Annotated in this window: 49 protein-coding genes, 7 tRNA genes and 2 rRNA genes (2 of these 58 only partly in view); 39 read left to right on the plus strand and 19 right to left on the minus strand. The window is 29.5% G+C overall.

The features are described from left to right. From CAQ16704_RS02135 to gap, 7 genes are all read right to left on the minus strand, one after another. Positions 1 to 221, minus strand: the 5' end (the start) of a protein-coding gene (locus tag CAQ16704_RS02135) for an EI24 domain-containing protein (protein ID WP_039666684.1). Its footprint begins 490 nt before the window's first position; only the first 221 of its 711 coding nucleotides appear in the window; it begins with the start codon at positions 219 to 221; its stop codon lies off the left edge, out of view. Continuing rightward, on the minus strand, positions 218 to 910 hold the full coding sequence (gene dut / locus CAQ16704_RS02140; protein ID WP_039666685.1) for a dUTPase: 693 nt from the start codon (positions 908 to 910) through the stop codon (positions 218 to 220). Before dut ends, CAQ16704_RS02135 begins: the two co-directional genes overlap by 4 nt. A 13-nt stretch (positions 911 to 923) precedes the next feature. Then, complete coding sequence (locus CAQ16704_RS02145) at positions 924 to 1,466, minus strand: invasion antigen I (RefSeq protein WP_039666686.1); 543 nt, start codon at positions 1,464 to 1,466, stop codon at positions 924 to 926. Positions 1,467 to 1,592: 126 nt separating this feature from the next. Next, the gene (locus CAQ16704_RS02150; RefSeq protein WP_039666687.1) at positions 1,593 to 3,224 is read right to left on the minus strand and encodes a hydrogenase small subunit; all 1,632 of its coding nucleotides are present in this window, start codon (positions 3,222 to 3,224) and stop codon (positions 1,593 to 1,595) included. 3 nt (positions 3,225 to 3,227) lie between these two features. After that, a complete protein-coding gene (locus CAQ16704_RS02155; protein WP_039666688.1) occupies positions 3,228 to 3,908 on the minus strand; it encodes a triose-phosphate isomerase in 681 nt (226 codons plus the stop codon). Then, positions 3,905 to 5,107, minus strand: a complete 1,203-nt coding sequence (locus tag CAQ16704_RS02160; protein WP_039617701.1) for a phosphoglycerate kinase — start codon at positions 5,105 to 5,107, stop codon at positions 3,905 to 3,907. Before CAQ16704_RS02160 ends, CAQ16704_RS02155 begins: the two co-directional genes overlap by 4 nt. A 1-nt stretch (position 5,108) precedes the next feature. Further along, complete coding sequence (gene gap, locus CAQ16704_RS02165) at positions 5,109 to 6,104, minus strand: type I glyceraldehyde-3-phosphate dehydrogenase (protein WP_039666689.1); 996 nt, start codon at positions 6,102 to 6,104, stop codon at positions 5,109 to 5,111. Between the two features lie 59 nt (positions 6,105 to 6,163). Between gap and nadD the strand changes: the two genes are divergently transcribed. From nadD to CAQ16704_RS02180, 3 genes are read left to right on the plus strand one after another with little or no spacing between them, the layout of a single operon-like run. Then, complete coding sequence (gene nadD / locus CAQ16704_RS02170; RefSeq protein ID WP_039666690.1) at positions 6,164 to 6,709, plus strand: nicotinate (nicotinamide) nucleotide adenylyltransferase; 546 nt, start codon at positions 6,164 to 6,166, stop codon at positions 6,707 to 6,709. Between the two features lie 13 nt (positions 6,710 to 6,722). Next, positions 6,723 to 7,052, plus strand: coding sequence for a ribosome silencing factor (gene rsfS, locus CAQ16704_RS02175; RefSeq protein WP_039666691.1), 330 nt, complete (start codon positions 6,723 to 6,725; stop codon positions 7,050 to 7,052). Between the two features lie 8 nt (positions 7,053 to 7,060). Then, on the plus strand, positions 7,061 to 9,436 hold the full coding sequence (locus CAQ16704_RS02180; protein ID WP_039666692.1) for a tetratricopeptide repeat protein: 2,376 nt from the start codon (positions 7,061 to 7,063) through the stop codon (positions 9,434 to 9,436). A gap of 1 nt (position 9,437) precedes the next feature. Here the strand turns inward: CAQ16704_RS02180 and CAQ16704_RS02185 are convergent, their stop codons facing one another. The 6 genes from CAQ16704_RS02185 to CAQ16704_RS02210 form a co-directional block, all read right to left on the minus strand. Beyond that, positions 9,438 to 9,812, minus strand: a complete 375-nt coding sequence (locus tag CAQ16704_RS02185) for a DUF1090 family protein (RefSeq protein ID WP_039666693.1) — start codon at positions 9,810 to 9,812, stop codon at positions 9,438 to 9,440. A 51-nt stretch (positions 9,813 to 9,863) separates the two neighbouring features. Next, entirely contained in the window at positions 9,864 to 11,429 is a 1,566-nt protein-coding gene (locus tag CAQ16704_RS02190) for a DUF4153 domain-containing protein (protein ID WP_039666694.1), read from the minus strand. Further along, entirely contained in the window at positions 11,422 to 11,796 is a 375-nt protein-coding gene (locus tag CAQ16704_RS02195; RefSeq protein ID WP_039666695.1) for an HIT family protein, read from the minus strand. Before CAQ16704_RS02195 ends, CAQ16704_RS02190 begins: the two co-directional genes overlap by 8 nt. Before the next feature lie 48 nt (positions 11,797 to 11,844). Further along, positions 11,845 to 13,236, minus strand: a complete 1,392-nt coding sequence (gene fumC, locus CAQ16704_RS02200; protein WP_039666696.1) for a class II fumarate hydratase — start codon at positions 13,234 to 13,236, stop codon at positions 11,845 to 11,847. A 117-nt stretch (positions 13,237 to 13,353) separates the two neighbouring features. Then, a complete protein-coding gene (glmS, locus tag CAQ16704_RS02205; RefSeq protein ID WP_039666697.1) occupies positions 13,354 to 15,153 on the minus strand; it encodes a glutamine--fructose-6-phosphate transaminase (isomerizing) in 1,800 nt (599 codons plus the stop codon). Positions 15,154 to 15,155: 2 nt separating this feature from the next. After that, positions 15,156 to 17,510, minus strand: a complete 2,355-nt coding sequence (locus CAQ16704_RS02210; RefSeq protein WP_039666698.1) for a hypothetical protein — start codon at positions 17,508 to 17,510, stop codon at positions 15,156 to 15,158. Positions 17,511 to 17,627: 117 nt separating this feature from the next. Between CAQ16704_RS02210 and mqnE the strand changes: the two genes are divergently transcribed. The 8 genes from mqnE to CAQ16704_RS02250 all read left to right on the plus strand — a co-directional run bounded on the left by mqnE (position 17,628) and on the right by CAQ16704_RS02250 (position 26,803). Then, complete coding sequence (gene mqnE / locus CAQ16704_RS02215) at positions 17,628 to 18,692, plus strand: aminofutalosine synthase MqnE (RefSeq protein ID WP_039666699.1); 1,065 nt, start codon at positions 17,628 to 17,630, stop codon at positions 18,690 to 18,692. 8 nt (positions 18,693 to 18,700) lie between these two features. After that, a complete protein-coding gene (locus tag CAQ16704_RS02220) occupies positions 18,701 to 20,017 on the plus strand; it encodes an NCS2 family permease (RefSeq protein WP_039666700.1) in 1,317 nt (438 codons plus the stop codon). Positions 20,018 to 20,025: 8 nt separating this feature from the next. After that, positions 20,026 to 20,466 carry a phosphoribosyltransferase gene (locus CAQ16704_RS02225; protein WP_039666701.1) on the plus strand — a complete coding sequence of 147 codons (441 nt, stop codon included), beginning with the start codon at positions 20,026 to 20,028 and terminating at the stop codon, positions 20,464 to 20,466. A 60-nt stretch (positions 20,467 to 20,526) separates the two neighbouring features. Continuing rightward, on the plus strand, positions 20,527 to 22,926 hold the full coding sequence (locus tag CAQ16704_RS02230; protein WP_039666702.1) for a molybdopterin-binding TMAO/DMSO reductase: 2,400 nt from the start codon (positions 20,527 to 20,529) through the stop codon (positions 22,924 to 22,926). Between the two features lie 2 nt (positions 22,927 to 22,928). Next, entirely contained in the window at positions 22,929 to 23,462 is a 534-nt protein-coding gene (locus CAQ16704_RS02235) for a monoheme c-type cytochrome (RefSeq protein ID WP_039666703.1), read from the plus strand. Positions 23,463 to 23,468: 6 nt separating this feature from the next. Beyond that, the gene (locus tag CAQ16704_RS02240) at positions 23,469 to 24,626 is read left to right on the plus strand and encodes a membrane protein (RefSeq protein ID WP_039666704.1); all 1,158 of its coding nucleotides are present in this window, start codon (positions 23,469 to 23,471) and stop codon (positions 24,624 to 24,626) included. Then, positions 24,623 to 25,363: a pilus assembly FimT family protein gene (locus CAQ16704_RS02245; protein ID WP_039666705.1), complete on the plus strand. Its 741-nt coding sequence runs from the start codon at positions 24,623 to 24,625 to the stop codon at positions 25,361 to 25,363. Before CAQ16704_RS02240 ends, CAQ16704_RS02245 begins: the two co-directional genes overlap by 4 nt. Positions 25,364 to 25,591: 228 nt before the next feature. Continuing rightward, the gene (locus tag CAQ16704_RS02250; RefSeq protein ID WP_039666706.1) at positions 25,592 to 26,803 is read left to right on the plus strand and encodes a major outer membrane protein; all 1,212 of its coding nucleotides are present in this window, start codon (positions 25,592 to 25,594) and stop codon (positions 26,801 to 26,803) included. 29 nt (positions 26,804 to 26,832) lie between these two features. Here CAQ16704_RS02250 and CAQ16704_RS02255 read toward each other — a convergent pair whose 3' ends face one another. After that, positions 26,833 to 27,567, minus strand: coding sequence for a YaaA family protein (locus CAQ16704_RS02255; protein WP_039666707.1), 735 nt, complete (start codon positions 27,565 to 27,567; stop codon positions 26,833 to 26,835). A gap of 91 nt (positions 27,568 to 27,658) precedes the next feature. Here CAQ16704_RS02255 and CAQ16704_RS02260 point away from each other — a divergent pair. From CAQ16704_RS02260 to fusA, 18 genes are all read left to right on the plus strand, one after another. Then, positions 27,659 to 27,734: transfer RNA gene (locus tag CAQ16704_RS02260), tRNA-Thr, on the plus strand. Between the two features lie 42 nt (positions 27,735 to 27,776). Next, positions 27,777 to 27,862: transfer RNA gene (locus CAQ16704_RS02265), tRNA-Tyr, on the plus strand. A gap of 7 nt (positions 27,863 to 27,869) precedes the next feature. After that, positions 27,870 to 27,946 (plus strand) — tRNA-Gly (locus CAQ16704_RS02270). A gap of 103 nt (positions 27,947 to 28,049) precedes the next feature. Beyond that, a tRNA-Thr gene (locus tag CAQ16704_RS02275) sits at positions 28,050 to 28,124 on the plus strand. Between the two features lie 70 nt (positions 28,125 to 28,194). Beyond that, positions 28,195 to 29,394, plus strand: a complete 1,200-nt coding sequence (tuf, locus tag CAQ16704_RS02280) for an elongation factor Tu (protein ID WP_039666708.1) — start codon at positions 28,195 to 28,197, stop codon at positions 29,392 to 29,394. A gap of 40 nt (positions 29,395 to 29,434) precedes the next feature. After that, positions 29,435 to 29,593, plus strand: coding sequence for a 50S ribosomal protein L33 (gene rpmG / locus CAQ16704_RS02285; protein ID WP_012661178.1), 159 nt, complete (start codon positions 29,435 to 29,437; stop codon positions 29,591 to 29,593). 22 nt (positions 29,594 to 29,615) lie between these two features. Then, positions 29,616 to 29,691, plus strand: a tRNA-Trp gene (locus CAQ16704_RS02290). 16 nt (positions 29,692 to 29,707) lie between these two features. Beyond that, complete coding sequence (secE, locus tag CAQ16704_RS02295) at positions 29,708 to 29,890, plus strand: preprotein translocase subunit SecE (RefSeq protein WP_039666709.1); 183 nt, start codon at positions 29,708 to 29,710, stop codon at positions 29,888 to 29,890. Between the two features lie 3 nt (positions 29,891 to 29,893). Further along, positions 29,894 to 30,424: a transcription termination/antitermination protein NusG gene (gene nusG, locus CAQ16704_RS02300; RefSeq protein ID WP_039663059.1), complete on the plus strand. Its 531-nt coding sequence runs from the start codon at positions 29,894 to 29,896 to the stop codon at positions 30,422 to 30,424. A gap of 27 nt (positions 30,425 to 30,451) precedes the next feature. Beyond that, the gene (rplK, locus tag CAQ16704_RS02305; protein ID WP_039666710.1) at positions 30,452 to 30,877 is read left to right on the plus strand and encodes a 50S ribosomal protein L11; all 426 of its coding nucleotides are present in this window, start codon (positions 30,452 to 30,454) and stop codon (positions 30,875 to 30,877) included. 63 nt (positions 30,878 to 30,940) lie between these two features. Continuing rightward, entirely contained in the window at positions 30,941 to 31,642 is a 702-nt protein-coding gene (gene rplA / locus CAQ16704_RS02310; RefSeq protein ID WP_039666711.1) for a 50S ribosomal protein L1, read from the plus strand. Positions 31,643 to 31,796: 154 nt separating this feature from the next. After that, the gene (gene rplJ / locus CAQ16704_RS02315; protein WP_039666712.1) at positions 31,797 to 32,276 is read left to right on the plus strand and encodes a 50S ribosomal protein L10; all 480 of its coding nucleotides are present in this window, start codon (positions 31,797 to 31,799) and stop codon (positions 32,274 to 32,276) included. A 23-nt stretch (positions 32,277 to 32,299) separates the two neighbouring features. After that, positions 32,300 to 32,677: a 50S ribosomal protein L7/L12 gene (gene rplL / locus CAQ16704_RS02320; protein WP_039666713.1), complete on the plus strand. Its 378-nt coding sequence runs from the start codon at positions 32,300 to 32,302 to the stop codon at positions 32,675 to 32,677. A 90-nt stretch (positions 32,678 to 32,767) separates the two neighbouring features. Beyond that, on the plus strand, positions 32,768 to 36,904 hold the full coding sequence (rpoB, locus tag CAQ16704_RS02325) for a DNA-directed RNA polymerase subunit beta (protein ID WP_039666714.1): 4,137 nt from the start codon (positions 32,768 to 32,770) through the stop codon (positions 36,902 to 36,904). After that, positions 36,897 to 41,450, plus strand: a complete 4,554-nt coding sequence (gene rpoC / locus CAQ16704_RS02330; RefSeq protein WP_039666715.1) for a DNA-directed RNA polymerase subunit beta' — start codon at positions 36,897 to 36,899, stop codon at positions 41,448 to 41,450. The genes rpoB and rpoC overlap by 8 nt, the downstream gene beginning before the upstream one ends. A gap of 315 nt (positions 41,451 to 41,765) precedes the next feature. Next, positions 41,766 to 42,149, plus strand: a complete 384-nt coding sequence (gene rpsL / locus CAQ16704_RS02335; RefSeq protein ID WP_012661187.1) for a 30S ribosomal protein S12 — start codon at positions 41,766 to 41,768, stop codon at positions 42,147 to 42,149. A gap of 67 nt (positions 42,150 to 42,216) precedes the next feature. Continuing rightward, positions 42,217 to 42,687: a 30S ribosomal protein S7 gene (gene rpsG, locus CAQ16704_RS02340; RefSeq protein WP_012661188.1), complete on the plus strand. Its 471-nt coding sequence runs from the start codon at positions 42,217 to 42,219 to the stop codon at positions 42,685 to 42,687. Positions 42,688 to 42,699: 12 nt separating this feature from the next. Then, a complete protein-coding gene (gene fusA / locus CAQ16704_RS02345; RefSeq protein ID WP_039666716.1) occupies positions 42,700 to 44,775 on the plus strand; it encodes an elongation factor G in 2,076 nt (691 codons plus the stop codon). A gap of 33 nt (positions 44,776 to 44,808) precedes the next feature. Here the strand turns inward: fusA and CAQ16704_RS02350 are convergent, their stop codons facing one another. From CAQ16704_RS02350 to putP, 4 genes are all read right to left on the minus strand, one after another. Then, the gene (locus tag CAQ16704_RS02350) at positions 44,809 to 45,297 is read right to left on the minus strand and encodes a heme oxygenase, HugZ family (RefSeq protein WP_052244973.1); all 489 of its coding nucleotides are present in this window, start codon (positions 45,295 to 45,297) and stop codon (positions 44,809 to 44,811) included. A gap of 50 nt (positions 45,298 to 45,347) precedes the next feature. Further along, entirely contained in the window at positions 45,348 to 46,721 is a 1,374-nt protein-coding gene (locus CAQ16704_RS02355) for a hemolysin family protein (protein WP_039666717.1), read from the minus strand. Positions 46,722 to 46,793: 72 nt separating this feature from the next. Continuing rightward, positions 46,794 to 47,768, minus strand: a complete 975-nt coding sequence (locus tag CAQ16704_RS02360; protein WP_039666718.1) for a putative transporter — start codon at positions 47,766 to 47,768, stop codon at positions 46,794 to 46,796. 1 nt (position 47,769) lies between these two features. Continuing rightward, entirely contained in the window at positions 47,770 to 49,248 is a 1,479-nt protein-coding gene (putP, locus tag CAQ16704_RS02365) for a sodium/proline symporter PutP (RefSeq protein ID WP_039666719.1), read from the minus strand. A gap of 259 nt (positions 49,249 to 49,507) precedes the next feature. Between putP and CAQ16704_RS02370 the strand changes: the two genes are divergently transcribed. The 3 genes from CAQ16704_RS02370 to modB are packed head-to-tail and all read left to right on the plus strand — an operon-like array spanning position 49,508 to position 53,169. Continuing rightward, positions 49,508 to 51,274 carry a DUF262 domain-containing protein gene (locus CAQ16704_RS02370; protein ID WP_039666720.1) on the plus strand — a complete coding sequence of 589 codons (1,767 nt, stop codon included), beginning with the start codon at positions 49,508 to 49,510 and terminating at the stop codon, positions 51,272 to 51,274. After that, positions 51,271 to 52,476 carry a saccharopine dehydrogenase family protein gene (locus CAQ16704_RS02375; protein WP_039666721.1) on the plus strand — a complete coding sequence of 402 codons (1,206 nt, stop codon included), beginning with the start codon at positions 51,271 to 51,273 and terminating at the stop codon, positions 52,474 to 52,476. The genes CAQ16704_RS02370 and CAQ16704_RS02375 overlap by 4 nt, the downstream gene beginning before the upstream one ends. 21 nt (positions 52,477 to 52,497) lie before the next feature. Beyond that, positions 52,498 to 53,169 (plus strand): molybdate ABC transporter permease subunit, encoded by a 672-nt coding sequence (gene modB, locus CAQ16704_RS02380; RefSeq protein ID WP_039666722.1) that lies wholly within the window; start codon positions 52,498 to 52,500, stop codon positions 53,167 to 53,169. An 84-nt stretch (positions 53,170 to 53,253) separates the two neighbouring features. On the opposite strand, the gene CAQ16704_RS02385 is transcribed toward modB, so the two are convergent. Continuing rightward, positions 53,254 to 53,439: a hypothetical protein gene (locus CAQ16704_RS02385; protein WP_039667697.1), complete on the minus strand. Its 186-nt coding sequence runs from the start codon at positions 53,437 to 53,439 to the stop codon at positions 53,254 to 53,256. A 193-nt stretch (positions 53,440 to 53,632) separates the two neighbouring features. On the opposite strand from CAQ16704_RS02385, the gene CAQ16704_RS02390 reads away from it, so the two are divergent. From CAQ16704_RS02390 to CAQ16704_RS02420, 7 genes are all read left to right on the plus strand, one after another. After that, a complete protein-coding gene (locus tag CAQ16704_RS02390) occupies positions 53,633 to 54,130 on the plus strand; it encodes a hypothetical protein (RefSeq protein WP_052244974.1) in 498 nt (165 codons plus the stop codon). Further along, entirely contained in the window at positions 54,127 to 54,438 is a 312-nt protein-coding gene (locus CAQ16704_RS02395) for a hypothetical protein (protein WP_039666723.1), read from the plus strand. Before CAQ16704_RS02390 ends, CAQ16704_RS02395 begins: the two co-directional genes overlap by 4 nt. Then, positions 54,413 to 54,649 carry a hypothetical protein gene (locus CAQ16704_RS02400; RefSeq protein WP_039666724.1) on the plus strand — a complete coding sequence of 79 codons (237 nt, stop codon included), beginning with the start codon at positions 54,413 to 54,415 and terminating at the stop codon, positions 54,647 to 54,649. Before CAQ16704_RS02395 ends, CAQ16704_RS02400 begins: the two co-directional genes overlap by 26 nt. 741 nt (positions 54,650 to 55,390) lie before the next feature. Next, a 16S ribosomal RNA gene (locus tag CAQ16704_RS02405) occupies positions 55,391 to 56,903 on the plus strand. Between the two features lie 95 nt (positions 56,904 to 56,998). After that, positions 56,999 to 57,074 (plus strand) — tRNA-Ala (locus CAQ16704_RS02410). A gap of 7 nt (positions 57,075 to 57,081) precedes the next feature. Next, positions 57,082 to 57,158, plus strand: a tRNA-Ile gene (locus tag CAQ16704_RS02415). Between the two features lie 485 nt (positions 57,159 to 57,643). Further along, positions 57,644 to 57,671, plus strand: a 23S ribosomal RNA gene (locus CAQ16704_RS02420) (it continues 2,880 nt past the right edge of the window). Together the 16S and 23S rRNA genes with 2 tRNA genes alongside form the textbook arrangement of a ribosomal RNA operon.

Consider the following 57,671-nt stretch of genomic DNA (forward strand, 5'->3'; position numbering starts at 1 on the left):
ATAGCACTTAAAAATGCTAATGAAAATTGCACTATAGAAAAACTAAAAAACCAAGCTAAAAAACTTCCACTAATTAAATCATCAAAATAAGAAAAAAATATATCATAAGTAAAAAAAACAAGTAAACCTAAGATTATTATACTAATAAATAAAGGTAAAAATGAGAATTTTAAAAAAGGCTTACTAAGAAAATCTTGCAAGCTTAGGTATAGTATATTCATTTAATTTGTTTATACGCATCTTGAAGTTTTTGGTAAATTTCTTTATATTCTAGTGTTTCTTTTAAAATTTGATTTAAAACTTCATTGTCTTCTGTGCCATTCCAAATTTTTTTATAAGTGCCTTCTTTGTAGCCATTTTCTTGTCTGAATTGATTTAATATATTTTTTCCAATATAGGTTTTATAAAGCTCAAAGAAATTTAAACCACATTTTCTAGCTAAAACAAAATACGCACTCAAGAGTTCGCCTAAATCATAATCAAACCCACTGCATTTATGGATAATAAGTTCAATATCATTTAAAATTCCATAGATATCTGCTTCATTTGGATTGGAAGTTTCTTTGCAAAAGTCATCAAAAAAAGTCACGGAAGAAACTTCTTCTGCAATAAAATTTTTATCATTTATTTGTCTTTCTTTGTATTCTTCTAAAATTAAACTTAGAATAAAATGCCAAATATCTACTATTTCAATGCGAACATTATCCCAGTTTGTAGGAGTGTAAATGCTTTTCCAATGCTTCCAAGCAAAAGAGTCGATAAGCTCAGCACACTCCATATAAATGCATCTTCTAAAACTGATTAATTTACCTTCTTTGGTATAACCATTTTCCCATCCTATGCCATTGGTATCATCGTTTAGTTTTTGCTGGAGTTCTAGCATACCTTTTAAAATATCTTTTACTTCCATTTTACTTCCTTTTTTATGCATAAAATCCAAATTCTTTATTTTCTTCTTTTTTATTTTCTTGATTATTATATTGTTCCCAAATTTCTTCTAGCAATTTAGCACTATCTTGGAAAATTTGCTTTTTAATATCTTCAAGATCTGCTTTTGCCATTTCTTTATTTAAACTCTTATCCATGATATTAAATAACTCATGTAAAGTAGCTTTTTTGTGTTCTTCATCTTTTGGTTCAGGTAAGGCATTACCTATTTTCATAGCCGTTGTTATAAGTTCTTTTGGTTTTAAAGCTCCTACTCTTGAGTTTTTCATAAATTCATCAATTTGTGGTTGTATTTTTGCAACTGCATCTTTTATTTCGTTAATTTCTTCTTGTGAAAGTTTAGTACCACTATATGAAAATGAAAAACCAAATTGATTTCTTAAACTCAATGAAGTTGAATTTCCATCTTTATCAAGTTTTGCTTCTTTATTATCATACATAGAAAAAGAAAGATGATTGCCATTTTTTGTTTTAATATCCATAGAAAAATTTTGAGAATTGTAGCTAGAAATTTGCATAGCTTTTCCTTTCAAGTAAAGATAAGGTTATATCGTCAAAATAATCCAATCTTGAATAAATTTGCAAAGTTTTTCAACTTTGCAAATTTCAAATATTAGGGAGATAAATATTCTAGCATTAAGTTTTTAAATACTCGTTAAATCCCAAAATAATTTTAATATTTTTTCATTGTTAGAACAAATTAAAATTTGTTCTTTACTATACTTATTTTTACATGCTTTTAAAGCTTGTTTTAAGTGTTCTTTTAAAGAATAAACCAAACCAAAAGCAATAGCTTCTTTATCTAATCCACCTAATAAATAAATTAAAGGCATACGCATTGATTTAGAAACATCAAGTTTTGCTTGTTCATTAATTGTGATTTTAAAATCAAATTTGCTAGGATGTTTAAATTTATAAGCTAAAGCAAGATCTAAAAACTCATCTAAATGGCTTAATTTTTTTCCGCTGGTAAATGGATATATAAAATAAAATAAATCTAAGATATTATTGCTAATTTTACTCTCATCGTCGTAATTTTCTTGTATGAAATCATAGTATGTTTTAAATTGTTCTTGGTAATTTTGTACTAAAGTCATTGCCATTTTAGTTTTTGCAAAAGTGTTTAAAAAAATTTTTGGATTAGCTTCAAAACTAAAATCCAAAAAATTAAATTTTGTTTCGTTTTGACACAGAATTTGAGTAGTATCATTCAAATTTAATATAATATTTTTTGAATTTAAATTATCAAGTGATGCATTATGGATATTTTTTTCACTCATAATAGTAGAAAAACTATTATAGGAAAATTCATTATTCATAGGTTTTTCATAAAAACCAAAATCATCCCAAAAATTTGCTTCACTACAGGCAATACAACCATGTCCTGCAGCTACTGGCCAAGAGGTTTTGGAATTAAATTTAACCTTAGGGCAGTTGTTGTATGCATAAGGTCCTTTACATCCTACTTTAAAAAGGCAATAACCTTGTTTGATATTTTCATCATCAAAACTTTGAGCAAAATTTCCTGCTTCAAATTTGGCTTTTCTCTCGCATAAATCATGTAGACATTTTCCATAAAGAGCCAAAGGTCTATTTTGCTCATCTAAACTAGGATTTTGTTCAAATAATATATAAAAACAAAGTGCTGCAATGATATTTATATCGCTTGGAGGACAGCCTGGTATGTTGATTACCTTTTCTTCTAAAACCTCAGAAATTTTTACGCTTTTAGTAGGATTGGGATATGCTGCTTGAATTCCTCCATAACTTGAGCAAGTTCCCATAGCAAAAATTGTTTTAGCATTTTTTGCACATTTTTTTAAAATCTCATATCCATTTTCACCATGTGCTCCTATGGTTAGAAAAAATGGATCTATGGCGCAAACTCCACCTTCAACAGCCAAAATAAAGTCTTTTTTTTCTAAAATTTTTTCTAAATGTGCTTCTGCTTGGTGTCCGCTTGCACTCATAAAGGTTTCATGATATTCCAAAGAAATAAAATCAAAGATCAAATCTAAAAAATCAGGTAATGAAGTTCTAAGCAAACTTTCACTACACCCTGTACATTCACTTAAATGAAGCCATATTAAGCTAGGTGGAGTATGAAGTTGAAAATATCTTTGTGCTAAAGGAATAAAATCACTAGATAAGCCTAAGGTTTTGATAATAGAGCTTACAGCATCTAAAGAGATATTTTTTTCTTCTTTATGTGAGTTTTCTAATAGAGCGATTTTGCGTTCTAGTATGCTTTTTAGTTCTTCATTGCTTAAAGACATTTTTTAACCTTTAGCTATTTGTATCATATTTAAAAAATCATTTGCATTTAATGCAGCTGAACCTATTAATACTCCATCACAATTTTTTAAAGCACAAATTTCTTTAATATTGCTTTGATTGACGCTTCCACCATATAAAAGCTTAGCCTCGGTAAATTCTCTTAAAAAATTAAGTATAGTGTTGATATCATTAAGATCTGCACTCACTCCAGTACCTATAGAGTAAATAGGTTCATAAGCTATAATGAGTTTTTTATAAGATAAGTCAATATTTTCAATTTGTTTTTTTAGAAAATCTAAGCTTTTTCTAGAATTTTTAGTATCTAAACTTTCACCTATGCAATAAATAATATTAAAATCAAAACTTTTAGCAAAATCAAATTTAGCTTTTAAAAAGCTTTCGTCTTCTCCTATAATTCTTCTTTCAGAATGGCCTATTAAAACACTTTTGATATTAAATTCTTCTAAATGAATTTTACCTATTTCTCCAGTATAAGCTCCATTTTCACAAGGGTAGAAATTTTGAGCTCCTTGATGGAAAGGTAATTTTTCTTTTAAAAAGGCTGTGCTTGGAGGGAAGATGAAAACTTCATCTTTATAATTTAGTTTTTGATTTAATTCTTGAGCATAAAGTTCAAAGCTTGATCTTGTGTGATTACACTTTAAATTTGCTGCAAAAATCATTCATTATCCTTTATTGTTAAAGGTTTTACACCAGGAAGTTCTTTACCTTCTATAAGCTCTAAAGAAGCTCCGCCGCCTGTTGAAATAAAAGTCATTTCATCAGCATCGCCTGCTCTTGCTACAACATCAGCTGTATCACCACCACCTATTACAGTTGTCGCATGAGATTCGCTAATATAATGACTCATTTTAATGCTACCTTTTGAGAATTTATCAATTTCAAAAACTCCCATAGGACCATTCCACCATATAGTTTGAGCATCAGAAAGTGCTTCTTTAAACAATCTTACACTAGCAGGACCTATATCAAGTCCCATCCAACCTGCTGGAATTTCTTGTACGGGGGTGTATTTCATCACCGCTTCTTGTGAACAAGTTTGTGCCGCTGTAACATCTACAGGAAGATAAATTTTTACACCTAGATTTTTACCTTTGAGTAAGATTTTATTTGCCTCTTCAATTAAATCTTCTTCTAAAAGCGAATTTCCTATATCATAACCTTGTGCTTTTAAGAAAGTAAAGGCCATACCACCGCCTATGATTAATTTATCTACTTTTGGAAGTAGATTAGTCAAAGCTTGCAATTTTCCACTTACTTTTGATCCACCTACTACAGCTACAAAAGGACGCGCTGGATGTTTGATGAGATTGCTTGCAAATTCTATTTCTTTTTGGAGTAAAAATCCTGCACCTTTATTGGCATTATCAAAGTATTTTGTTATAGCTTCAACACTAGCATGAGCTCTATGACAAACTCCAAAAGCATCGTTAATATAAACATCAGCCATAGAAGCAAGTTCTTTAGCTAAATTTTCATCGTTTTTAGTTTCACCTTTTTCAAAGCGTAAATTTTCTAAAAGCAAAATTTCACTTGGCTTTAATTCACTTGCTTTTTTCTTTGCATCTTCGCCTATAACATCTTTAGCCATAATAACTTCTTTTGCCATTAAGCGAGCTAGTCTTTTTGCAACCGGCTCTAAAGAATATTTTGAAGCAATTTCTTTTGGTCGGCCTAAGTGTGAAGCTAAAATAACTGCACAACCATTATCTAAACAATATCTTATAGTAGGGATAGCTGAACGAATACGACGATCATCAGTGATATTTAAAAACTCATCTTGAGGAACATTAAAATCACATCTAATAAATACTTTTTTCTTAGCAAGATCAATATCTTTAATTGATAAAATACTACTCATATTATGCCTTTGCGACAAATACTGCCATATCTACTAAACGAGAAGAATATCCCCATTCATTATCATACCAAGCAACTACTTTAACAAAATCATCACAAATTACTTGAGTTAAATCACTTGCTACAATCGCACCATAAGAACAAGTGATAAAATCACTTGAGACTCTTTCTTCATCATCTACTAACAATAAGCCTTTTAAGTTACTATTAGCTGCTTTTCTAAAAGCTTCGTTGATTTCTTCTTTACTTACTTTTTTCTTTAAAGTTGCAGTCAAATCCACCGTTGATACATCAGCTACAGGCACGCGCATACTTTGGCCGTGCAATTTTCCATCAAGTTCAGGCATAACAAGTTTCATAGCTTTTGCTGCACCAGTAGAAGTAGGGATAATATTTTGTGCAGCAGCACGTGATCTTCTTTTATCTCTTGCTTTTGCATCAATAATGCTTTGTCCATTAGTATATGCATGAATAGTTGTCATTAAGCCTTTTTCTATACCAAAATTATCTTGCAAAACTCTACAAATTGGACCTAAGCAGTTAGTAGTACAACTTGCATTGGAGATGATATTTTCACCTTTATACTCATGTGCATTTACTCCTAAAACATAGGTTGGAGTTTTATCTTTTGCAGGTGCACTCATGATAACTTTTTGTACCCCATGATCTAAAAATCCTTGACATTTTTCCATAGTTAAATGTGCCCCTGTACATTCTAAAACAATTTGTGCACCATATTTTGCAAAGTCCAAATCTGCCACATTTCTACTTTTTAAAACTTTTATTTTTTTATTGTCAATTATTAAATCATCATTTTCACTTTCAACATTGCCATCATATACACCATGAACGGTGTCGTATTTAAAAAGATATTTAGTTAGTTCAATATCAGTGGTATCATTAATCGCTACAAGTTCTATATCATTACGTTTCATGATAATTCTAGCAACACATCTTCCAATGCGTCCAAAACCATTTATTGCAACTTTTACAGCCATTTTCATTTCCTTTTTATGATTAAGTAGGTAAAATTCTACTAAAAAAAGGTTAAATTTTAATGAAAATTGCACTTTTTGGTGGCAGTTTTGATCCACCTCACTTAGGACATAATGCTATAGTCTTAAATGCTTTAGGAAATTTAGTTCTTGACAAGCTTATTATTATGCCTACATTTATTAGTCCATTTAAACAAGAATTTACAGCAGATGAACAAAAACGCTTAAAATGGTGTGAGATGATTTGGGGAGGTTTAAAAAAAGTTGAAATTTGTGACTTTGAAATAAAAAAGCAAAGACCTGTTCCTAGTATAGAAAGTGTTGATTTTTTGTATCAAAAATATCAAATTTCAAAATTTTATCTTATTTTAGGAGCTGATCATTTACAAAGTCTTGAAAAATGGCATGAATTTGAAAGATTGCAAAGTTTGGTAGAATTTGTTATAGCTAAAAGAGATAGTATTTTTATACCAAAATATTTCAAAACATTAGATACTAAAGTAAATATTTCTTCTTCTTTTATAAGGCAAACCTTGCAAACAACACAAGTTTGCGAGCAAATCAAAGAAGAAGTTAAGCTTTATTATTCTAAATTTAAAAATATTTAACAAAAGGAAAAAAATGCAAGAAAGAATTAACAATATAGTTCAAATTTTAGATGACAAAAAAGCAGATTTAATAGAAACTTTTGATATGCAAGATAAGGATTATTTTGTTAAATTTGTAGTAATTGCTACTACTATGGGGGAAAGACATGCACTTTCTTTGATTGATGATTTAAAAACTAATCTTAAAAGTAAAGGTGAAGAATTTTTAAATATAGAAAGCAGTGAAGAATGGACTGTGCTTGATTTAGGAGATATTTTAATCCATTTAATGAGTGAAACTTATAGAGCAAAATACAATATTGAAGATTTTTTAAAAAGCTTAAACAAAGAAAATCTTAATTAGGATAAACATTGGATAGTTTAATTGTTGAATTATCAGATTTAGCTAAAGAATATTTTGAAAATTCAGAATTTGAAAAATGTGATGAAATTTTAAGTGAGCTTATAGCTTTTTGTAAAGGTGAAATCACACTTGCCCAAGATGGTCAAATGATTTTTATAGATGATGAGGACAAAGAGCGTTTGCTTTTAGAAGCTTATCATAATAGAGCACTTTGCAGATTTAATTGCTTAAAATTTCAAGAAGCACTCAAAGATGCAACTATAGCTGTGGAATTTGATCCTAGTAATGTATTTTTATTTAATCTTTTGGGTTTGTGTAATTTTAAATTAGATTTATTACAAGATGCACTTTTGGCTTTTAATAGGGTTATAGCACTAGATAATGCATATTATTTAGCTTATTTTAATAGAGCTAGAGTTTATATACTTTTAGATGAACACACAAAAGCTTTAAAAGATTTACAAACTTGTATTGATTTAGCTCCAAAATATCATATTGCTTATTATACTAGAGCTATTGCCTTACTTAGTGTTGATCCAAAACAAGCTTTGCTTGATTTTAAAAAGTCTCAAAATTTGGGTTTTGAATCCACACAATTGCTTTATTATCAAGGCGTAGCTTATGAGAATTTAGAAAATTATCAAAAAGCTGTAGAATTTTTTACTAAAACGATTGAGTATGATGAAAATTATGCTGATGCATATTATAAAAGAGCTAATAATAAACGCAAAATAGATGATTTAGAGGGGGCTTTGCAAGATTGCTTAAAATCAATTGAATTAGATAATGAAAATGCAATGGCATATTTGATTTTGGGACATATTTATAAAGATTTAGAAAAGATAGAATTATCAATAGATGCTTTTAAAAAATCAATTGAATTAGATGAAAATTTACAATATCCATGTTTTGCATTAGCTAGGATTTTATATGATTTAAAAGATTATGAACAGGCTTTGAAGTATTATGATAAAACAATTGAGCTTTATGAAGAATACGCCCAAGCATACATTAACAGAGGTAATACTAAAATCAATCTAAAAATGATTGAAGAGGCTATAGAAGATTTTGACTTAGCAGCTAAATATTATCAAGAAAGAGCAAGAAAACATGATCTTACTCCATCAGAATTAGCAGAGCTTAAACACGCAGTTCCTTATGGTTTTTATCATTTAGGCAATAGTTTATATGAGATAGATAAATACGATGAAGCATTAATAAGTTATGAAAAAGCTTTGAAATATCAAAAAGAATATCCTGATGTATTTTTTAACAGGGCTTATTTAAAATCTGATCTTGAAAAATATGAGGAAGCTTTAGAAGATAGCGAGCTAGCTATAAAATATTATAAAAAACAAAATAATACTGAAGATTATGCTAATTCTCTTTCTCAAAGAGCTTGGATTAAAAGCAAACTTGAAAGATTTCAAGAAGCTATAGATGAATACAATGAGCTTATAAAATCATATAAAGACTATATTGATTTAAAAGATGTACTATTTGAAAGAGCATATTGTGCAAAAGAACTTGAATCTTATGAAGAATTAATAGCTTATTGTAATGCAGCACACAAGGTAGATAAAAATAATTTTAAACTTTATTTTTGGCAAGGAATTGCTAAATATAATTTAAGCTTAGAAGAAGAAGCTATAAAAGATTTAAATAAGGCTTTAAAAATTGATAAAAATCACAATGGAGCAAAGTATTATAAAGGTCTTTGTTATGAAGATCTTTATATATTTGAAGAAGCTATAAAATGCTATGATAGCGTGATTTTAAGCAATGAAGAAGATGATGAATCGTATTTTCATAGAGCAAAATGCAAAAGAAATCTTGAAAAATACAACGAAGCTTTAAAGGATATTAACGAGTGCTTAAAAATAATTGATGATGTTGCAGAATATTGGATAGAAAAAGCACAAATTTTAAGCTTTTTAGGAAAATATGAAGAAAGTTTTAAAGCAGCAAAAAAAGCTAGCGAGCTCGAACCAAAATCATATGAATGTTATCATTTTATGGGTGCGGTTAAAGTATATTCGCAAGATTTTAAAGAAGCTATAAAATATCTTAATATGGCTTTAAATTTAGATGAAAATCAAAACTGGACACATTATTATAAGGCAGAATGTTTAAGAAATTTGGGTGAATTTGATGATGCTATAAAATGTTATGAGGATTGTTTAAAAATAACTAGAGAAAACACCGATGCTTTAGTGGGAAAAATTCAATGCTTAGAGCAATTACAAGAATATAAAAAGGCATTAGAAACTGCTAACGAACTTTTAAAGTTAGATTCAGAACACGAAGAAGCATTAAAATATCAAAATCTTTTAATGCAAAAACTAAAACAGCAAAATAAAAAATGGTGGAAAATTTGGAATTAAATTAGAGATTGTCTAAGTATTCTTCAATCTCTTTTTTGATTTTTTCTTTTTTATTTTTTAAAGTTTCTTTTTTACTTTTGTATTCTGCTTTACTCATATAATCTTTTTGTTTTTTTAACTCTTTTAGCTCTTGTTCGATTTTTTCAATTTCTTGTTCTTTAAGTTTTTTTGCTTCTAATTTTTTATCATAATAATAAGGATCTTTAGCACAATTTGCTTGAACTTCTTTTAATACAAGTTCTAAATTTAGAACTTTTTGGTGATGGTTATAATTTTTTGCATAAGTTATTTCTTTTTGAATTTGTTCTATCTTTTTTTCACATTGTGTAGAAAAAGCTAAAGAACAAAAAGCAAGTAAAATAAATATTTTTTTCATATTACACCTTTTTAAAATTTTTTAAATTTTAAATAAAAATATTAAATATTTTTATTTAGTGTTTTTTATAAAAATATGAGTTTTAAATTTTGTTACATTTCCTCTTGCATCTATGTTAAACATTAAAGGTATAAAAGTTATAGTAGAGCCATTGTAAAGCTCATAATCTAGTTGAGAGTTTTTTTGATAGGTTTTTAAAATTTTATCAAAATCATTAATTTTTAAAATTTCTTGTTCTTGTAAGTAAAAGTATAAAATATTATCTTGTATTTTCATTGAGTATTTAAAATTGCTTTTATTAGTGAAATTAAACAATATCTCATCATAGTCTTTTTTTAATTTTAAGTATTCTGGATTAAAATTTTTATACATAGAAAGATCAGGATTAAAAGGTTTTGTTTGATTTTTTAAATGATTGAGATTATTTTTCTTTAAAAATTCATCAAAACTATAAGATTTATCATAATTTTTATCTAGATTGTATATGGTATTTTTAATATCTTTTATTTGATCATAGTATTGTTTGCTTTTAGAATAATCAAATTCTGATTTTTTTTCTTGTATAATTTTTTCTAGTTTTTCTAATCGATGTTTTTGAGAAGAAATACTTATATAATTTGCAAAAATTCCCAAAAATAACGACATAAATGCAAGTAGATAAAAAGAAAATTTTAATGCTTTATTTTGCTTAAATACGCTTAAAAAACTTGAAATTATTAGCCATAAATTAAGAGTTAATACAGCTAAGCGTTCAGGGGTAAATCCATATTGTATAATTCTAGTTATAATGGCATAAAATACAAAACTTGTTAAAAATGATAAAAATATAAAAAAAGCATAAAGAATAATTTTTTTGATTTTATAAAAAGATAAATTTATCCAAAAATTAAATAATAAAAAAACTCCAAACCAAAGACACAAATGAACTATGCTAAGACTTTCTAAAAGATTAAATAACACTCCTAAGCTATAAGCAAAAAGCATGATTATATATAAAATACTAAAAGTATTTAATATAAATATAAAAATTTTATTAAAATTATATGAAATAAAATTTCCAAGTAAAAATAAAGAAAAAATTCCGGCACTAAAGAACCATAATGATAAAACATGAGAATTTAGCTTGCTTGAAGAAATATCAAATAAAAAATTAAATGAACTATAAAATATAGCTAAAAATATACCAAAAATCAGCCAAAAACTTATGCTAAAAGAAAGGGCTGCTAAAAAATGATGAAAAGTATCAAAATCGTGTAGTTTTCTTGCACACACTAAAGATATAAGAGCAATTGTTAAAGATATATAAAAAGTATTATTGGTGTAAAATATTAGATAATTTTCATCTTGCTTAAAGATAAAATGTAAAAATATATAAAAAATTAACCCAAAGAAAATAGTCCAAAAATTTTTTGGATTTTTATAGGCTTGCTTTAAGCTTGTTTTTGCCGTAAAAAATGTCTCACAAAAAATAACAAAAAGTCCTAAAAATAAAAAGTCAGATACAATATAACTATCGTAAAAAAATGCTATCAAAAACCAAAAAAATAAATAAAAAATTGCCCCAAGTGGGTGATTTGCTAAGGCTAAATAACTAGAATGAATAAAATTTTTAAACATAAATTTTTTTTAGTCTTTCAATTAAAATCAAAGTAAAGCCTTCAAAATTTGGCAAATTTAAATCTTTGATTTCTCTTTGTTGTTTCCCCCACATGCATTCGGGAAAAAATGCATCCTCTTTAAATCTTGCCATTATGTGAAAATGTACTCTAGGAACATAATTTGCAAAAGATGCGATATTAATTTTTTCCGGCTTATAATATTCTTTTAAACTAAGCTCACTAGCTATAACAGATTGAAAAAGTATGTTTTGTAAAAAATCAGGGCAATCACTTAATTCTTTGTAGTTTTCTTTGGTAAAAATTTTAATCCAAGGAATTTGAGAATTTTCTTTTTCTATATATAAATAATCGTTTTGATAAATCATAAGTAATTGTCTTTCAAAAAAAGACTAGGATATTTCCTAGTCTATTGTTTATTTTTTTGGACCTATCATTTTTGTAGGATCAACAAATTTTGCAAAATCTTCTTCGCTTACTAAGCCAAGTTCCATTGCACTTTCTTTTAAAGAAATTCCTTTTTTGTGAGCATTTTTTGCTACTTTAGCTGCATTTTCATAACCAATGTGTGGATTTAATGCTGTTACTAGCATTAAAGAATTATGTAAATTATGGTCAATTTTTTCTTTATTTGGCTCTATACCAACAGCACAATGGATATTAAATGAATGCATAGCATCAGCTAATAAATCAAGGCTTTGTAAAAAATTATAAATAATAACAGGCTTAAATACATTAAGTTCAAAATTTCCTTGACTTGCTGCAAAACCAATAGCTGCGTCATTTCCCATAACTTGTACCGCAACCATAGTTAAAGCTTCACATTGTGTAGGGTTAACCTTACCTGGCATGATAGAACTTCCTGGCTCATTTTCAGGTATGTTTAATTCCCCAAGGCCGCATCTTGGACCTGAGGCAAGCCATCTAATATCATTTGCAATTTTCATTAAATTTGCTGCCAAACCTTTCATAGCTCCATGGGTAAAATTAATTGCATCATGACTTGTTAGTGCATGAAATTTATTTGGACTTGAGACAAATTTAGTGCCTATTAGTTTGCTTAATTCTTCGCTTACTTTTTCACTAAGTTCTGGATGAGCGTTTAATCCTGTACCAACAGCTGTTCCACCTATAGCAAGTTCTCTTAAAGTAGGTAATGAAGCTATGATTTGTTCTTTTGAGTGAAGCAGCATAGACAAATATCCACTAAATTCTTGTGCTAATGTAAGTGGAGTTGCATCTTGAAGATGAGTTCTTCCTATTTTTATAATACCTTCAAATTCTTTTACTTTTTTCTCAAAAGTTACTATAAGCTCATCTAAAGCAGGGATAAGTTTTTTTTCTACTTGTTCTACTGAAACTATACTCATAGCAGTTGGAAAAGTATCATTAGAGCTTTGGCTCATATTAACATGATCATTAGGATGAACTAATTTTTCTTTTCTAAAATCTCCACCCATAATTTCTGTAGCACGATTTGCTATAACTTCATTCATATTCATATTGCTTTGTGTACCAGATCCTGTTTGCCATATTGCTAGAGGGAAATTATCATCAAATTTTCCAGCTACGATTTCATCGCAAGCTTGCACTATGGCATTTTTTTTAGCATCATCTAGTTTTCCTAGTTTATTATTTACTAAAGCCAATGATTTTTTAAGATTTGCAAAGGCATAAATTAAAACTTTTGGCATTTTTTCACAACTGATTTTAAAATTTTCAAAACTTCTTTGTGTTTGTGCACCCCAATATTTATCATTAGGAACTTTAACCTCACCCATGGTGTCATGTTCAATTCTATATTCCATAGTTTTTCCTTTTTGTTGAAATGATATATAACATTTAAACGAAATAAACCATAAAGTTTGCTTATAATTTAAAAAATATTTATAAAAATAAAATGCAGTTTTAAAAACTGCATAAAATTATTCCACCGTAACGCTTTTTGCTAGATTTCTTGGCATATCTACATCATTGCCAAGTCGTATAGAAACTTCTAAAGCTAAAAGCTGTAATATTACCATCATCTCAAAAAATTCACACATGTAGTGTTCTTGTTTTGAAGTTCTTATAAAATCATCACTTAAGTCAAAATCAAGTGGAGAAATAGCAAGCAAGGTGGAATCTCTTGCAGCAAGTTCTTCTACATTTGACTTAGTTTTTTCATAAAGGCAATTTTGTGGCATTAGTGCAACGGTAAAAAGCTCACTATCTGCTAAGGCTATAGGTCCGTGTTTCATTTCTCCTGCAGGATAACCTTCAGCATGTAAATATGAAATTTCTTTTAATTTTAAAGCACCTTCTAGTGCTAGTGGATAAAACACATCTCTTCCTATAAAGAAAAATCCATGCCCGTGTAAATATCTTTTTGATATTCTATGAACTTTTTCATGTAAGCTTTGTTCAACTTTTACTATATTTGGTAAGCTTCTTAAGGCTTTAATCTCTTTACTCATATCTAAATTTGCTTTTTGAGCAAGATAAATTGCAAGCATCCATAAAGTTGCCACTTGGGTAGCAAAAGCTTTGGTTGAAGCTACGCCTTTTTCAATTCCTGCTCTAGTAAGTAATGATATATCAGCCAAACGCACGATATTAGAATTATCTACATTGCATATTGCCAAAGTTTTAACACCCTGTGTTTTTGCTATTTTTAAAGCTTCTAGTGTATCAGCAGTTTCCCCACTTTGAGAAATTACCACAAAAAGGGTATTTTTACCTATAATAGCTTCTCTATATCTAAATTCACTAGCTACTTCAACTTTGGTTTTAATTTTTGCAAGTCTTTCTAGCAAATAAGCTCCACTTAAAGCTGCGTGATAGCTGGTACCACAAGCACAAAGCGTTATTTCATCTATATCTTTTAAAAGTGTTTCATCTATATCTTCAAAAACGATTTGTTCGCCTTGCAAACGTCCCATTAAAACTTCGCCTAAAACTCTGCTTTGTTCATAAATTTCTTTTTCCATAAAAAATCTATAACCATCTTTTTGAGCAAAACTTTTATCCTTACTTAAAGCGACAAAATTAGGTTGATTACAAGCTTGTTCGTGGCAAATTTTACATTCACTTAAATTAACATATCCATAATCTCCATCTTCAAGATAAGCCACTTTATCAACCAAGGAAACAAGCGGTGCATCACTTGAAGCAAAATAATATTCGTTTTCATCTCCATTTTTACCGATGATTAATGGCACAGCATTTTTAGCAAAGTAAATAGTATTTGGATTTTTTTTACTTACAAGCAATATTGCAAAAGCTCCTTTTAATTCTGTTATAGTTTTTTCAAAAGCTTTAAAAGGTTCTAAGTTATTTGCATAGTATTCAAATAAATGTACAATTACTTCAGTATCAGTTTGACTTAAAAAATTTATACCTTCTTTGATAAGCTTTGTTTTTAATTCTTGATAATTTTCTATAATTCCATTATGTATAACACAAGAATATTGCCCTAGGTGAGGATGAGCGTTAATTTCGGTTGGCTTTCCATGTGTAGCCCAGCGTGTATGGCCTATAGCAAGTCCAAAACCATCACTAGTAAAATTAATGGTTTTGTTTGCCAAATTTTCTAATTTACCAACCGCTTTGAAAAAATCAAGCTCTCCATCTTTCATCACAGCTAATCCAGCACTATCATAACCTCTATATTCAAGTTCTTTTAAACCATCTAGTATGATTTTTCTTTTTTCTTTAGTCCCTATATATCCTACTATTCCACACATATTTACTCACTTATTATTGATTTAAGAATTTGTTCTTTATGGTTTTGCAAACTTTCGTTTTTGTGCAAAATTAAAACATTTCTTGTTCTTTCTTTTATAGTTTGAATTTTTGCTGCACTTAAAATAATATCATATCTTGCAAGTACATCCATTACATAAGCCATTAAACCTTTTTGATCTTTTGTGTTTAAAGTTATTTTGGCATAGTTTTTGGAATAATTCATATCTAATTTTAATTCATCTTTTTTAATGTTTGGTTTTTTTGCTTTTTTGGGTACTTTTAAGTGTAATTTAGAATTAAGTAAATTTTCTAAGCTTTGTTTTTGAGTATCACTAACAATGTCTGAATACTCAAATTTAAGATAAACTTTTTCATCAAATAGCTCAAAAAAACCCATAAATACCAAATTTAACGAGCTTAAAGTGTTGAGTATATTCTCAAGATTATTTTTTTTATTCATTATAAGTTCTAATGTAAAATTATCTTGATTATCCAGCCAAAAGATAAAGTTTTCTTTCTGTGCTGTTTGTGTTATTTTAATGATTTTTTCAAAGCTATTTTTTATAAAAAATAAATTAGATTTAATATGAGTGATATTATTTTGAGTTTGCTCATCAAGCTCTAAAAAAGCTTTAGTTCTCTTTAAAATTTGTTCTTTTTTAACTCTTCTTTGTCCTTCATCGATTAAATTTTCATCTTCAAAACCTTCTAATGCGTTTTGAAATAACCTTTCAAGACTTTTATAGTAAAAATGATTCGTGATATTTAAAGCCCTAGCATTACACAAAGACAAAGTATGTAATATTTTTAATGTTTCAATATCATTTAATTTTGAGATAAAATTTAAAACTATGGTAGAATTATAAATATCTTCTTTTTCTATAATATCCTTAAATGCATTAAAATTTTTTAGCAGTCTTAATCCAAGATCTAACAAATCACTACTTATTTGAAATTTTCCAACATAAGCTCTATAAATGTTCGCTAAAGAAATTTCGTTTTCTTCATGTATTGCACTTAAAAGTATAGTAATTTTTAAAATTAAAAGCATATTTTCATCAAAAGTATATTCTTTTTCTTCAAAGTGCTTTAAACAAAGCAAAGCTCTATCCAATGCACTATAAATTCCCTCTTCTTCAAGTAAAAATTTGCTTTGTGTAAGGGGCTTACAAAAATCTTTTAAAATATTTGCATCAGCAAGAAGTTTTAAAAGAGTAAAAGAATGTTTTCTTTTTAAGATTTTTTTGAATAATTCTAGATTTTCATCTTTATTTTCTGCTCTTTTTAGTGCAAAAACGAGTTTAATATCAAAATTATAATCTCTATCATCTAATTGTAAAAGTTGATTTAATATTAAGTCTAGATTTTCACTTTCACTAGAATAAGTAAAAAAGCTATCTTGTACTTCATAAAGTTTGCTATCTTTATAGTGTTTTTCTTGAATACATCTAGCTATAAAATGCGTATAAAATCCACAAGTTTGCATACACTGCATAGCTTTTTGAATGAGTATAGATTTAAGATCTAAATTCTTTTTCTCTTTTTTTTGCATTAAATTTGCAAGTTCTTGGGAATTTTGTATTAAAAATAAATTAGTATTTTTACCTTCTAAAAGATTCATTGCGCATTTAAGCGAAAATAAAAAATCACTAGCAAGTTTAAATTCACTAAGCTCTTTTTCATTGATAAAAGAAAGCATATAATTTTTAGGAGAATCTTTAAATAAAATATTTAAATTTTCTATATCAAGTTGTTCATCTAAGCCACCAAAATTTTTATTAATATCAAATTCTTGTTTGATGAAAGGCTGATAAAAAGGATTAAATCTTTGTAAAATCTTCAAAGCAAATTCTTCTTTTAATTCCTCTTGGGTTTGATTGATTTTTTCTTTAATTTGTTTAAATAAAATTTTTGAACCACAAATATAGCGATATTGTAAAATATTTTGTTTAAGTTCGTTTTTAGCTATATTGTAAAGCCCATTTATTTCACAAATTTGATAATTTATGCTTAAATTAATGTCATTTAAAGATGCAATAAAAGTTTTCATCAATGGTTTGATATTATAAGCTTTAATGTCTTTATAAACAAATAATAATTCCACATTTTCCTTTATACTCAGATTCATTTTAGCATATTGTTTTATAGCAACAATGCAAAATGGAAATTTATCATTATGTGGATAAAAATCATCAAAAAAATCACTTAAAACAAGCTCATAAATATCTTCTATGAATCGATCAATTTCTTTAGAATGATAAAAACTAAATGAACCTTGTTTTAAAAAAAGTCTAGAACAATAAGCTTCATAATCTTTTAAAGAATTTTTTAATTTTTGAATTTTTTGCATATTCATATTTAAAATTAATTCCTTAGTATTGAATTTCTTATATCATACCAAAAATATTTTGTATTAAATTTTAAGTAAGTTGAAATTATAATTATACTTTTAAATTTAAAAAATGGTAAGAATATGCAAACAATTATAAAAAAATTAGAAAATCAAGAAAGATTAAATGAAGAAGAAGCAAACGAGCTTTGGAATTTGGAACTTTTTACTTTAGGAAAATATGCACAAAAAATTCGCACTAATTTGCATGGTAAAAAAGTTTATTTTAATGTCAATCGCCATATCAATCCTACAAATATATGTGTGGATACTTGTAAATTTTGTGCCTTTTCAGCTCATAGAAAAAATCCCAACCCTTATACTATGACTCATGAAGAGATTATGAAAATAGTTGATGAAACAGTTCAAAGAGACACTAAAGAAATTCATATAGTTTCAGCACACAATAAAAACACATCGTGGCAATGGTATTTAGAAATTTTTAAAATGATTAAACAAAAATATCCATTTTTACACATTAAAGCTTTAACTGCTGCTGAGGTTGATTTTTTAAGTAGAGCATTTAATATGAGTTATGAAGAAATTATAGAAAAAATGCTTGAATATGGTGTAGATTCTATGCCAGGTGGTGGAGCTGAAATTTTTGATGAAGAGGTTCGAAAAAGAATTTGTCATGGCAAAGTTAGCAGTGAAAACTGGTTAAAAATTCACAAACTTTGGCATGAAAAAGGAAGACAAAGTAATGCCACTATGTTATTTGGGCATATAGAAAGTAGGGAAAATAGAATCAATCATATGATAAGATTAAGAAATCTTCAAGATCAAACCGGTGGTTTTAATGCTTTTATACCTTTAGTTTGGCAACAAGATAATAGTTTTATTACAGGTAAAAAACCACTAGGTTCGGTTGAAATTTTAAAAACCTTAGCCATAGCAAGAATAGTGCTTGATAATATCAAAAATATTAAAGCTTATTGGGCAACTATGGGGATAAATCTAGCTATGGTTGCTCAAGATTTTGGAGCAAATGACTTAGATGGAACTATAGAAAAAGAAAGCATACAAAGTGCAGGTGGTGCAAAAAGTTCAAATGGTTTAAATTTGAAAACTTTTGTGGAAATGATACAAAGTTCAGGTTATATTGCAATAGAACGCGATAGTTTATATAATGAATTAAAAACTTATTAAGGATAAAAATGGATTTTTTTAAACTTAAAGAACATAATACAGATATAAAAACAGAAATTTATGCAGGTATTGCTACTTTTTTAGCAATGATTTATATTATACCAGTTAATGCAAATATTATGAGTAAATCAGGTATGCCATTAGAAGCTTTAATCATAGCCACTGCATTAGTAACTATCATAGCCACTGCTTTTAGTGCCTTTTTTTCTAATACTCCGGTGGCTATGAGTGTGGGTATGGGTTTAAATGCATATTTTACTTTTAGTGTGTGTGGTACTTATCAAATTCCTTGGCAAAGTGCTTTAGGTGCTGTATTTTTATCAGGTTTTATTTTTACTTTATTATCTTTTACTAATTTTAGAATTTGGGTTATTAAAAGCATACCAAATGATTTAAGAAAAGCCATATCAGCAGGTATTGGAACCTTTATAGCATTTATGGGGCTTGTGCAAATGGGGATTATTACAAAAAATGAAGCAACTTTAGTCGGCTTAGGAGATTTTTCAAGCACTAAAGTACTTTTTGGTTTGTTTGGCTTATTTTTAGTTTTTGTGTTTTGGGCTTGGAAGATTAAAGGTGCATTTATTTTAGCTGTATTTGTGAGTGCTTTATGTGCTTGGATTTTTGGCATTGATGGGGCTAAATTTCCAGAACAACTTTTATCTTTACCAGTTATTAGTGGAGATAATGGCTTAAGTGCTATATTTGGCAAACTTGATATTAAAGGTGCATTAGAACTTAGTATGATCCCTATAGTATTAACTTTTTTTGTAACTCAACTTTTTGATAGTGTGGGAACTATCACAGGCGTGGGTTCAAGAGGAAAAATTTTTGATGATCCAAAGCAAGGTGAAAAAAAACTAGGTAAAACCTTAGGAGCTGATGCGGTAAGTTCAGCTATGGGTGCAGTAGTAGGAACTTCCACGGTTACTGCATTTGTGGAAAGTTCAGCGGGTGTTGAAGCAGGTGGTAGAACAGGACTTACGGCTTTAGTAGCTGCTATATGTTTTGTTTTTACTTTATTTTTATTGCCAGTATTTAAAGCAATTCCTTCAAATTCTATCTATCCTATTTTAGTTCTTGTTGGAGTTTTAATGTTTATGGAAGTTGCTAATATTAATTTTAAAGACAAAGCTATAGCAGTAAGTGCGTTTTTTATCATCATTATGATGCCATTAACTTATTCTATCACAACAGGCTTTGCTTTTGGTTTTATAGCATATTTATTTATGTGTATTATGCAAAAAGAATTTGATAAAATTAATCTTGGTATCATCGTTTTAAGTGCAATTTCATTGCTAGTATTTTTATTACAATTTTTATAGGAAAAATTATGTATTATTACACTTATGAAGAATTTCAAAAAGAAATTATACCTTTTACGCGTAAAATTAAAGAAGAATTTAACCCTGATGTTTTGCTTGCCATAGCAAGAGGTGGTATGACTTTAGGGCATTTTTTGGCAGAAGGTATGGGAAATAGAAATTTATTTTCTTTAAATTCTATTCACTATGAAGATACTCAAAAGCTAGATACGATTAAAATTTTTAATATTCCTAATCTTAATTCATATAAAAAAATTCTTTTGGTAGATGATATTATAGATAGTGGTGAAACTATGATAGAAATTAAAAGAGTTTTAATGGAAAAATATCCTCATTTAGAACTTAAGGTTGCTAGCGTGTTTTACAAGCCTTCAGCATTATTAATTCCTGAGTTTTGTATTAAAGAAGCAAAAGAGTGGATAGAATTTTTTTGGAGCATTAAAATTTAGCTCTTTGTAAGAAATGTTGTGTAATATATTGCATATTATCTTAACAAGGAGGATATTTTAATGAGTTTAACAAGAAGAAAGTTTTTAAAAGGACTTGCTGCGACTTCTGCACTTGTCTCGGTTAATCCTTTAATGGCTGCAAATGGGGGAACTAAGTTTTATGATACTAAAAAAATTCCTCACGCAACACACTTTGGTGCTTTTTGGGCTGAAGTCAATTCAGAGGGCAAAATAGTTAAAACTATTCCACAACAATCTGATAAACATCCTTCTATTATCACTGATGCTATTGTTGATAGAACATATTCAGATACTAGGGTGAAATATCCTTGCGTTAGAAAAAGCTTTTTAGAAGGTAAAAAAAGACCTAAATTAAGAGGAAAAGAGCCTTTTGTAAGAGTAAGTTGGGAAAAAGCTTTAGAATTGGTTTTAGAGAAACTAAAAGAAACTCCTATTGAAAATTTATTCAATGCAAGTTATGGTGCTTGGGGACATGTAGGCTTATTGCACAATTGTAACTCTGTAGCTGGAAGATTTTTTAATACTGCTTTAGGCGGTCACATAGGAACAGATGGTGAGTATAGTAATGGTGCTGCTGGTAGGGTTAATGCGACTATAATGGGAGATTTGGAAGTTTATTCTTTGCAAACTTCTCACGAGGTTATCTTAGAAAATACTCAAGTTTATGTTTTATGGGGAGCTGACCTTTATAAATGTAATCAAATTGATTTTAAGGTTGCAAATCGTGGAAATGATGAGTATTATAAAAAATACAGCAAATCAAAAATCAAATTTATCACAATCGATCCTCAATACACTCAAACAGCTGAAATTTTAAATGCTGATTGGATTAAAATTCGTCCAAATACCGATGTGGCTTTAATGCTTGGTATGATGAATTATCTTTATAAAAGTGGCAAGTATGATAAAAAATTTATAGAAAAATATACTGATGGTTTTGATAAATTCTTACCTTATTTGCTTGGAAAAACTGATGGTATTGATAAAACTCCAGCTTGGGCTGCAAATATTACTGGCGTTGAAGAAAAAGTTATCACAAGCTTAGCAGATACTTTTGTTAAAAATAGAACTTTCTTAGCAGGTAATTGGGCTATGCAAAGAGCTCAGCATGGAGAACAAGCTGATTGGACTTTAATGGTTTTAGCTTCTATGATAGGGCAAGTTGGCTTACCAGGTGGTGGATTTGGTTTTTCTATGCATTATTCAGGTGGTGGACAAGCTTTTTCAGGTGTAAGATTACCAGTAGGTTTACCACAGGGTAAAAATAATCTTGATACTAATATACCAGCAAGTAGAATTTCAGAAGCTATTTTAAACCCAGGTAAAACTATTAAATTTAAAGGTAAAGAAATCACTTATCCAAAAATTAAATTAATGTATGTTGTTGGAGCTTCGGTTTTAGGTCACCATCCAAATACTAATGAGCTTATTAAAGCTTTGAGGACTCTTGATACATTAATCGTACATGAGCCTTGGTGGACTCCTATGGCAAAAATGGCAGATATTGTATTACCTTCAACTACAACTTTAGAAAGAGATGATATTAGCTTTGGTGGTTCTTATTCTCAAGATTATGTTTATGCTATGAAAAAAGTAATTGAACCTTATTTTGAAAGTAGAAATGATTATGATATTTTTGAAGAATTAGCAAAAAGAATAGGCGAGAGAGAACATAAAAAATTCACAGGAAATAAAACAAAACAACAATGGCTTGAAGGGTTTTATGGCAGAAGTGATTGTCCTTATTATATGGAATTTGCTGATTTTTGGAAGCAAGGTTTTATTTATTTTGAGCCACCAAAAGAAGCTTATAATTATGTTAGACATTCTGAATTTAGAGCAGATCCTGTGGCAAATAAACTTGCAACAGAAAGTGGAAAAATTCAAATTTATTCACCAAAATTTGAAAAGTATAATTTAGAGGATTTTAAAGCACATCCTACTTGGTTTGAACCAGCTGAATGGTTAGGCAATGAAAAATTGGTTAAAAAATATCCTTTTCATTTAGTAAGCCCACATCCAAGATATAGAGTGCATTCTCAACTTGATAATACTTGGGTAAGAGATTTATACAAAATTCAGGGTAGAGAACCAGTTGTTATAAATACAAATGACGCTAAAAAACTTGGCATTACTCACGGAGAGGTTGTAGAAGTATTTAACGATCGTGGCTCACTTTTAGCAGGTGCTTTTGTAACAGATAATATCATGGAAGGGGTTATTAGTATCCAAGAGGGTGCTTGGTATGATCCTGAAGATGTAGATGATAATAAGCCAAGATGTAATGCAGGTCATGTGAATGTTTTAACTAGCTCAAGACCAACTTCAACTATGGCTCAAGCAACCAGTGTAAATACTTGTTTAGTAGGTATTAAAAAGTTAAAAGAAGTTATAAAACCATATAACTCAACTACACCGCCAAAAATTATAGGAGCTTAATAATGAAAAAAATTATATTAGCATTGACTTTTTTAGCTAGTACCCTATTTGCCAAAGATATGTTTATTTTTAATGAGAAAGTAGATCTTTTAGATAGTGCTAGTAAAAAGGTGGTAGGACAAATTTATGAAGGCTCTAAAGTAGAACTTGTAAAAGAAGAGGGTGAATATTCTTTGATAAAAGTTAAAGGTGAGGTAGTAGATTCAAATCCAAAAAGTCTTGCTTATACTAAAGATGGAATTTATCTTTTACTTACTTTAAATGCTAAAAATGCAAGCAATGAAATGGAATTTTTAGTTAAAAGTAAAGATTTAACTGATAAAGAAATTCTTGCTTGGGATGAGATAGAATTAACTTATTATGATACTTGCACAAGTTGTCATGCAGCTCATAAACCAAAAGAACACTTAATGGAAGAATGGGATGCATATTTATCCGCCATGCAAGGTTTTGCAAAGATTACTGACGCAGAAAAAGCTAGAATTTTAAGATTTTTACAATCTCACGCAAGTAATGGACCTGTAAAGCTTGACTAATCAAAAATGAAAAGGTATTTACTAGCCGTTTTATTTTTTGACTTTTGTGCTTTGTTGTATGGTATAAGCACTTTATCTATAAGTTACAATGAAGCACAAATTTACTTTTATGATCATAGTTTAATAGCTATAATTGCCAGATTTGGCACTGCTATTTTTGGTCAAAATGATTTTGGATTAAGACTTCCTTTTGTTTTATTGCATTCATTAAGTTGTATTTTACTTTATATTTTGGCTTTAAAATACACTAGAACTTCTTTTGATGCTTTTATATCTGTAGTTTTATTTATACTACTACCAGGTAGTGTTGCTAGTGCATTGCTTATAAATGAATCAAGTATTGTAATCTTTTTAACACTTCTAATTTTAGTTTTGTTTGAATATAAAAAAAATATACTTTTTTTTATATTATTTTTTTTAGTATTATTTGTAGATAAAAATTTTGCTATTTTATATTTATCTTTTTTCTTTTATGGAATTTATAATAAAAATAAAATCCTTATAGGACTTTCTTTGATTTTATTTGGTATTTCTATGAGTGTTTATGGTTTTGATGCAAGTGGTAAGCCTAAGGGGTATTTTTTAGATACTTTAGGCGTTTTTGCTGCCTGTTTTTCGCCTTTAATTTTTCTTTATTTTTTTTATGTAATATATAGAATTCTTTTACAAGCCAATAAACCACTTTTATGGTTTATTAGTGCTACTACTTTTATTTTTTGTTTGATATTTTCTATCAGACAAAGACTTTTTTTAGAAGATTTTTTACCTTTTTGTGTAGTTTGCACCCCGCTTTTGATCCGCTATTTAATGTCTTCATATCGTTCAAGAGTTCCTGAACTTCGCTTAAAACATAAGATATTCATTGAATGCTCTTTAGCATTTTTGGTAATTTTTTATCTTGGAATTATCTTTAACCATAGTTTTTATTATGTATTAAATAAACCTAAAAAACATTTTGCATATGATTATCATATTGCAAAAAATTTAGCTATGAAGCTAAAAGAACAAAATATCAATTCTATTAATCTTAAAGATGATGATTTAGCTTTAAGATTGAAATTTTACGGAATTTCTAAAGGCAAGACAAAGCTTATATTTACACAAAAACCTAGTAATTTATATGTGAGTTTAGGCAAACATAAATTATACTTTGAAGTAAAATGAAAAAATCATTTACCCTTATAGAATTAATTTTTGTTTGCATGATATTTTCAATCTTGTTTTCTATGGGATATTTTTATTTTAAACCTGATTATTTGCGTTTAGGTGCTGAACAAATTTTAAATGATATTAAATACACTAGACATTTAGCGATGATACAAAATGATTTTAGAGTAAAAGAATTTAATGTTGCAAAAAGAGAGTGGTATAAAGCAAAATGGCAAATTTATTTTATACGCTCACAATCAGCAACCAACAATGAACAAACATATACTATTTTTTTAGATAAAAACGGAGATGGCAATGCAAATATAGGTAAAAATATAGTCAATAAAGACAGAGAAATAGCAGTTGATTTATTAAATCCAAACATTTTAATGAATTCAGGTCAAAGTGGAGTGATAAATCAAAATGATTTTAAAGCAAATCCTAGATATAACATAGAAAAAACTTATGGCATTAATAAAGTATTATTTGAAGGTGCTTGCAAAGGAAGCACGCGTTTAATTTTTGATGATTATGGTCGTTTATATACTCCATTAAAAAATTCTTTGCGGGTTTTTGATAAGCTTTCAAATTATACAAATGATTGTATTATAAGATTATCCAATAAAAAAAACCAACATATATGTATTATCATCAATCCAATAAGTGCTTATGCTTTTATTCCAGATTTTAATCAAAATAATAAACAACCAATCACCATAAACAATAAAAATTTATATTGTGAAAATTTATAATTTTTTTAGTTTCCAAGCATTAACTATCAAAGAGCATAATTACACTTGTAAAACAAACATTCATAGATAACTCCTTAGTTTTTAAAGGTCTATTCTTTATGACTAGACCTTTGGAAATTTTTTTATAAAATACTGCAGTTTTTATATTTTTATTTAGTTTTAAGAATTTTCATAAAAAATTATGCTATAATCCCCAATGTAGTTTTAATTTAAATAAGGAGAATTCTCATGAAACTAGTTAAACTTAGTTTAGTAGCAGCTTTGGCTGCAGGTGCTTTTTCAGCAGCTAATGCTGTTTCACTTGAAGAAGCTATAAAAGATGTTGATGTATCAGGAATGTTAAGATACAGATTTGAATCTAACAGATACACACAAGGTGATGAAGTTTCTAATGGTTACAGTGGTAACAAAGCGAACAGACACAGATTCAAATCACAACTAAATTTCAAAGCAGCTTTAGATGATAACTTCAAAGCTTTCGTTCAATTTGAATACAATCAAACAGATTTTGGTTTTGGTAGTCAAGCACAAGGAAATCTTGGTACTGGAACAAAAAGTACATTTGGTGTAAAACAAGCTTACTTAGAATACACTAACGAAACTTATGCTACAAGCGTAACTTTCGGTAAATTAGAAGTTGGTTCTATTTGGACTGATGATGCAGTAGGCACAGGAGCTAAAATCGTTAATAATTCTATCGAAGGTTTAACTTTTGCAGGTTATTGGTTTGATGCTTTAAACTATGTTGATGATGGTGATTTTGGTACAACAAAACTAAATAAATCTTCACTATATGGTGCTGCTGTATTAGGCGATTTTGATCCATTTGCTTTCCAATTATGGGCTGCTTATTCAGCTAACAATGCGTTCTTATATGCAATTGATGCTAGCTATAAATTCAGCTTCAATGATGCAAACTTCAAAATCCAAGGTCAATATTTAGGCAATAGCTTAGATGGCGATTTTGAAAACTTCTACAATAACGCTGTAGATAATGGTAGCTTCTATGCAGCTAAATTAAGTGGAGATATTTCTGCATTTGATTTCCAATTAGGTGTTGTAGGCTATGGTGAAAAAGACAAAAAAACTGTAGTTACTTTAGAAGATTTAGGTAAAGTTATTGCTCCAGGTGAAAGAATTTTCTATTCTGAAGGTAGTGATTTAAGAGGTGATTTTGGTGAAAACTTCTTCTACTTTGCAGGTTTAGGTTATACTTTTGCTGAAACTGTAAGAGTAGGATTTGACTATGTAGGTGGTAAATCTGAGCAAGTTGGTTATGATATAGACAAAAACGAATATGTTGCAAGAGTATCTTATGCTTATAGTCCAAAACTTACATTTAGTGGATTTTATTCTTACTTAACTGAAGATTTCGGTATTCAAGGTGTTGATAATGGTGATAACCAATTCATCAGACTTCAAGCTTTATACAAATTCTAATTATAAAAGCTAAGCCTTTTTGGCTTAGCTTAAACTTGTAAAACTATTTCTTCTTTTAATCCTTGTTTTTTAATCTCTTTAATTTTTAAATCATTTGGTAGTTTATTGAATATTTCTTCTTTTGTATTTATATTGTGCTGAGCTAATATTTTTAAAATTATTCCTCTATATGCTTTTGCATAATGGCTTATAATTTTAGAATTTTTTAAAAAAACAAAAGTAATAAAAGGTTGTTTTATAGTGTAAAATTTCTCATAAAATTTAGCTCTTAGATCTATTATTGTTTTATTTTCCAACAAACCATCAATGTCTTTTGAAAAATTTTCTTTATAAAATTTTTCTATATTAAAGTCTTTGATTTTCTCTCCTTGTTTAAATTTATAATAAGGAATTAAGTCTTTTGCTAAGATTGGTCCAAAAAGATTAGAAAATATCAAAACATTTTCATCTATGTATTTTTTAGAATTAGCATTTAAACTACTATAATCTAAGTGTTCAAAAGCAACTCCATTATATCTTTTAATAGCTTTTATGGTTTTTTGATTTAATATATTTTGACTTAGATTATGAATTTCGTTTATATCTTTTACACCAAAAAATTTCTCAAGATCTAATATACTACAATTTTTAATAAATTCTTGATATTTATTCAAAGCTTCTATTCTCTTGTTATACTTATGCTTGAAAACAAATGACTCACAATTTATTGGTTCGTGAGTAGCTATTTTGTTTTTGCTCTCACTAGGTGAAAATAAAATTATCATATATAATCCTTATTGTTTTAAAAATTATACAAAATTAGTTACAATGCTTGACATTGTTTTAAAATTTTAATATAATTCAACTTTATTTTTTGCTGGTTTAGCTCAGTTGGTAGAGCAGCTGCCTTGTAAGCAGCAGGTCGGGGGTTCAAGTCCCTTAACCAGCTCCATTGTTAATAGCAGTGTTTGACCAGAAATAAGGCATTTTTCATGGTGAGTTACTCAAGTGGCCAACGAGGGCAGACTGTAAATCTGCTGGCTTTCGCCTTCCGTGGTTCGAATCCACGACTCACCACCATTGCTTTGCGGGAGTAGCTCAGTTGGCTAGAGCATCAGCCTTCCAAGCTGAGGGTCGCGGGTTCGAGTCCCGTTTCCCGCTCCAACCCAAATTTTGGCAGAGTGAAACTGGGAGCTGTTTTTTATATTCAGAATTTCTAGCAGTTTCAATCCAAAATAATTATTTATGTTTTTTGATTTTTCTGAGCGCTCGTATGGCTCAGAGGTAGAGCACTCCCTTGGTAAGGGAGAGGTCGCGGGTTCAAGTCCCGCTATGAGCTCCATTGAATTGAAAAGATTATAAAACATAAATTTTTTAAGTATTTGTTTGTAAATTTTATATGGAGGAAAAAGATGGCTAAAGAAAAATTTTCACGTAATAAGCCTCACGTAAATATTGGTACTATTGGTCACGTTGATCATGGTAAAACAACTTTAACAGCTGCTATCTCTGCTGTTCTTTCTAGAAGAGGTTTGGCTGAGCTAAAAGATTATGATAATATCGATAATGCTCCTGAAGAAAAAGAGCGTGGTATTACTATTGCTACATCTCATATTGAGTATGAAACAGAAAATCGCCACTATGCTCATGTTGATTGTCCAGGTCACGCAGACTATGTTAAAAATATGATTACTGGTGCTGCTCAAATGGATGGTGCTATTCTTGTTGTTTCTGCTGCAGATGGTCCAATGCCACAAACTAGAGAGCATATTCTACTTTCTCGTCAAGTAGGTGTACCATATATCGTTGTTTTTATGAATAAAGCTGATATGGTTGATGATGCTGAATTATTAGAATTAGTTGAAATGGAAATTAGAGAATTATTAAGCTCATATGATTTCCCAGGAGATGATACACCAATTATTTCAGGTTCTGCTTTACAAGCACTTGAAGAAGCAAAAGCTGGTCAAGATGGTGAATGGTCTAAAAAAATCCTAGATCTTATGGCTGCAGTTGATGAATATATTCCAACTCCAACCCGTGATACAGATAAAGATTTCTTAATGCCTATCGAAGATGTATTCTCTATTTCAGGTCGTGGTACAGTTGTTACTGGTAGAATTGAAAAAGGTGTTGTAAAAGTTGGCGATACTATTGAAATAGTTGGTATTAGAGATACTCAAACAACCACAGTAACTGGTGTTGAAATGTTTAGAAAAGAAATGGATCAAGGCGAAGCAGGTGATAATGTAGGTGTTCTTCTTCGTGGAACTAAAAAAGAAGATGTTCTTCGTGGTATGGTTCTTGCTAAACCAAAATCAATTACACCACATACTGATTTTGAAGCTGAAGTTTATATTTTAAATAAAGATGAAGGTGGTCGTCATACACCATTCTTTAATAATTACAGACCACAATTTTATGTAAGAACAACCGATGTAACTGGTTCTATCAAACTTGCAGATGGTGTTGAAATGGTTATGCCAGGTGAGAATGTAAGAATTACTGTAAGTCTAATTGCTCCAGTTGCACTTGAAGAAGGTACTCGTTTTGCTATCCGTGAGGGTGGACGTACTGTTGGTTCAGGTGTTGTTTCTAAAATTATTAAATAATTATAAGCGAGATTTTATCTCGCTTTTTTAAGGGATAAAAATGAGAATTAAAGTCGGATTAAAATGTGAAGAATGTGGTGATATTAACTACAGCACTTTTAAAAATAGTAAAAATACAACTGAAAAGTTAGAATTAAAAAAGTATTGTCCTAGATTAAAAAAACATACTATTCATAAAGAAGTTAAATTAAAAAGTTAAGGCTTTATAGGTAAAAGCCCCTAGGGCAATAGCTCCAATGGTAGAGCGCCGGATTCCAAATCCGATGGTTGGGGGTTCGAGTCCCTCTTGCCCTGCCACAAAATAAGGTTAAATATGGAAAAACTAATAACTTATTTTAAATTATCAAAAGCTGAATTAGGAAAAGTAATTTGGCCTTTGAAAGAGCAAGTTAGAAATGCTTATATTACAGTTTTTGTAGTTGTTGCTGTTGTTTCTTTGTTTTTGGCATTAGTTGATTTGATTATGTCATTTTCATTATCTAAAATTATAGGATAGAAAATGAATCACAAATGGTATGCAATTCAAACTTATGCAGGCAGTGAAATGGCTGTAAAAAAAGCTATAGAAAATTTAGTTAGAGATCATGGAATTCAAGAGCAATTACTAGAAGTTATTGTTCCGACTGAAGATGTGATTGAATTTAAAAATGGTAAAGAAAAAATAAGCGAAAGAAGCTTATATTCTGGTTATGTTTTTGCAAATATTGATTTATCAACTGAGCTTTGGCATAAAATACAATCTTTACCAAAAGTAGGAAGATTTATAGGGGAAAGTAAAAAACCAACCCCATTAAGTGAAAAAGATATCAATCTTATTTTAGAAAAGGTGAAAAATAAAGCAGCACCTAAGCCTAAAATTTCATTTGATAAAGAAGAAAGTGTAAGAATAACCGAAGGTCCTTTTGCAAACTTTGTTGGTATTGTAGAAGAATATGATATGGTTAGAGGTGTTTTAAAACTAAATGTTTCAATATTTGGCAGATCAACCCCAGTGGAAATCTTATACTCTCAAGTTGAAAAGATAGTTTAATAATATAGCAAGTAAAGGAGAAAGGTTATGGCTAAAAAAGTCGTAGGAGAAATTAAATTACAAATAGCTGCTACTAAGGCTAATCCATCACCTCCAGTTGGTCCTGCTTTGGGTCAGCAAGGTGTAAATATTATGGAATTTTGTAAAGCATTTAACGAAAAAACAAAAGATATGGCTGGTTTTAATATTCCAGTTGTTATTACTGTTTATGCAGATAAAAGCTTTACTTTTATTACTAAACAGCCACCAGCAACTGATTTGATTAAAAAAACTGCTGGTATTTCTAAAGGTGCAGATAATCCTCTTAAAAATAAAGTAGGAAAACTCACTAAAGCACAAGTTTTAGAGATTGTTGATAAAAAAATTGCTGATATGAACACAAAAGATAGAGAGCAAGCTGCTAAGATTATTATGGGTTCTGCTCGTTCTATGGGTGTTGAAATCGTAGATTAATACTCTTTACCGCTAGGAGTTTAAAAAAGCGGTAGCACTTTATATAAAATGCGGAGAAAATTAATGTCAAAAAATACTAAAAGATTTACAGAATTATTAAAAAAGATAGATTCAAATAAAAATTACTTAATGGATGAGGCAATTAGTGCAGTAAAAACTCTTGCTTCTGCTAAATTTGATGAAACGGTTGAAATAGCATTAAAACTAAATGTTGATCCAAGACATGCTGATCAAATGGTAAGAGGTAGTGTTGTTTTACCAGCTGGTACAGGAAAAAAAGTTCGTGTTGCAGTAATTGCTAAAGATGCTAAAGCAGATGAAGCAAAAAATGCTGGTGCTGATATAGTTGGAAGTGATGATTTGGTTGAAGAAATTCAAAAAGGAAATATGAATTTTGATGTTTTAATCGCTACTCCAAATTTAATGGGTTTAGTTGGTAAAGTTGGTCGTATTTTAGGTCCGAAAGGTTTAATGCCAAATCCAAAAACTGGGACAGTTACAATGGATGTTGCTCAAGCTGTAAATAATGCTAAAAACGGACAAGTGAATTTTCGTGTAGATAAACAAGGTAATATTCATGCAGGATTAGGTAAAGTAAGCTTTACACAAGAACAATTAAAAGAAAATATAACAGCTTTTGTTAAAGCTATCAATAAGCATAAACCAGCAGCAGCAAAAGGAAGATACATTAAAAACGCAAGTCTTTCTTTGACTATGAGTCCTTCTCTTTCTCTTGATACTCAAGAATTACTTGATACAAAATAAAATTAATGAGAGTTTTTACTCTCATTAATAAAAATTAGATAAGATAATGCTTTTTATTTTATCTAATTTTTATCTTAGATTGGAGATAGCCGAGGTCTTAGGACTTAATTAGATTTCTACTCTGCTTGAAATCACCGGTCGGAAAGGAGTAAAGATGACTAAAAGCCAAAAAGTTGAACTTGTTTCTAAACTTGAGGAAAGTTTTAAGGTTAGTGAAGCAGTTATAGTTTGTAACTATAAAGGTTTAAATACTAAAAAACTTGAAGAGCTAAGAAGCAATGCAAGAGAAGTGGATGTTAAAGTTCAAATTATAAAAAATACTTTAGCAAGTATTGCTCTTAAAAATGCCGGCAAAGATGGAATGGAACTTAAAGATACTAATATTTATCTTTGGGGTGAAGATCAACTAAATGTTTCAAAAGTTGCTGATAAATTTAATGAAGCAAATCAAGCATTTGAGATTAAAACTGCTTTTATTGAAGGCGAAGTTGCTTCAGTTGATAAGGTTAAAGCTTTAGCTAAAATGCCTTCTCGCAACGAATTGCTTGCTATGCTTTTGCAAGTTTGGAATGCACCAATTACCAATTTTACAATTGGATTAAATGCATTAAAAGAAAAAAAAGAAGCTGAATAAAAATATAAAAAAAAGGATAAATTATGGCAATTACTAAAGAAGATGTATTAGAATTTATTTCTAACCTAAGTGTTCTTGAACTTTCAGAGTTAGTAAAAGAATTTGAAGAAAAATTTGGTGTTTCTGCAGCTCCAGTTATGGTTGCAGGTGCCGCTGTTGCAGGTGCTACAGGTGCTGCTGCTGAAGAAAAAACTGAATTTGATATTGTAATACAAGATGGTGGTGACAAAAAAATAAATGTTATTAAAGTTGTTCGTGCTTTAACTGGCCTTGGACTAAAAGAAGCAAAAGATGCAGTTGAGCAAACTCCATCAGTTATTAAAGAAGGTGTTAGTAAGGCTGAGGCTGAAGAAGCTAAAAAACAACTTGAAGAAGCTGGCGCTAAGGTTGAGCTTAAATAAATTTTGTTTTAAAAGAAAGGATTTATATCCTTTCTTGTTTTCCTTTAATTAGGATTCTTTCTTTTAATACTTTTACCATGGGGTATAATTATGTTAAATTCACAATCAGGAAATCGTTTAAGAGTAGACTTCTCGAATGTTCCACAACAAATAGACATTCCAAATTTATTACAATTGCAAAAAAAGAGTTTTGATTATTTTTTAAATTTAGACGCAAAAAATTCAGAAAGTGGAATTGAAAAAGTATTTAAATCTATTTTTCCAATTCATGATCCACAAAATAGATTAAGTTTAGAATATGTAAGTAGTGAAGTAGGTAAACCAAAATACACTATAAGAGAGTGTATGGAAAGAGGATTGACTTATTCGGTTAATTTAAAAATGAAAATCCGTCTTACTTTACATGAAAAAGATGAAAAAACTGGCGAAAAAATTGGTATAAAAGATATCAAAGAACAAGAAATTTATATTAGAGAAATTCCTTTAATGACAGATAGAATTTCTTTTATTGTTAATGGGGTAGAAAGAGTTGTTGTAAACCAACTTCATAGAAGCCCTGGTGTTATTTTTAAAGAAGAAGAAAGTTCTACTGTTGCTAATAAATTAGTATATACAGCTCAAATTATACCAGATAGAGGATCTTGGCTTTATTTTGAATACGATGCCAAAGATATTCTTTATGTGCGTATTAATAAAAGAAGAAAAATACCTATTACAATTTTGTTTAGAGCACTTGGTTATAAAAAACAAGATATTATAAAATTATTTTATCCTATACAAACTATTCATGTTAAAAAAGATAAATTTTTAACCGAGTTTAATCCAAATGATTTTTTAGATAGAGTTGAATATGATCTAAAAGATGACAAAGGAAATATTATACACCAAGCTGGTAAAAGAATGACTAAGAAAAAAGCAGAACAGCTTGTAAAAGATGGTGTTAAGTGGGTGGAATATCCAATTGAAATTTTAACAAATAGATATTTAGCAAATCCAATTATCAATAAAGAAACTGGAGAAGTTTTATTTGATTCATTAACATTGTTAGATGAAGCAAAGATAGCTAAAATTAAAGAAGAAAAAAAACAATTTGATATAGCAAATGATTTAGCCAATGGAGTAGATGCGGCTATTATCAATTCTTTTATTCAAGATAATGAAACTTTGAAATTATTAAAACAAACTGAAAATATAGATGATGAAAACGATTTAGCTGCAATTAGAATTTATAAAGTTATGAGACCAGGTGAGCCTGTTGTAAAAGATGCTGCGAAAGCTTTTGTAAATGATTTGTTTTTTAATCCAGAAAGATATGATCTAACTAAAGTTGGTCGTATGAAAATGAATCATAAACTAGGTTTAGATACGCCTGAATATGTTACAGTTTTAACAAATGAGGATATAGTAAAAACTGCAAAATATCTTATAAAAGTTAAAAATGGTAGAGGGCATATTGACGATAGAGATCATTTGGGTAATCGTCGTATAAGATCTATTGGGGAACTTTTGGCAAATGAGCTTCATATAGGTTTAGCTAAAATGCAAAAATCTATTAGAGATAAATTTACAGCTTTGAATACTGATATTGAAAAGGTTATGCCATATGATTTGATCAATCCTAAAACAATAACTGTAACCATTATGGAATTTTTTACCGGTGGTCAATTATCACAATTTATGGATCAAACTAATCCTTTAAGTGAGGTTACCCATAAGCGTCGTTTATCTGCACTCGGAGAAGGTGGTCTTGTAAAAGAAAGAGCTGGATTTGAAGTGCGTGATGTTCATGCAACTCATTATGGAAGAATTTGTCCTGTTGAAACTCCAGAAGGACAAAATATTGGTTTGATAAATACACTTTCTACTTATGCTAGAGTAAATGATTTAGGTTTTGTTGAAGCACCTTATAAAAAAGTTGAAAATGGAAAAGTAAGTAATGAAATTGTGTATTTAACGGCTACGCAAGAAGAGGGCTTGGTAATTGCTGCTGCTTCAACTAAAACTGATGATAAAGGCAATATTGTTGAAGAATTTGTTGAAGCAAGACAAGATGGAGAAACAATTTTAGCTAGAAGAGAAGAAGTACAATTAATCGACCTTTGTTCAGGTATGATAGTTGGTGTTACGGCCTCTTTAATTCCATTCTTAGAACATGATGATGCAAACAGGGCTTTGATGGGTTCAAACATGCAGCGTCAAGCGGTACCGCTTTTAACAACTCAAGCTCCAATTGTTGGAACAGGAATGGAAAAAATAATAGCTAGAGATGCTTGGGAGGCTATTAAAGTTAAAAGAGCTGGTATAGTTGAAAAAGTTGATAATAAAAATATCTTTATATTAGGTGAAGATGAAAATGGTCCATTTATAGATCATTATAAAATGGAAAAAAATTTAAGAACCAACAATAATACAACATTTATTCAACGTCCTATTGTAAAAAAAGGTGAAATTGTACAAGTAGGTCAAATTATCGCAGATGGTCCAAGTATGGATCTAGGCGAACTTGCTATTGGTAAAAACGCTTTAATTGCTTTTATGCCATGGCATGGATATAACTATGAAGATGCTATTGTAATTAGTGAAAAGATTTTGCGTGAAGACACTTTTACTAGCGTACATATTTATGAAAAAGAGGTTGAAGCTAGAGAGTTAAAAGATGGTGTAGAAGAAATCACAAAAGATATTCCAAATATCAAAGAAGAGGATTTAGCTCATCTTGATGAAAGTGGTATAGCAAAAATAGGAACTCATATAAAACCTGGCATGATTTTAGTTGGTAAGGTTTCTCCAAAAGGCGAGGTTAAACCAACCCCAGAGGAAAGATTATTAAGAGCTATTTTTGGTGAAAAAGCTGGACATGTTGTTAATAAATCTTTATATGCTACAGCTTCTTTAGAAGGTGTAGTGGTTGATGTGAAAATCTTTACTAAAAAAGGTTATGAGAAAGATACACGTGCTGTAAAAGCTTATGATGAAGAAAAGTTAAATCTTGAAAAAGAGCACCACGATAGACTTTTAATGATGGATAGAGAAGAAATTTTAAGAGTATGCTCTTTACTTTCTAAATCGCCTTTAAATTCAAATGAAGAAATTAATGGTGTAAAATATAAAAAAGGTGCAAAGGTAGACATTAAAGAACTTGAAAAAATAAATCGCTTTGCTTTAAATTCTTTAGTAAAGGCTTATTCTAAAGAAGTTCAAAAAGAATATGATGATTTAAAAAATCATTTTCAAAATGAAAAGAAAAAACTAAAAACAGAACATGATGAAAAATTAGAAATTCTAGAAAAAGATGATATATTGCCAAGTGGTGTAGTAAAACTTGTTAAAGTTTATATTGCTACAAAAAGAAAATTAAAAGTTGGTGATAAAATGGCAGGACGCCATGGAAATAAAGGTATTGTGTCTAATATTGTTCCTGAAGTTGATATGCCATATTTGCCTGATGGAAGACCTATTGATATAGCTTTAAATCCTTTGGGGGTTCCAAGTCGTATGAATATTGGACAAATTCTTGAAAGCCATTTAGGCATAGTAGGAATGAAATTAGGAGATCAAATTCAAGAAATTTTTGATAGAAAACAAAAAGATTTTATAAAAGAGCTACGTAAAAAAATTCTTGAAATTTGTGATGTTTCTAGACTAAAAATCGAGAAAAAATTTATACAAACACTTAATGATGAACAATTAATTGCTTATGCTAGAGATTGGACTAAAGGTGTAAAATTTGCTACGCCTGTTTTTGAAGGTGTTACAGTTGAGGAACTTGGTAAGCTTTTTGAAATGGCAAAAATTGCTATGGATGGAAAAAGCGAACTTTATGATGGAAGAACTGGCGAAAAAATGGCAGAACGCGTTCATGTTGGATGTATGTATATGCTTAAATTGCACCATTTAGTAGATGAAAAAGTACATGCAAGAAGTACAGGACCTTATAGTCTTGTAACACAACAACCAGTAGGTGGTAAAGCATTGTTTGGTGGACAAAGATTTGGTGAGATGGAGGTTTGGGCTCTTGAAGCTTATGGAGCAGCTCATACTCTAAGAGAAATGCTTACTATAAAATCTGATGATGTTGAAGGTAGATTTAGTGCTTATAAAGCTTTAACAAAAGGTGAGAATGTTCCAGCAACAGGTATTCCAGAGACATTCTTTGTACTTACAAATGAATTAAAATCTCTTGCTTTAGATGTTGAGATTTTTGATAAGGATGAGAATAATGAGTAAATTTAAACCTATCGAAATAAAAGAAGATGGCAGACCTAGAGACTTTGAAGCTTTTCAATTAAGACTTGCAAGTCCTGAAAAAATCAAATCATGGTCTTATGGGGAAGTAAAAAAACCTGAAACAATTAATTATAGAACTTTAAAGCCTGAAAGAGATGGACTTTTTTGCGCTAAAATTTTTGGACCGGTAAGAGATTATGAGTGTCTTTGTGGTAAGTATAAGAAAATGCGTTTTAAAGGCATTAAGTGCGAAAAATGTGGCGTTGAAGTTACTAGTTCTAAAGTACGCCGTTCAAGAATGGGGCATATTGAATTAGTTACACCAGTTGCTCATATTTGGTATGTAAATTCTTTGCCAAGTCGTATCGGTACTTTGCTTGGTGTAAAAATGAAAGATCTAGAACGTGTGTTGTATTATGAAGCATATATAGTAGAAAATCCAGGTGATGCATACTATGATAATGAAAATACTAAAAAAGTTGAATTTTGTGATGTATTAAATGAAGAGCAGTATTTAAATTTAATGCAGCGTTATGAAAGCAGTGGTTTTAAAGCTAGAATGGGTGGAGAAGTTGTTAGAGATTTGTTAGCAAATTTAGATCTTGTTGAGCTTTTAAATCAATTAAAAGAAGATATTTTAGCAACTAATTCTGAAGCTAAGAAAAAGACAATCATTAAACGTTTAAAAGTAGTAGAAAATTTTCTAAATAGCAATTTAAATACTAATACAAATAGTGATGAAGTTGTTCCAAATCGTCCTGAATGGATGATGATTACGAATTTACCTGTATTGCCACCTGATTTAAGACCTTTAGTTGCTCTAGATGGTGGAAAATTTGCAGTTTCTGATGTAAATGATTTATATAGAAGAGTTATTAATAGAAATACACGTTTAAAAAGACTAATGGAACTTGATGCACCTGAAATTATTATAAGAAATGAAAAAAGAATGCTTCAAGAGGCTGTTGATGCATTATTTGATAATGGTAGAAGAGCAAATGCTGTTAAGGGTGCAAACAAACGACCATTAAAATCTTTAAGTGAAATTATTAAAGGTAAGCAAGGTCGTTTTAGACAAAATCTACTTGGTAAAAGGGTGGATTTTTCAGGTCGTAGCGTTATTGTTGTTGGTCCAAAACTTAGGATGGATCAGTGCGGATTACCTAAAAAAATGGCTTTAGAATTATTTAAACCACATTTATTAGCCAAGCTTGAAGAAAAAGGTTATGCTACAACAGTTAAGCAAGCTAAAAAAATGATAGAAAATAAAACAAATGAAGTTTGGGAGTGTTTGGAAGAGGTTGTTAAAGGTCATCCTGTAATGCTTAATCGTGCACCAACTTTACATAAACTTTCCATACAAGCATTTCATCCTGTACTTGTAGAAGGTAAGGCTATACAACTTCATCCTTTAGTTTGTGCTGCATTTAATGCTGACTTTGATGGAGACCAAATGGCTGTACATGTGCCTTTATCACAAGAAGCAATTGCTGAATGTAAAATATTAATGCTATCATCTATGAATATCTTACTTCCTGCAAGTGGTCGTTCAGTAACTGTTCCATCTCAAGATATGGTTTTAGGAATTTATTATTTATCTTTGGAAAAAGATGGTGCTAAAGGTGAACATAAGATTTGTACGGGTATTGAGGAAGTTATGATTGCTTTAGAAGCAAAATCTTTAGATATTCATGCAAGCATTAGAAGTGTAATTGATGGTAGAAAAATTACAACGACTGCTGGTAGATTGATTATTAAATCTATACTACCTGATTTTGTTCCAGAAAATATGTGGAACAAAGTAATGAAGAAAAAAGATATAGCCGCTTTAGTTGATTTTATATACAAAGAAGGTGGTCTAGAGATAAGTGCTAGCTTTTTAGATAAACTTAAAGATCTTGGTTTTGAGTATGCGACAAAGGCTGGAATTTCAATTTCAATTGCAGATATTATAGTTCCAAATAAAAAACAAAAAAATATTGATGAAGCAAAAAAACAAGTCAGAGAAATTCAAAATTCATATAATTTAGGTTTGATTACTTCAGGCGAAAGATACAATAAAATCATTGATATTTGGAAAAGTACTAACAATATTTTATCAAAAGATATGATGGATTTGATTAAAAAAGATAAAGATGGATTTAACTCCATTTATATGATGGCAGATTCTGGTGCTAGAGGTTCAGCTGCTCAAATTTCTCAGCTTGCTGCTATGAGAGGACTTATGGCTAAACCTGATGGTTCTATTATTGAAACACCAATTATTTCAAACTTCCGTGAAGGACTTAATGTTCTTGAGTATTTCATTTCAACTCACGGTGCTAGAAAAGGTCTTGCAGATACTGCGTTAAAAACAGCAAATGCAGGTTATTTGACAAGAAAGCTTATTGATGTTGCTCAAAATGTTAAAGTAACTATAGAAGATTGTGGAGCACATGAGGGTGTTGAAATTAATGAGATTACAGCAGATGGTATTGTAATTGAAACTTTAGAAGAAAGAATTTTAGGAAGAGTTTTAGCGGAAAATATTATAGATTCCATTACAAATGAAATTTTATTTTCAGAAGGAACTTTAATAGATGAAGAAAAAGCTAGAATTGTTGTTGAAAGCGGAATAAAAAGCGTAAGTATTAGGACCCCTATTACGTGTAAAGCTAAAAAAGGTGTATGTTCTAAATGCTATGGTATTAACTTAGGTGAGGGTAAATTAGTTAAACCAGGAGAAGCTGTTGGTATTATTTCAGCTCAATCAATTGGTGAACCAGGAACCCAACTTACACTTAGGACATTCCATAGTGGTGGTACAGCAAGCACAGATTTACAAGATCGTCAAGTAGTAGCTCATAAAGAAGGTTTTGTAAGATTTTATAATCTTAATACATATAAAGACAGAGAAGGCAAGACTATTGTTGCTAATCATCGCAATGCTGCTATTTTACTTGTTGAGCCAAAAATTAAAGCTCCATTTAAGGGCGTAGTCCATATTGAGCATGCATATGAAGATGTGGTAGTAAGCGTAAAAGCTAAAAATAATGAAGCTAAATTTATACTAAGAAAATATGACTTAGCAAAAGCAAATGAACTTGCTGGGGTAAGTGGTAATATCGAAGGTAAATTATATATTCCATATAATGATGGTGATGAAGTAGCTGAAAATGAAAGTATAGTAGAAGTTATCAAAGAAGGTTGGAATATACCAAACCGTATTCCTTATGCAAGTGAATTGTTAGTAAAAGATGGAGATCCAATTACTCAAGATATTGTAGCTGGTGCAAAAGGTACTTTGAAATTTTATATGCTTAAAGGCGATGGTTTAGATAGAATTAGAAAATTAAAAAAAGGCGATATAGTTAAAGAAAAAGGTGTGTTTGTTGTAATTGCAGATGAAAATGATAGAGAAGCAAAAAGACACTATATTCCAAGAGAATCTGTGATTGAATTTAACGATAGTACTTTTATAGATGATCCTAAAACCGTGATTGCAAAATCAAGTAAAGAAGATAAAACAATTATTGCTGAATGGGATGCATATAACAATACTGTAATTGCAGAAATTGCAGGAACTATTAATTTTGAAGATATTGAATCAGGTTATAGTGCTGATGAGCAAATTGATGAAGCAACAGGAAAAAGATCACTTGTAATTAATGAATATTTACCAAGTGGAGTGCGACCTACCTTATTAATTATAGGTGAAAACGATAAGGTTTTACGTTATCAATTAGAACCTAAAACTGTTATTTATGTAAATGATGGTGATAAAGTTAAGCAAGCAGATATTTTAGCTAAAACACCAAAAGCAGCAACTAAATCAAAAGATATTACCGGAGGTCTTCCAAGGGTTTCTGAATTATTTGAAGCAAGAAAACCAAAAAATACTGCTGTAGTAGCAGAAATTGATGGAGTTGTAAGATTTGATAAACCTTTGAGATCAAAAGAAAGAATCATCATTCAAGCCGAAGATGGAAGTAGTGCAGAGTATTTAATAGATAAATCAAAACGTATTCAAGTAAGAGATGGAGAATTTATCCATGCAGGAGAAAAATTAACCGATGGAATTATCTCAAGTCATGATGTTTTAAGAATTTTAGGTGAAAAAGCATTACATTATTATCTTATTTCTGAAATTCAGCAAGTTTATCGTGGGCAAGGTGTTGTGATTTCTGATAAACATATTGAAATTATTGTATCACAAATGTTAAGACAAGTTAAAATAGTAGATAGCGGTAACACTAATTTTATTGTAGGTGATTTGGTTTCAAGAAGAAAATTCAGAGAAGAAAATGAGAGAATTTTAAAACATGGGGGAGAACCTGCAGTAGCTGAACCAGTATTACTAGGAGTAACAAGGGCAGCTATCGGAAGTGATAGTGTGATTTCAGCTGCATCATTCCAAGAAACAACTAAGGTTTTAACAGAAGCAAGTATTGCAGGTAAATTTGATTATCTTGAAGATCTAAAAGAAAATGTAATTTTAGGTCGTATGATTCCTGTTGGTACAGGTCTTTATGGAGATCAAAATTTAAAACTTAAACAACAAAATTAATTTTTATCCTAGCAATTTTGCTAGGATTTTTTATTTTTTCACATTGTTATTTTTAACAAATGCAATAATTCTAATTAGCTATAATAACTTCAATTTTTAAATTTTTCAATTTTGATTATATTTATATAATATAAACTTCTTAATATATTTAATTTTAAATTCTTTAAAGTTAAAGTATCTTTTATTTTAATTAGATACCTTCAGTGACAAGTTGTGCTTAGCTTCTTAAATATATTCTTAAGTCAGTTTATAATTTTATAAGTAAAATTTAGATATTATGCAAAGTTTATTATTTTATTAATGAAAGGAATTACTGTGCCAACCATAAATCAATTGGTTAGAAAAGAGCGTAAAAAAGTTTTAGAAAAATCTAAATCACCAGCGCTTAAAAATTGCCCACAAAGAAGGGGAGTTTGTACTAGGGTTTATACAACAACCCCTAAAAAACCAAACTCAGCGTTAAGAAAAGTTGCCAAAGTAAGACTTACAAGTGGCTTTGAAGTTATTAGTTATATCGGTGGTGAGGGTCACAACCTACAAGAACACAGCATTGTTTTAGTGCGTGGTGGTAGGGTAAAAGACTTACCAGGTGTTAAGTATCACATTGTTCGTGGTGCCTTAGATACTGCAGGTGTTGCAAAAAGAACTGTTTCTCGTTCTAAATATGGTGCAAAACGCCCTAAAGCAGCAGCTAAGTAATAAAATTGCAGACAAATCCGTTAGATTTGATTTTGTTTGAGTAAAATTATAAATTTGAAGGAAAATTATGAGAAGAAGAAAAGCTCCGGTAAGAGAAGTCTTGCCAGATCCGATTTATGGAAACAAAGTAATCACAAAATTCATTAATTCTTTAATGTATGATGGTAAAAAAAGCACAGCTACTACTATTATGTATGGTGCTTTAGAAGCTATCGATAAAAAAGGTGGAGAGAAAAAAGGTATAGAAATTTTTAATGATGCTATTGAAAATATCAAGCCTTTATTAGAAGTTAAATCTCGTCGTGTTGGTGGTGCTACTTATCAAGTGCCAGTAGAAGTACGCCCAGCTAGACAACAAGCTTTAGCTATAAGATGGATTATTTCTTTTGCTAGAAAAAGAAGTGAAAGAACTATGATTGAAAAATTAGCAGCTGAATTATTAGATGCAGCTAATAGCAAAGGTGCTTCATTCAAGAAGAAAGAAGATACTTATAAAATGGCAGAAGCTAATAAAGCATTTGCTCATTATCGTTGGTAAGAGGAGTAAAATATGTCAAGAAGTACTCCTTTAAAAAAAGTTAGAAATATAGGTATTGCAGCTCATATTGATGCAGGTAAAACAACCACTAGTGAAAGAATTCTTTTCTTTACAGGTATGAGTCATAAAATTGGTGAAGTGCATGATGGTGCAGCTACAATGGACTGGATGGAGCAAGAAAAAGAAAGAGGTATTACTATTACTTCTGCTGCTACAACTTGTTTTTGGAAAAATCACCAAATTAACCTTATAGACACTCCAGGCCACGTTGATTTTACTATTGAAGTTGAAAGATCAATGCGTGTTTTAGATGGTGCAGTTTCTGTTTTTTGTTCTGTAGGTGGAGTTCAGCCACAATCTGAAACAGTTTGGAGACAAGCAAATAAATATGGTGTTCCAAGAATTGTTTTTGTTAACAAAATGGATAGAATTGGTGCAAATTTCTTTAATGTTGAAGAGCAAATCAAAAATCGTTTAAAAGGTAATCCTGTTCCACTTCAAATTCCAATTGGTGCTGAAGATAATTTCAAAGGTGTGATTGATCTTATCACAATGAAAGCTTTAGTTTGGGAAGATGAAAACAAACCAACTGATTATGTAGAAAAGGAAATTCCAGCTGAATTAATGGAAAAAGCTGAAGAATATCGCACTAAAATGATAGAAGCAGTATCTGAAACATCTGATGAATTGATGGAAAAATATCTAGGTGGGGAAGAACTTACTCAAGATGAAATCAGAGCAGGAATTAAAGCTGGGTGTTTAAGTCTTTCTATGGTTCCTATGCTTTGCGGAACTGCATTTAAAAACAAAGGTATACAACCTTTGCTTGATGCTGTTGTTGCATATTTACCAGCTCCTGATGAAGTGGCTAATATTAAAGGTGAATATGAAGATGGAACTGAAGTTTCTGTAAAATCAACTGATGATGGTGAATTTGCAGGGCTTGCATTTAAAATTATGACTGATCCATTTGTTGGACAACTTACTTTCGTTCGTGTGTATAGAGGAAGTTTAGAAAGTGGTTCTTATGCATATAATTCAACAAAAGATAAAAAAGAAAGAATCGGTCGTCTTTTGAAAATGCATTCTAATAAAAGAGAAGAAATTAAAACTTTATATGCTGGAGAAATTGGAGCTGTTGTTGGTCTTAAAGATACATTAACTGGTGATACTTTAGCAAGTGAAAAAGATAAAGTTATTTTGGAAAGAATGGATTTTCCAGATCCTGTTATTTCTGTTGCAGTTGAACCTAAAACAAAAGCTGATCAAGAGAAAATGTCTATAGCTTTAAATAAATTAGCTCAAGAAGATCCAAGCTTTAGAGTTTCAACTGATGAAGAAAGTGGACAAACCATCATTTCAGGTATGGGTGAGCTTCACTTAGAAATCATTGTTGATCGTATGCTTAGAGAATTTAAGGTAGAAGCAGAGGTAGGTCAGCCTCAAGTTGCTTATCGTGAAACTATTAGAAAAACTGTTGAGCAAGAATATAAATATGCTAAACAATCTGGTGGTCGTGGACAATACGGACATGTATTCTTAAGACTTGAACCGCTTGAACCAGGTAGTGGATATGAATTTGTAAATGATATCAAAGGTGGGGTAATTCCAAAAGAATATATTCCAGCGGTTGATAAAGGTGTTCAAGAAGCATTACAAAATGGTGTTTTAGCGGGATATCCTGTTGAAGATGTTAAAGTGACTGTTTATGATGGAAGTTACCACGAAGTGGATTCTTCTGAAATGGCATTTAAACTCGCAGCTTCTATGGGCTTTAAAGAAGGTGCTAGAAAGGCAGGTGCTGTAATACTTGAGCCTATGATGAAAGTTGAAGTTGAAACTCCAGAAGAGTATATGGGTGATGTGATAGGTGATTTAAATAAACGCCGTGGCCAAGTAAATTCAATGGATGAAAGAGGCGGCAATAAAATCATTACCGCGTTTTGTCCTTTGGCTGAAATGTTTGGTTACTCAACTGATCTTAGAAGTCAAACTCAAGGCCGTGCTACTTATTCTATGGAATTTGATCACTATGATGAAGTTCCAAAAAATGTTTCTGAAGAAATTATCAAAAAAAGAAATGGTTAATATATCAAGATGAGTGAGAACTCATCTTGAGCTTTATTTATGTCCTTTAGTATCAACTAGTTTAATTTCTTCTTTATTAATATCATAAGCTTTTCCAAAACCTTTAACATATCTTCCGTTTTTTAATACGAGTTTAAATAAATGGAAATCTTGCATATTTTTTATAGTTTTTATTATTTCTTCTTCTTGTGGATTTTGTTTTTTATAATATTCTAATATATAATCAAAATTTTCATTATTTCTTTCTATTTCTAAAGTTTTAACTTTAAATTTTAACCTTTTTCTAGCAAGTATAGAAAAAGTGTTTTGTTCATCTTCTATAAACATTATTTCTATATTTTCACTATTATATTTAACACCTTCAAAGTGTTCGGCTATTTCACTGATATAAATATAAAAACTATCTTTTATCTTTATAATAGGAGCATAAGAGCATATGACTTGTTTTTTTAAATTTATAGTTGATAGTATAATGCTTTTGCAGCTTTGTATAAAATCATTTATTTCATTATGTAATTGCATGTAATTTCCTCAATATTTTACAAAAGAAATAAGAAGTGAAGAAGAATTTTTTATTCTTCTTCTTCAGTAGTATTTTTACGAACTACTTTGACACGTTCTATGCTATTGCCATCCATTTTTTTTACCTCATAGTAGCAAAATTCATCTTCTATTCTATCTCCAACAACTGGTAAGCGTCCTAAAAGATTAAATACATATCCACCTATAGTAACTTGTTCTAATTCTTCATTATAAGATATATCTAGCAACTCTTCCACTTCACTAATTTCATATCTTCCTTGAAATTCATAGATATTTTCTGCAAGTTTTTTAAAATGTGGACTAGAATCATCATGTTCATCATTAATATCGCCGATAATTTCTTCCATAATATCTTCCATAGTTAAAAGACCAGCTGTTCCACCATATTCATCTACCACCAATGCTGTATGAACTTGCTCTTTATTCATCATAAAAAGAACCTTAGAGATACTAATGTTTTCTGGAACTAGTATCATTTTAATTAAAAAATCATCTAGATTTTTCTTATTTTTACTAAGTTCATTTTGCATAATATCTCTTATATGTACCATACCTAAAATAATATCTTTAGAACCATCTATATAAGGAAAGCGTGTGTGTTTATATTGACATACAACCTGCATATTTTCTTCATAACTTTTTTGTTTATTAAGACAAATCATATCTTTTCTAGGTGTCATAATTTCTTTTGCAACTGTATCTGAAAAATCAACAGCATTGCGTATGATTTCTGTTTCAAATTCATCTAATATTCCGCCCTTTTGGCTTTCACTTGCGATAAATTTAATTTCTTCTTCAGAATGACTTAACTCGTGTTCTTTTGCCGGTTTAATACCTATAACTTTTAAAGAAATTGCAGCTAAAAAATCAAATGTTTTAATAAATGGCAAGAAAAGCAACCAAAACAAATGTAATGGTCTTGCAACCCATAAAACAGCTTTATCTGCAATAGCTATAGCAACACTTTTTGGAACTAATTCACCTAAAACAACATGTAATAATGTAATAATTGCAAAAGCTATAATAAAAGCCATAGTATGAATTAGTGCAGGAGTTAATCCTAAATTAGCCAAAGGAATTTCTAATATTTTTGCAATAGCGGGTTCACCAATCCATCCAAGCGCCAAAGAACTTAATGTAATACCAAGTTGACAAGCACTTAAATAAGTATCAAGTTTTGAAGTAACTTCTAGAGCTTTTTTTGCATTGCGTTTTTTTTCTTTTATCATTTCTTCAAGTTTTGATCTACGTACCTTGACAATACTAAATTCAGAAAGAACAAAAAAACCATTTAAAAATACTAAGACTAATGCAATAAAAATCATAAAAGTAGAATAGCCTATATCTATAGAGGCAACAGTGGGTAAAGTTTGATTTAAGTCTAAAATTTGACTGGGGTCCAAAAAAACTCCTTTAATAAAAATTTCGCAAAATTATATCAAAAGTAAGCTATAAAAATTGCTTAAAAAATGTATTTATTTAATTTTTCTATAATCTATATTTTTTTCAAATTCATCTAAACGCTTATAAATACTACGCAATTGTGTAATAGTAGTCCAATTTGTAATAAAAATACTAAACGAAGATCTAACCTGATCAAAAGCATTTCCAACTTGTATGATAATACCAAGTTGTATAAGTCCTAAAAATAAGCTAGGAGCCATAATTAAAAAAGGAACTATAACCATAATTTGTTCAAATAAATAAAGCCATATGTTAAAATATCCATAGTGTAAAAATAATCTTTTATAATTAATTTTAAGTCCGGTAAATAAACTTAAAATACTTTCATCATTAGCATAGTTTTTTCTATCATCTTCTGCAAATACAAGTTCTTTTCTAAAGGCAGCTTCTGCTTTTTGATTATTATATTCAAGTCCAGGCAGTTTAATACCAACAAACCATGATATAACAAGACCCCCTAAAGAAACCAAAAAAGCTATCCATACCAAAGAACCTTTGATATCTTTTAAAATAGGCAAATTTACATGCTCACTAAGCATCCATAATATTGGTATAAAAGCAATTAAAGTCATTATAGCTTTTACAAAAGCTAGCCCTAAACTCTCTATAATTTTAGAAAAATTATAAATATCTTCTTGAATTCTTTGAGAGCTTCCCTCAATATTATCATCTTTTTTTTGCCAAAATTTAATATAATCAAAAGTCATAGCTTCTCGCCATTTAAAAGCATAAACACTACCAAAATATTGAGTTATAGTAGCTATTAAAACATAAGGCAATGCTAAATATAAAAATTGCTTTATAAAATAATAAAAATCATTTATGCTATGATTTTTAGCATCTTGTAATACATCATAAAATTGTTTATACCATTCATTAATTGCAACATTAATTGAAGTTTGGGCTAACAAAGAACCTAATAAAAAAAATAAACCCAAATAAGCCCATAAGATCCATTTTCTAGAATAAAAGAAAGATTTAAACATTTTAGACTTCTTTTAGCATTTTTTCATAGTGTTTTATTGTATGTTTTTTTGCTTTAAAAATTAGACTAAAAACTATAATAAAACAACTTGCAACTAAAAATCCAGGAATGATTTCATAAATTTTTATAAAATTTGAACCAAAATTTTTATAAAAAATTACAGTTAATGCTCCACTTATCATACCTGCTATAGCACCTTCTTTACTCATATTTTTATAAAATAATGAAAATAAAACAACACTTCCAAAACTTGCCCCAAATCCTGCCCAAGCATAGGAAACTATACTTAAAATTTGACTTTGAGTGTCAAGAGATAATAAAAAAGCTACTAGTGCTACCATTAATACAGCTAAACGAGATAGTAAAGTTATTTTATTATCATCTGTTTTTCTTTTTAGAATTTGTGTATAAAAATCTTGTGCTAAACTAGAAGCACATACTAACAATTGAGAACTTGCAGTACTCATAATAGCAGCTAGTATAGCAGATAATAAAATTCCAGCTACCCAAGGGTTAAAAAGCATTTGAGACATTACGATGAATATTCTTTCAGGATCATTTAAAGTAAGATTAAATTTAGCAACATAAGCAATACCTAAAAATCCTATCATAGCAGCACCAAATAAAGAAACTACCATCCAAGTTATACCTATAAAAGTCGCTGTAGGAATTTCTTTTACATTTTTTATCGAGATAAAACGAATTAAAATATGAGGTTGTCCAAAATATCCAAGTCCCCAAGCTAATGTTGAAATTACTACTATCCAACCTCCGCCATCTAAACCAAAAGCTTGAGGTTTTACATTATTTATAGTTGAAAAAGCTTCTCCAAATCCACCTAATTCAAAAATCATTACAAAAGGAATGATTATGAGTGAACTCATCATCAAAAGTCCTTGTATCATATCAGTCCAACACACTGCTTTATATCCACCTAAAAAGGTATATAAAACAATGACTAAAAATCCAATACTTAATGCAAGAGTATATGATAAATTAAATACACTTTCAAAAAGTTTTGCACCGCTTACTAATCCTGCACTAATATAAATAGTAAAGAATACTAAAATAACTATCGCACATATGCTTCTTAAAATGTGTTTATCATCATGAAAACGGCTTTCAAAAAAATCAGGAATTGTAATGCACTCTTTGGCTATTTGAGAAAAAATTTTAAGTCTTTTTGCTACAAAAGTCCAGTTTAAAAACATACCAAAACTTAAGCCTATAGCTATATAAATTTGTCCTAGACCTGCTGCATACAAAGCACCAGGAAAAGCCATCAAAAGCCAACTACTCATATCTGAAGCTCCTGCACTTAAAGCAGATACTACAGGTCCCATAGAAGCATTGCCTAAAAAATAATCTTTGCTATTTTGATTTTTTTTATAAAAATAAAATCCTATAAAAAGCATTAAAAACGCATAAGTGATAAAAGTCACAATAATAGGATAAGAAAGTTCTACACTTTGTAAATTCATAAGTGTCCTTAAAAAATTAAAAAATTATTATTTTACTTTTTTTATTTTAAAAAAACATTATAAAAATTTATTGATTGTTTAGCAATTAACAAGGTTAATATTTGAAATTTAATTGTAAATATTAAAAGTTTATTTTATATATTTTAGATAAAATATTTAACCTAACATTCGTTGGCTTTGCTTTTTGTAGTTTAAGTAAAATATTATTATAATTTAATGGTTGTTTTATTGTGATTTATAGCAGAAAAAGGTTTTTAAAATGAAAGAATTTGAAGTTGAAAGTAAATCTATTGTTGATATATTCAGTAGCAATAACATTTATAGGATACCAAATTATCAAAGGCCATATAAATGGGAAGATGAACAAGTTGAACAATTATTTGATGATATATATGAAGCATATAAAAATAGTAAACACGATGAAGGTGAAAATTATTTTTTAGGTTCTATTGTTGTTACAAAACAATCAAATGATAATTATGAATATGAAGTGATTGATGGACAGCAAAGAATCACTACGCTAATGATATTATTTTGTGTTTTAAGAGATTGTTTTAAAGATATTAATAAAGAATACAAAAATCCAGATGACATAAATATACAAAGAATTGAACAATGTATATATATAAACAATCATTTTCAAAGATTAAAATTTTCGCAAAATCCGCAATATAAAAACGAATTTGATTTGTTATTTTTAAGCAATGGAAATAACATAAAAACTTTTAAAAAACCTAGCAAAAAAGAAATAAAATCAGATGATCCCAAATTTAAATATAAAAATACAGCTGTGATAATTTATGAAAAATTAAGTTATCTATCAAATATAAGTAAAGATGAAATTAATAATTTTGTTAATTATCTATTTAATAAAGTATTGTTAATTAAAATTATTTGCAGTAATTTGAATACCGCAATTAAATTGTTTCAAACAATTAATGACAGAGGTCTTGATTTAACTCAATTAGACCTGATTAAAAGCATTTTAATAAATAAAATATATGAAGAAAATAAAGATGATTTACAATATGCAAAAAATGAAGAAAATTCATTTATTATGGTTTGGAAAGAAATTGAAACTATATTATCTAAAACAGGTAATTACCAAGAAATAAATATGGAAGACATGTTTACTTTATTTGGTTATTTCTTATTAGGTGGTAATCCTAAAAAATCATTGCATATAGAATTAGAAAATCAATTCAAAAGAAAAACGACTAAAGAAATTATTGATGAATTTAAAAATTTTTGTAATGAATATGTGAATGATTTATTTAATAATAATAACAAAATAGTAAATTCTTTTTGGTATTTGCCATGGAAAATACATCCTATGGCAGTTGTAATGACTTCGTTACATACTAAATATAGAGATCATTTAACATTATTGGTTTTGCTTAGAAAATTTTATTATTTATATTGGATTTCTGGCTACACTTTATCAAAAATAAAGCAAACATCTTTTCAACTGATAAATATGATAAAAGATAATAAAGATATATCAGAAATAAATGAAATTTTGATAAATAAACACAATAAAGATGATGTGGAAAGAAAAGTTATAGAAAATTTATTAAATAAGGATATATACAATCATAATAAATGGATTAAACCTCTGCTAATCCTTATAGAATATAATCAAGATGATAGTGAAGAAAGAGAATTTGTTGATTTAGAAGAAGCTCATATAGAACATATATTGCCAAAATCTTATGAAAAATTCTATTCTTATATAGATAAAGAAATTGCCGATAATAATCTAAATAGCTGTTGTAATTTAACACTATTGAAAAGTAAAAAGAATATAGAAGCTGGCAATAAGCCATTTGATAAAAAAATAGAAATTTACAAAGGTGAAGGAAAAGATAAAAAACAAAGCTCTTTTTTGATTACACAAATAATTGTAAATAATTATGAAAAAAGAGAAATAATGGAATGGAACGAAGATGCAATGAAAAATAGAAAAAAATGGTTTTGTAATGAAATAGAAAAATTATTTAATATAAAAATGAAGGAAAATAAATGAAAAATCTTTTAATAATAGGGGCTGGTGGGGTAAGTAGAGTAGCTACAGCAAAATGTGCTATGAATGCTGATGTATTTAGTAAAATAACTTTAGCAAGTAGAACAAAAAGCAAATGCGATGAAATAGCTAAATTTATAAAAGATCGTTTAGGAGTGCAAATTCAAACTGCACAAATTGATGCTGATGATACTGATGCGGTTGTTGAACTTATAAAACAAACAGGTGCTGAAATTTTATTAAATGTAGCTCTACCTTATCAAGATTTAAGCTTGATGGATGCTTGTATAAAAACCAAAATTCATTATGTAGATACTGCAAATTACGAACACCCTGATTTAGCAAAATTTGAATATAAAGAACAATGGGCTAAAAATGAAAAATTTAAAGAAGCTGGAATTTTAGGACTTTTAGGTAGTGGTTTTGATCCTGGTGTTACTAATGTATTTTGCGCTTATGCACAACAAAATTTATTTGATGAAATCCATTATATAGACATACTTGATTGCAATGCTGGAGATCATGGATATGCTTTTGCTACAAATTTTAATCCTGAAATAAATTTAAGAGAAGTATCAGCAAAAGGGCGTTATTGGGAAAATGGCAAATGGATAGAAACTGATCCTATGCAAATAAAAATGGAGTGGGATTATCCTGAAGTTGGTGTAAAAGATAGTTATTTGCTTTATCATGAAGAATTAGAAAGTTTAGTAAAAAACATAAAAGGTTTAAAAAGAATAAGATTTTTCATGACTTTTGGACAAAGTTATTTAATGCATATGAAATGTTTAGAAAATGTAGGAATGCTCGGTATTAAACCTATAATGCATAAAGGCGTAGAGATAATTCCTATTGAATTTTTAAAGACTTTATTGCCTGATCCTGCTAGTTTAGGCCCTAGAACAAAAGGATATACAAATATAGGTTGTGTTATAAGAGGCATTAAAGATGGTAAAGATAAACAAATTTATATTTATAATGTTTGCAATCATGAAGAATGTTTTAAAGAAACGGGGGCTCAAGCAGTAAGTTATACAACCGGAGTTCCAGCTATGATAGGAACAAAACTAATAGCTAAAGGTATTTGGAAAGGACAAGGCGTGTTTAATATGGAAGAATTTGATGCTAAGCCTTTTATGGATGAGTTAAATTCTCAAGGACTTCCTTGGAAAATCATAGAAATGGAGCCAAATTTAGGTAATTAAAAATTAGTTAAAGTTTAAAAAGTGCTAGAAAATTTAGAAAATATCGACTGGGAACCTTTTTTGGTTTCTATTAAATTATCTTTTATTACTTGTGTAATTTTATTTTTACTTTGCATTTTTCTTGCTTGGATTTTTGCTTTTAAAAATTTTAAATTTAAAAATTTTTTAGAAACACTTATAGCTTTACCTTTAGTTTTACCACCATCTGTCATAGGTTTTTATTTATTAATTTTATTTTCAAAATATTCCATAGTAGGAGAATTTTTAGAGAAAAATTTTAATATTTCTTTAGTTTTTACTTTTGAAGGATTGGTAATTGCTAGTTGTATTTATTCTTTGCCTTTCATGTTTAATCCTTTATATTCAGCTATGTTAGTTCTTCCAAAAAATATTATAGAAGCTAGTTATTCTTTGGGAAAAAGCACTTTGGAGACACTTTTTAAAGTTATTTTGTTAGGTATAAAGCCAGCTGTATTAAGTGCTTTGGTTATTACTTTTGCACATACTATGGGTGAATTTGGTATAGTATTAATGATAGGAGGTTCTTTGAGTGGTGAAACCAAAGTAGCTAGTATCGCAATTTATGAAAGTATGGAAAATTTAGATTTCACAACCGCACATATATATAGTTTGATTTTATTAATTTTTAGTTTTGTGGTTTTATTTTGTGTAAATTTTTTAAAAAAGAAATAACAAATGTTAGTTTTTGTTGTAAAAGAAGATAAAAATCAAATAATATTATCATTAAATACAAATTGTATAATAATTATAAATATTTTATTTAAATTTTTCTATTTCTTCTAAAATTTCATTTTCAATATTTAATAATTCCTCGTATGTTTTTTTATGACATTCTAAAAGACTATTATATTTAAAACCAAGCATTACTATGCGGTATAAATTTGGTTTATATTTTCTCCAATTATATAAAGTACTAACATCAATATCTAATTCATATGCCATATCTCGCTTTGTTTTCTTCAAGCTTATATCCTTAAATTACAAAAAATAAATTGTATAAAGTTTTTTCTTTATTAAAAACAATTGAAATATTCAATAAAAAATAAAAAAATAATTGAAATATTAAATATATATTAAGTTATGTTGTGAAATAATTCAAAATCAAATTAAAAAATTAAAATAAAAAAGGATTAAAATGACAGGTTTGGATTTATATTATTCAATAGAAAACAAACTTCCAAGAAAATATCATTGGTTCACAAATTGGTACATAAAATTTGAAAAACCTAAAATTTCTAATGAAGAATTAAAACTGAAGTTTGAAAAACTAAATAATACACAATTAAATGAAGTTGCGTTTAAATTATCAAATACAAAAATTTTAAATCCAACAAAGGTTTTTTGGCTTTATAATTTTATATTTGGTGCATTAGGCGTTGCTAGATTTGCTATAGGACATTTTAAAATTGGTTTGTTTAGGCTTATATTTACAATAATTGCCATAATTGTTTCATTTTTCTTGGAAATAAATCCTTATGATCCTTTAATAGGTTTATTGTATATATTCTTTTACTATGGAGGTCAAGGATTATGGGTAGCTGATTTGTTTATGGTTGGAGTAAGTCTTAGAAATCAAAATATAGAAAAAATTAATAACATTCTTGATGAAACTTTAGCAAAGGATAATGTGTGAATACTGAAAACATAAAGCCTTTTATAGAAAGTGAAAAATATCCTTTTGAGGTTATTTTTAAAGATGATTTGTTTGAAGTAGCTATTGGAGAAGCATCAACAAATAAAAATGAAATTTCAATAGGCATTAAAACATCAACCAAGAATTTTTCTTATAATAAAAATTCTTGTTATTTTATCTTTCCATCTCATTTTGGAATTGAATTTTTAAAAATTTTAATCGGTGAAAGTAGTGAGTATAATCATAGAATTTTAAATGCTATAGAACAAATAAGGAGTTTTAATGAAAATAATAAAAATATTAATTAGCATAATGTTTGTTTTTTTCTTTAGTGCTTGTTATGATACAACACCAAAATGTGATGATAAAGTAGCATTAGAGCTTTTAGAAGAATTAGCTAAGGAAGAATTTGAAAGTATCTATGTAGAAAGTTTAAATCTTACTGGAGTTGAAAATTTTGGTGCAAATGCAAATGAATTATTACAAAAATATAAAGAATATCTAAAAAATGTCAAATAGAATTTGCAAATTTTAGAACTCAAGAAGAAAATTCTAAATACAAATATAAACATTGTCAAGTAGATATTAAAGCAAATTTTCCAAATACATCTGATGAATTAAAATCACCTGCTAATTTAGTAAGAAATTTATTAGGACGAGAACTAAAAGATAAATATAAAACTATTGTTAATGGCAATGGTATGGAAGAGTTAAGTTTATATTATAGAGTACAGCTTAGCGATGATAATAAACATATTAATGTTGAATTATTAGATTATTGATTAATATTAATATATGTATATATTATAAGGATTAATAAAACCTATCAATCCTTATCAATCCTTATTTTGCTTTATCAATTATCAACCATAACTTTATATGCTACAATACTTACAATGAAATATATACTATTTTATTTATATTTATTTATATCTTAGTGAGAATACAAGAAATAAATCCAAAAATTTTCCTAATTTTATTAATAAAACTTTAAGCTTATATAGATATAATTTCATTTCCTTTTCTTAAAAAAAGGTAAGTAAAAATTAAGATATTTCAATCTCTAATTTTTAATTGTTCTTTAAATTATTAATATTGTTAATCAAATCTTATAGTCAATCTTTGAAATCTAAATAAGTGATCGATTGAGCCAGAGATTTACTTTATTTATGTAAATCTATCAATTAAATAATTAAAGATTATTTTTATTAATCTTTTAAATACTTTTTCTTTGAAGAAAAAGATTAAACTATCTATAATTTTATGGAGAGTTTGATCCTGGCTCAGAGTGAACGCTGGCGGCGTGCCTAATACATGCAAGTCGAACGATGAAGCAACTAGCTTGCTAGTTGTGGATTAGTGGCGCACGGGTGAGTAAGGTATAGTTAATCTGCCCTACACAAGAGGACAACAGTTGGAAACGACTGCTAATACTCTATACTCCTGCTTAACACAAGTTGAGTAGGGAAAGTTTTTCGGTGTAGGATGAGACTATATAGTATCAGCTAGTTGGTGAGGTAATGGCTCACCAAGGCTATGACGCTTAACTGGTCTGAGAGGATGATCAGTCACACTGGAACTGAGACACGGTCCAGACTCCTACGGGAGGCAGCAGTAGGGAATATTGCGCAATGGGGGAAACCCTGACGCAGCAACGCCGCGTGGAGGATGACACTTTTCGGAGCGTAAACTCCTTTTCTTAGGGAAGAATTCTGACGGTACCTAAGGAATAAGCACCGGCTAACTCCGTGCCAGCAGCCGCGGTAATACGGAGGGTGCAAGCGTTACTCGGAATCACTGGGCGTAAAGGGCGCGTAGGCGGATTATCAAGTCTCTTGTGAAATCTAATGGCTTAACCATTAAACTGCTTGGGAAACTGGTAATCTAGAGTGAGGGAGAGGCAGATGGAATTGGTGGTGTAGGGGTAAAATCCGTAGATATCACCAAGAATACCCATTGCGAAGGCGATCTGCTGGAACTTAACTGACGCTAAGGCGCGAAAGCGTGGGGAGCAAACAGGATTAGATACCCTGGTAGTCCACGCCCTAAACGATGTATGCTAGTTGTTGGGGTGCTAGTCATCTCAGTAATGCAGCTAACGCATTAAGCATACCGCCTGGGGAGTACGGTCGCAAGATTAAAACTCAAAGGAATAGACGGGGACCCGCACAAGCGGTGGAGCATGTGGTTTAATTCGAAGATACGCGAAGAACCTTACCTGGGCTTGATATCCTAAGAACCTTATAGAGATATGAGGGTGCTAGCTTGCTAGAACTTAGAGACAGGTGCTGCACGGCTGTCGTCAGCTCGTGTCGTGAGATGTTGGGTTAAGTCCCGCAACGAGCGCAACCCACGTATTTAGTTGCTAACGGTTCGGCCGAGCACTCTAAATAGACTGCCTTCGTAAGGAGGAGGAAGGTGTGGACGACGTCAAGTCATCATGGCCCTTATGCCCAGGGCGACACACGTGCTACAATGGCATATACAATGAGACGCAATACCGCGAGGTGGAGCAAATCTATAAAATATGTCCCAGTTCGGATTGTTCTCTGCAACTCGAGAGCATGAAGCCGGAATCGCTAGTAATCGTAGATCAGCCATGCTACGGTGAATACGTTCCCGGGTCTTGTACTCACCGCCCGTCACACCATGGGAGTTGATTTCACTCGAAGCCGGAATACTAAACTAGTTACCGTCCACAGTGGAATCAGCGACTGGGGTGAAGTCGTAACAAGGTAACCGTAGGAGAACCTGCGGTTGGATCACCTCCTTTCTAGAGTACAAACTGATAAGTCTCACAACTATCAGTTCATATATAAACTCAATCATCCTTGTTTAGATTTCAAAGATTGATGAAAAGCTAATTTTGGGGAATTAGCTCAGCTGGGAGAGCGCCTGCTTTGCACGCAGGAGGTCAGCGGTTCGATCCCGCTATTCTCCACCATTATTAAGGGCCTATAGCTCAGCTGGTTAGAGTGCACCCCTGATAAGGGTGAGGTCACAAGTTCAAGTCTTGTTAGGCCCACCATCAAAAAAGATTTGTTTATCAATTTAAATATTAATAAGTTTTAAAACTTAAAGCAAGTATATAAATATTTAAAAGTATTTATTATATTTTTAAAACTATTTAAACTCTTTATATATACTTGCTTTAGGTTTTAAGACCTAAGTTAAATAAATAATAAAATATATAAGCTTATAAAGATTTGCATTAGTCTTAAAGTGGGTTATATTGAATTAGTTATTTAATGTTATTTGAATTATCATTGTTAAGAGTCACAAGCAAGTTTTAATAAAAACAATTTTACAGGACTTGTTAAAGGATAAAACCTAACTATCTTTTCTTTAGCTTTTAGTTAAAGATAAGTTTTAAACTCACAACTTAGTTTAAATCTAAAATAAACTTTTGGTATTTTTATTAAGTGTTTAAATGCTTTCCGTCTTAAGATAGTAAAAGTCTTATCATAAAAACTTTAACAAGGAAGTGATGCGTTTTAGAATAAAAGGTAAAAAAGGTAAGCTACTAAGAGCGAATGGTGGA

Source organism: Campylobacter sp. RM16704 (assembly GCF_000816245.1).
In the GTDB taxonomy this organism is placed as follows: Bacteria; Campylobacterota; Campylobacteria; order Campylobacterales; family Campylobacteraceae; genus Campylobacter_D.

What these genes read in the sequence shown, in the direction of transcription:
- dut (WP_039666685.1), bottom strand. Translation starts at nt 910, where the DNA reads ATGGAAGTAAAAGATATTTTAAAAGGTATGCTAGAACTCCAGCAAAAA.
- CAQ16704_RS02145 (WP_039666686.1), bottom strand. Translation starts at nt 1,466, where the DNA reads ATGCAAATTTCTAGCTACAATTCTCAAAATTTTTCTATGGATATTAAA.
- CAQ16704_RS02150 (WP_039666687.1), bottom strand. Translation starts at nt 3,224, where the DNA reads ATGTCTTTAAGCAATGAAGAACTAAAAAGCATACTAGAACGCAAAATC.
- CAQ16704_RS02155 (WP_039666688.1), bottom strand. Translation starts at nt 3,908, where the DNA reads ATGATTTTTGCAGCAAATTTAAAGTGTAATCACACAAGATCAAGCTTT.
- CAQ16704_RS02160 (WP_039617701.1), bottom strand. Translation starts at nt 5,107, where the DNA reads ATGAGTAGTATTTTATCAATTAAAGATATTGATCTTGCTAAGAAAAAA.
- gap (WP_039666689.1), bottom strand. Translation starts at nt 6,104, where the DNA reads ATGGCTGTAAAAGTTGCAATAAATGGTTTTGGACGCATTGGAAGATGT.
- nadD (WP_039666690.1), top strand. Translation starts at nt 6,164, where the DNA reads ATGAAAATTGCACTTTTTGGTGGCAGTTTTGATCCACCTCACTTAGGA.
- rsfS (WP_039666691.1), top strand. Translation starts at nt 6,723, where the DNA reads ATGCAAGAAAGAATTAACAATATAGTTCAAATTTTAGATGACAAAAAA.
- CAQ16704_RS02185 (WP_039666693.1), bottom strand. Translation starts at nt 9,812, where the DNA reads ATGAAAAAAATATTTATTTTACTTGCTTTTTGTTCTTTAGCTTTTTCT.
- CAQ16704_RS02190 (WP_039666694.1), bottom strand. Translation starts at nt 11,429, where the DNA reads ATGTTTAAAAATTTTATTCATTCTAGTTATTTAGCCTTAGCAAATCAC.
- CAQ16704_RS02195 (WP_039666695.1), bottom strand. Translation starts at nt 11,796, where the DNA reads ATGATTTATCAAAACGATTATTTATATATAGAAAAAGAAAATTCTCAA.
- fumC (WP_039666696.1), bottom strand. Translation starts at nt 13,236, where the DNA reads ATGGAATATAGAATTGAACATGACACCATGGGTGAGGTTAAAGTTCCT.
- glmS (WP_039666697.1), bottom strand. Translation starts at nt 15,153, where the DNA reads ATGTGTGGAATAGTAGGATATATAGGGACTAAAGAAAAAAGAAAAATC.
- CAQ16704_RS02210 (WP_039666698.1), bottom strand. Translation starts at nt 17,510, where the DNA reads ATGAATATGCAAAAAATTCAAAAATTAAAAAATTCTTTAAAAGATTAT.
- mqnE (WP_039666699.1), top strand. Translation starts at nt 17,628, where the DNA reads ATGCAAACAATTATAAAAAAATTAGAAAATCAAGAAAGATTAAATGAA.
- CAQ16704_RS02220 (WP_039666700.1), top strand. Translation starts at nt 18,701, where the DNA reads ATGGATTTTTTTAAACTTAAAGAACATAATACAGATATAAAAACAGAA.
- CAQ16704_RS02225 (WP_039666701.1), top strand. Translation starts at nt 20,026, where the DNA reads ATGTATTATTACACTTATGAAGAATTTCAAAAAGAAATTATACCTTTT.
- CAQ16704_RS02230 (WP_039666702.1), top strand. Translation starts at nt 20,527, where the DNA reads ATGAGTTTAACAAGAAGAAAGTTTTTAAAAGGACTTGCTGCGACTTCT.
- CAQ16704_RS02235 (WP_039666703.1), top strand. Translation starts at nt 22,929, where the DNA reads ATGAAAAAAATTATATTAGCATTGACTTTTTTAGCTAGTACCCTATTT.
- CAQ16704_RS02240 (WP_039666704.1), top strand. Translation starts at nt 23,469, where the DNA reads ATGAAAAGGTATTTACTAGCCGTTTTATTTTTTGACTTTTGTGCTTTG.
- CAQ16704_RS02245 (WP_039666705.1), top strand. Translation starts at nt 24,623, where the DNA reads ATGAAAAAATCATTTACCCTTATAGAATTAATTTTTGTTTGCATGATA.
- CAQ16704_RS02250 (WP_039666706.1), top strand. Translation starts at nt 25,592, where the DNA reads ATGAAACTAGTTAAACTTAGTTTAGTAGCAGCTTTGGCTGCAGGTGCT.
- CAQ16704_RS02255 (WP_039666707.1), bottom strand. Translation starts at nt 27,567, where the DNA reads ATGATAATTTTATTTTCACCTAGTGAGAGCAAAAACAAAATAGCTACT.
- tuf (WP_039666708.1), top strand. Translation starts at nt 28,195, where the DNA reads ATGGCTAAAGAAAAATTTTCACGTAATAAGCCTCACGTAAATATTGGT.
- rpmG (WP_012661178.1), top strand. Translation starts at nt 29,435, where the DNA reads ATGAGAATTAAAGTCGGATTAAAATGTGAAGAATGTGGTGATATTAAC.
- secE (WP_039666709.1), top strand. Translation starts at nt 29,708, where the DNA reads ATGGAAAAACTAATAACTTATTTTAAATTATCAAAAGCTGAATTAGGA.
- nusG (WP_039663059.1), top strand. Translation starts at nt 29,894, where the DNA reads ATGAATCACAAATGGTATGCAATTCAAACTTATGCAGGCAGTGAAATG.
- rplK (WP_039666710.1), top strand. Translation starts at nt 30,452, where the DNA reads ATGGCTAAAAAAGTCGTAGGAGAAATTAAATTACAAATAGCTGCTACT.
- rplA (WP_039666711.1), top strand. Translation starts at nt 30,941, where the DNA reads ATGTCAAAAAATACTAAAAGATTTACAGAATTATTAAAAAAGATAGAT.
- rplJ (WP_039666712.1), top strand. Translation starts at nt 31,797, where the DNA reads ATGACTAAAAGCCAAAAAGTTGAACTTGTTTCTAAACTTGAGGAAAGT.
- rplL (WP_039666713.1), top strand. Translation starts at nt 32,300, where the DNA reads ATGGCAATTACTAAAGAAGATGTATTAGAATTTATTTCTAACCTAAGT.
- rpoB (WP_039666714.1), top strand. Translation starts at nt 32,768, where the DNA reads ATGTTAAATTCACAATCAGGAAATCGTTTAAGAGTAGACTTCTCGAAT.
- rpoC (WP_039666715.1), top strand. Translation starts at nt 36,897, where the DNA reads ATGAGTAAATTTAAACCTATCGAAATAAAAGAAGATGGCAGACCTAGA.
- rpsG (WP_012661188.1), top strand. Translation starts at nt 42,217, where the DNA reads ATGAGAAGAAGAAAAGCTCCGGTAAGAGAAGTCTTGCCAGATCCGATT.
- fusA (WP_039666716.1), top strand. Translation starts at nt 42,700, where the DNA reads ATGTCAAGAAGTACTCCTTTAAAAAAAGTTAGAAATATAGGTATTGCA.
- CAQ16704_RS02350 (WP_052244973.1), bottom strand. Translation starts at nt 45,297, where the DNA reads ATGCAATTACATAATGAAATAAATGATTTTATACAAAGCTGCAAAAGC.
- CAQ16704_RS02360 (WP_039666718.1), bottom strand. Translation starts at nt 47,768, where the DNA reads ATGTTTAAATCTTTCTTTTATTCTAGAAAATGGATCTTATGGGCTTAT.
- putP (WP_039666719.1), bottom strand. Translation starts at nt 49,248, where the DNA reads ATGAATTTACAAAGTGTAGAACTTTCTTATCCTATTATTGTGACTTTT.
- CAQ16704_RS02370 (WP_039666720.1), top strand. Translation starts at nt 49,508, where the DNA reads ATGAAAGAATTTGAAGTTGAAAGTAAATCTATTGTTGATATATTCAGT.
- CAQ16704_RS02375 (WP_039666721.1), top strand. Translation starts at nt 51,271, where the DNA reads ATGAAAAATCTTTTAATAATAGGGGCTGGTGGGGTAAGTAGAGTAGCT.
- CAQ16704_RS02385 (WP_039667697.1), bottom strand. Translation starts at nt 53,439, where the DNA reads ATGGCATATGAATTAGATATTGATGTTAGTACTTTATATAATTGGAGA.
- CAQ16704_RS02390 (WP_052244974.1), top strand. Translation starts at nt 53,633, where the DNA reads ATGACAGGTTTGGATTTATATTATTCAATAGAAAACAAACTTCCAAGA.
- CAQ16704_RS02400 (WP_039666724.1), top strand. Translation starts at nt 54,413, where the DNA reads ATGAAAATAATAAAAATATTAATTAGCATAATGTTTGTTTTTTTCTTT.